At 63.4% G+C, this 54,731-nt stretch carries 52 protein-coding genes and 1 pseudogene (1 of these 53 running past the window's edge); 21 read left to right on the forward strand and 32 right to left on the reverse strand.

Annotated elements, in window-relative coordinates; all coding sequences use genetic code 11:
- The 6 genes and pseudogenes from AB5Y68_RS08345 to miaB all read right to left on the reverse strand — a co-directional run.
- A pseudogene (locus tag AB5Y68_RS08345) lies at positions 1-242 on the reverse strand (IS1595 family transposase); the annotation flags it as partial.
- Positions 243-361: 119 nt separating this feature from the next.
- Entirely contained in the window at positions 362-1,891 is a 1,530-nt protein-coding gene (gene lnt, locus AB5Y68_RS08350) for an apolipoprotein N-acyltransferase (RefSeq protein ID WP_039041102.1), read from the reverse strand.
- Positions 1,892-2,071: 180 nt separating this feature from the next.
- Positions 2,072-2,953 (reverse strand): CNNM family magnesium/cobalt transport protein CorC, encoded by an 882-nt coding sequence (gene corC, locus AB5Y68_RS08355; protein ID WP_010673769.1) that lies wholly within the window; start codon positions 2,951-2,953, stop codon positions 2,072-2,074.
- A gap of 95 nt (positions 2,954-3,048) precedes the next feature.
- Positions 3,049-3,513, reverse strand: coding sequence for an rRNA maturation RNase YbeY (gene ybeY / locus AB5Y68_RS08360; RefSeq protein WP_039041101.1), 465 nt, complete (start codon positions 3,511-3,513; stop codon positions 3,049-3,051).
- Positions 3,510-4,568 (reverse strand): PhoH family protein, encoded by a 1,059-nt coding sequence (locus AB5Y68_RS08365; RefSeq protein ID WP_010673771.1) that lies wholly within the window; start codon positions 4,566-4,568, stop codon positions 3,510-3,512. Before AB5Y68_RS08365 ends, ybeY begins: the two co-directional genes overlap by 4 nt.
- 50 nt (positions 4,569-4,618) lie before the next feature.
- A complete protein-coding gene (gene miaB / locus AB5Y68_RS08370) occupies positions 4,619-6,052 on the reverse strand; it encodes a tRNA (N6-isopentenyl adenosine(37)-C2)-methylthiotransferase MiaB (RefSeq protein WP_010673772.1) in 1,434 nt (477 codons plus the stop codon).
- A 224-nt stretch (positions 6,053-6,276) separates the two neighbouring features.
- Between miaB and AB5Y68_RS08375 the strand changes: the two genes are divergently transcribed.
- Both AB5Y68_RS08375 and AB5Y68_RS08380 read left to right on the forward strand, forming a co-directional pair.
- Positions 6,277-7,440, forward strand: coding sequence for an FAD-dependent monooxygenase (locus tag AB5Y68_RS08375; RefSeq protein WP_010673773.1), 1,164 nt, complete (start codon positions 6,277-6,279; stop codon positions 7,438-7,440).
- Positions 7,441-7,580: 140 nt separating this feature from the next.
- On the forward strand, positions 7,581-8,156 hold the full coding sequence (locus AB5Y68_RS08380; protein ID WP_039041100.1) for a cysteine hydrolase family protein: 576 nt from the start codon (positions 7,581-7,583) through the stop codon (positions 8,154-8,156).
- Between the two features lie 36 nt (positions 8,157-8,192).
- Here AB5Y68_RS08380 and AB5Y68_RS08385 read toward each other — a convergent pair whose 3' ends face one another.
- Entirely contained in the window at positions 8,193-9,074 is an 882-nt protein-coding gene (locus tag AB5Y68_RS08385; protein WP_039041099.1) for a LysR family transcriptional regulator, read from the reverse strand.
- Positions 9,075-9,188: 114 nt separating this feature from the next.
- Here AB5Y68_RS08385 and AB5Y68_RS08390 point away from each other — a divergent pair, with 114 nt between their 5' ends.
- Positions 9,189-9,413, forward strand: a complete 225-nt coding sequence (locus tag AB5Y68_RS08390; protein WP_010673776.1) for a hypothetical protein — start codon at positions 9,189-9,191, stop codon at positions 9,411-9,413.
- Positions 9,410-10,081: an HAD-IA family hydrolase gene (locus AB5Y68_RS08395; protein ID WP_039041098.1), complete on the forward strand. Its 672-nt coding sequence runs from the start codon at positions 9,410-9,412 to the stop codon at positions 10,079-10,081. The genes AB5Y68_RS08390 and AB5Y68_RS08395 overlap by 4 nt, the downstream gene beginning before the upstream one ends.
- Before the next feature lie 21 nt (positions 10,082-10,102).
- Here the strand turns inward: AB5Y68_RS08395 and AB5Y68_RS08400 are convergent, their stop codons facing one another.
- Together AB5Y68_RS08400 and AB5Y68_RS08405 are read right to left on the reverse strand one after the other, a co-directional pair.
- Positions 10,103-11,431, reverse strand: coding sequence for a GGDEF domain-containing protein (locus AB5Y68_RS08400; RefSeq protein WP_052258907.1), 1,329 nt, complete (start codon positions 11,429-11,431; stop codon positions 10,103-10,105).
- Positions 11,432-11,681: 250 nt separating this feature from the next.
- The gene (locus AB5Y68_RS08405) at positions 11,682-12,284 is read right to left on the reverse strand and encodes a nitroreductase family protein (protein WP_010673779.1); all 603 of its coding nucleotides are present in this window, start codon (positions 12,282-12,284) and stop codon (positions 11,682-11,684) included.
- A 290-nt stretch (positions 12,285-12,574) separates the two neighbouring features.
- Here AB5Y68_RS08405 and AB5Y68_RS08410 point away from each other — a divergent pair, with 290 nt between their 5' ends.
- Entirely contained in the window at positions 12,575-14,119 is a 1,545-nt protein-coding gene (locus AB5Y68_RS08410; protein WP_039041097.1) for a sensor domain-containing diguanylate cyclase, read from the forward strand.
- Positions 14,120-14,360: 241 nt separating this feature from the next.
- Positions 14,361-14,834 (forward strand): YMGG-like glycine zipper-containing protein, encoded by a 474-nt coding sequence (locus AB5Y68_RS08415; protein WP_039041096.1) that lies wholly within the window; start codon positions 14,361-14,363, stop codon positions 14,832-14,834.
- 86 nt (positions 14,835-14,920) lie between these two features.
- On the opposite strand, the gene AB5Y68_RS08420 is transcribed toward AB5Y68_RS08415, so the two are convergent.
- Together AB5Y68_RS08420 and AB5Y68_RS08425 are read right to left on the reverse strand one after the other, a co-directional pair.
- Positions 14,921-15,877, reverse strand: coding sequence for a D-2-hydroxyacid dehydrogenase (locus tag AB5Y68_RS08420; protein ID WP_039041095.1), 957 nt, complete (start codon positions 15,875-15,877; stop codon positions 14,921-14,923).
- A gap of 121 nt (positions 15,878-15,998) precedes the next feature.
- Entirely contained in the window at positions 15,999-16,769 is a 771-nt protein-coding gene (locus AB5Y68_RS08425) for a DUF3530 family protein (RefSeq protein ID WP_039041094.1), read from the reverse strand.
- Positions 16,770-17,078: 309 nt separating this feature from the next.
- Between AB5Y68_RS08425 and AB5Y68_RS08430 the strand changes: the two genes are divergently transcribed.
- The 4 genes from AB5Y68_RS08430 to AB5Y68_RS08445 are packed head-to-tail and all read left to right on the forward strand — an operon-like array spanning position 17,079 to position 20,400.
- Entirely contained in the window at positions 17,079-18,119 is a 1,041-nt protein-coding gene (locus AB5Y68_RS08430) for an isopenicillin N synthase family oxygenase (RefSeq protein ID WP_039041093.1), read from the forward strand.
- A 21-nt stretch (positions 18,120-18,140) separates the two neighbouring features.
- Positions 18,141-18,953, forward strand: a complete 813-nt coding sequence (locus AB5Y68_RS08435; RefSeq protein WP_039041092.1) for a MetQ/NlpA family ABC transporter substrate-binding protein — start codon at positions 18,141-18,143, stop codon at positions 18,951-18,953.
- Positions 18,950-19,744, forward strand: a complete 795-nt coding sequence (locus AB5Y68_RS08440) for a methionine ABC transporter ATP-binding protein (RefSeq protein WP_010673786.1) — start codon at positions 18,950-18,952, stop codon at positions 19,742-19,744. The genes AB5Y68_RS08435 and AB5Y68_RS08440 overlap by 4 nt, the downstream gene beginning before the upstream one ends.
- Positions 19,729-20,400: a methionine ABC transporter permease gene (locus tag AB5Y68_RS08445; protein WP_039041091.1), complete on the forward strand. Its 672-nt coding sequence runs from the start codon at positions 19,729-19,731 to the stop codon at positions 20,398-20,400. The genes AB5Y68_RS08440 and AB5Y68_RS08445 overlap by 16 nt, the downstream gene beginning before the upstream one ends.
- Before the next feature lie 94 nt (positions 20,401-20,494).
- Here AB5Y68_RS08445 and efp read toward each other — a convergent pair whose 3' ends face one another.
- The 3 genes from efp to AB5Y68_RS08460 all read right to left on the reverse strand — a co-directional run bounded on the left by efp (position 20,495) and on the right by AB5Y68_RS08460 (position 23,442).
- Positions 20,495-21,061, reverse strand: coding sequence for an elongation factor P (gene efp / locus AB5Y68_RS08450; RefSeq protein WP_010673788.1), 567 nt, complete (start codon positions 21,059-21,061; stop codon positions 20,495-20,497).
- Positions 21,062-21,106: 45 nt separating this feature from the next.
- Entirely contained in the window at positions 21,107-22,303 is a 1,197-nt protein-coding gene (earP, locus tag AB5Y68_RS08455) for an elongation factor P maturation arginine rhamnosyltransferase EarP (protein WP_039041090.1), read from the reverse strand.
- 95 nt (positions 22,304-22,398) lie between these two features.
- The gene (locus AB5Y68_RS08460) at positions 22,399-23,442 is read right to left on the reverse strand and encodes a GMP reductase (protein ID WP_039041089.1); all 1,044 of its coding nucleotides are present in this window, start codon (positions 23,440-23,442) and stop codon (positions 22,399-22,401) included.
- Positions 23,443-23,833: 391 nt separating this feature from the next.
- Between AB5Y68_RS08460 and AB5Y68_RS08465 the strand changes: the two genes are divergently transcribed.
- Positions 23,834-24,313, forward strand: coding sequence for a RimK/LysX family protein (locus tag AB5Y68_RS08465; protein WP_052258905.1), 480 nt, complete (start codon positions 23,834-23,836; stop codon positions 24,311-24,313).
- 67 nt (positions 24,314-24,380) lie between these two features.
- Here AB5Y68_RS08465 and AB5Y68_RS08470 read toward each other — a convergent pair whose 3' ends face one another.
- The 7 genes from AB5Y68_RS08470 to AB5Y68_RS08500 all read right to left on the reverse strand — a co-directional run bounded on the left by AB5Y68_RS08470 (position 24,381) and on the right by AB5Y68_RS08500 (position 30,881).
- Positions 24,381-25,820, reverse strand: coding sequence for an ATP-binding protein (locus AB5Y68_RS08470; protein ID WP_039039559.1), 1,440 nt, complete (start codon positions 25,818-25,820; stop codon positions 24,381-24,383).
- On the reverse strand, positions 25,817-26,509 hold the full coding sequence (locus tag AB5Y68_RS08475) for a response regulator (protein WP_039039560.1): 693 nt from the start codon (positions 26,507-26,509) through the stop codon (positions 25,817-25,819). The genes AB5Y68_RS08470 and AB5Y68_RS08475 overlap by 4 nt, the downstream gene beginning before the upstream one ends.
- Positions 26,510-26,590: 81 nt before the next feature.
- Positions 26,591-27,238, reverse strand: coding sequence for a tetratricopeptide repeat protein (locus tag AB5Y68_RS08480; RefSeq protein ID WP_039039561.1), 648 nt, complete (start codon positions 27,236-27,238; stop codon positions 26,591-26,593).
- A 1-nt stretch (position 27,239) separates the two neighbouring features.
- Entirely contained in the window at positions 27,240-28,088 is an 849-nt protein-coding gene (locus AB5Y68_RS08485; protein WP_039039562.1) for an SDR family oxidoreductase, read from the reverse strand.
- Positions 28,085-28,741: a TenA family transcriptional regulator gene (locus AB5Y68_RS08490; RefSeq protein WP_039039563.1), complete on the reverse strand. Its 657-nt coding sequence runs from the start codon at positions 28,739-28,741 to the stop codon at positions 28,085-28,087. Before AB5Y68_RS08490 ends, AB5Y68_RS08485 begins: the two co-directional genes overlap by 4 nt.
- Complete coding sequence (locus tag AB5Y68_RS08495; RefSeq protein ID WP_039039564.1) at positions 28,738-30,219, reverse strand: AMP-binding protein; 1,482 nt, start codon at positions 30,217-30,219, stop codon at positions 28,738-28,740. Before AB5Y68_RS08495 ends, AB5Y68_RS08490 begins: the two co-directional genes overlap by 4 nt.
- Entirely contained in the window at positions 30,216-30,881 is a 666-nt protein-coding gene (locus AB5Y68_RS08500; protein WP_039039565.1) for a thermostable hemolysin, read from the reverse strand. The genes AB5Y68_RS08495 and AB5Y68_RS08500 overlap by 4 nt, the downstream gene beginning before the upstream one ends.
- Before the next feature lie 187 nt (positions 30,882-31,068).
- Between AB5Y68_RS08500 and AB5Y68_RS08505 the strand changes: the two genes are divergently transcribed.
- Both AB5Y68_RS08505 and AB5Y68_RS08510 read left to right on the forward strand, forming a co-directional pair.
- Positions 31,069-31,710 (forward strand): class I SAM-dependent methyltransferase, encoded by a 642-nt coding sequence (locus AB5Y68_RS08505; RefSeq protein ID WP_039039566.1) that lies wholly within the window; start codon positions 31,069-31,071, stop codon positions 31,708-31,710.
- 74 nt (positions 31,711-31,784) lie between these two features.
- Positions 31,785-33,005: a winged helix-turn-helix domain-containing protein gene (locus AB5Y68_RS08510; RefSeq protein ID WP_039039567.1), complete on the forward strand. Its 1,221-nt coding sequence runs from the start codon at positions 31,785-31,787 to the stop codon at positions 33,003-33,005.
- 10 nt (positions 33,006-33,015) lie between these two features.
- Here the strand turns inward: AB5Y68_RS08510 and AB5Y68_RS08515 are convergent, their stop codons facing one another.
- Complete coding sequence (locus AB5Y68_RS08515) at positions 33,016-33,657, reverse strand: TetR/AcrR family transcriptional regulator (protein ID WP_039039568.1); 642 nt, start codon at positions 33,655-33,657, stop codon at positions 33,016-33,018.
- Positions 33,658-33,750: 93 nt separating this feature from the next.
- Here AB5Y68_RS08515 and AB5Y68_RS08520 point away from each other — a divergent pair, with 93 nt between their 5' ends.
- Complete coding sequence (locus AB5Y68_RS08520; protein ID WP_039039569.1) at positions 33,751-34,449, forward strand: hypothetical protein; 699 nt, start codon at positions 33,751-33,753, stop codon at positions 34,447-34,449.
- Between the two features lie 131 nt (positions 34,450-34,580).
- On the opposite strand, the gene frdD is transcribed toward AB5Y68_RS08520, so the two are convergent.
- The 7 genes from frdD to mscM form a co-directional block, all read right to left on the reverse strand.
- On the reverse strand, positions 34,581-34,937 hold the full coding sequence (frdD, locus tag AB5Y68_RS08525; RefSeq protein ID WP_010673803.1) for a fumarate reductase subunit FrdD: 357 nt from the start codon (positions 34,935-34,937) through the stop codon (positions 34,581-34,583).
- Positions 34,938-34,951: 14 nt separating this feature from the next.
- Positions 34,952-35,350 (reverse strand): hypothetical protein, encoded by a 399-nt coding sequence (locus AB5Y68_RS08530; RefSeq protein ID WP_010673804.1) that lies wholly within the window; start codon positions 35,348-35,350, stop codon positions 34,952-34,954.
- Positions 35,351-35,366: 16 nt separating this feature from the next.
- Positions 35,367-36,101, reverse strand: a complete 735-nt coding sequence (locus AB5Y68_RS08535) for a succinate dehydrogenase/fumarate reductase iron-sulfur subunit (RefSeq protein ID WP_010673805.1) — start codon at positions 36,099-36,101, stop codon at positions 35,367-35,369.
- Entirely contained in the window at positions 36,094-37,878 is a 1,785-nt protein-coding gene (frdA, locus tag AB5Y68_RS08540; RefSeq protein WP_010673806.1) for a fumarate reductase (quinol) flavoprotein subunit, read from the reverse strand. Before frdA ends, AB5Y68_RS08535 begins: the two co-directional genes overlap by 8 nt.
- Positions 37,879-38,392: 514 nt before the next feature.
- On the reverse strand, positions 38,393-40,270 hold the full coding sequence (locus AB5Y68_RS08545) for a methyl-accepting chemotaxis protein (RefSeq protein ID WP_010673807.1): 1,878 nt from the start codon (positions 40,268-40,270) through the stop codon (positions 38,393-38,395).
- A gap of 156 nt (positions 40,271-40,426) precedes the next feature.
- Positions 40,427-41,104, reverse strand: coding sequence for a glycerophosphodiester phosphodiesterase (locus AB5Y68_RS08550; protein WP_039039570.1), 678 nt, complete (start codon positions 41,102-41,104; stop codon positions 40,427-40,429).
- Between the two features lie 29 nt (positions 41,105-41,133).
- Complete coding sequence (gene mscM / locus AB5Y68_RS08555) at positions 41,134-44,409, reverse strand: miniconductance mechanosensitive channel MscM (RefSeq protein ID WP_039039571.1); 3,276 nt, start codon at positions 44,407-44,409, stop codon at positions 41,134-41,136.
- A gap of 153 nt (positions 44,410-44,562) precedes the next feature.
- Here mscM and AB5Y68_RS08560 point away from each other — a divergent pair, with 153 nt between their 5' ends.
- Positions 44,563-45,897 (forward strand): MATE family efflux transporter, encoded by a 1,335-nt coding sequence (locus tag AB5Y68_RS08560; RefSeq protein WP_039039572.1) that lies wholly within the window; start codon positions 44,563-44,565, stop codon positions 45,895-45,897.
- 87 nt (positions 45,898-45,984) lie between these two features.
- Here AB5Y68_RS08560 and AB5Y68_RS08565 read toward each other — a convergent pair whose 3' ends face one another.
- Complete coding sequence (locus AB5Y68_RS08565) at positions 45,985-46,812, reverse strand: M23 family metallopeptidase (RefSeq protein ID WP_039039573.1); 828 nt, start codon at positions 46,810-46,812, stop codon at positions 45,985-45,987.
- Between the two features lie 136 nt (positions 46,813-46,948).
- Between AB5Y68_RS08565 and AB5Y68_RS08570 the strand changes: the two genes are divergently transcribed.
- Together AB5Y68_RS08570 and AB5Y68_RS08575 are read left to right on the forward strand one after the other, a co-directional pair.
- A complete protein-coding gene (locus AB5Y68_RS08570) occupies positions 46,949-47,269 on the forward strand; it encodes a hypothetical protein (RefSeq protein ID WP_039039574.1) in 321 nt (106 codons plus the stop codon).
- A gap of 40 nt (positions 47,270-47,309) precedes the next feature.
- On the forward strand, positions 47,310-48,092 hold the full coding sequence (locus AB5Y68_RS08575; protein WP_010673813.1) for a BPSS1780 family membrane protein: 783 nt from the start codon (positions 47,310-47,312) through the stop codon (positions 48,090-48,092).
- A 60-nt stretch (positions 48,093-48,152) separates the two neighbouring features.
- On the opposite strand, the gene AB5Y68_RS08580 is transcribed toward AB5Y68_RS08575, so the two are convergent.
- Positions 48,153-49,067: a LysR family transcriptional regulator gene (locus tag AB5Y68_RS08580; RefSeq protein ID WP_029314115.1), complete on the reverse strand. Its 915-nt coding sequence runs from the start codon at positions 49,065-49,067 to the stop codon at positions 48,153-48,155.
- Between the two features lie 120 nt (positions 49,068-49,187).
- Here AB5Y68_RS08580 and AB5Y68_RS08585 point away from each other — a divergent pair, with 120 nt between their 5' ends.
- From AB5Y68_RS08585 to oxyR, 3 genes are all read left to right on the forward strand, one after another.
- On the forward strand, positions 49,188-50,045 hold the full coding sequence (locus AB5Y68_RS08585) for a Vmh family MBL fold metallo-hydrolase (protein ID WP_039039575.1): 858 nt from the start codon (positions 49,188-49,190) through the stop codon (positions 50,043-50,045).
- A 75-nt stretch (positions 50,046-50,120) separates the two neighbouring features.
- Positions 50,121-50,765: a DsbA family protein gene (locus AB5Y68_RS08590; RefSeq protein ID WP_039039576.1), complete on the forward strand. Its 645-nt coding sequence runs from the start codon at positions 50,121-50,123 to the stop codon at positions 50,763-50,765.
- A 129-nt stretch (positions 50,766-50,894) separates the two neighbouring features.
- The gene (gene oxyR, locus AB5Y68_RS08595; RefSeq protein WP_010673817.1) at positions 50,895-51,791 is read left to right on the forward strand and encodes a DNA-binding transcriptional regulator OxyR; all 897 of its coding nucleotides are present in this window, start codon (positions 50,895-50,897) and stop codon (positions 51,789-51,791) included.
- A 69-nt stretch (positions 51,792-51,860) separates the two neighbouring features.
- On the opposite strand, the gene AB5Y68_RS08600 is transcribed toward oxyR, so the two are convergent.
- A complete protein-coding gene (locus AB5Y68_RS08600; protein WP_039039577.1) occupies positions 51,861-54,350 on the reverse strand; it encodes a penicillin-binding protein 1A in 2,490 nt (829 codons plus the stop codon).
- A 298-nt stretch (positions 54,351-54,648) separates the two neighbouring features.
- Between AB5Y68_RS08600 and tapM the strand changes: the two genes are divergently transcribed.
- Positions 54,649-54,731, forward strand: partial view of a PilM family type IVa pilus assembly protein TapM gene (gene tapM / locus AB5Y68_RS08605; RefSeq protein ID WP_368207083.1) — the start only. Its footprint extends 979 nt past the window's final position; the window shows 83 of its 1,062 coding nt (coding positions 1-83); its start codon is at positions 54,649-54,651; its stop codon lies off the right edge, out of view.

Raw genomic sequence — 54,731 nt, forward strand, 5'->3', positions numbered from 1 at the left:
AGGAGGGAGCTGGTTCGCCGACACTGCTTACAACGGTAACGACGCAGCCCACGGCTCCAGCCCCAGGGGGCCAGCTGGGTGGCATCCGCCTGGCAGTGGGGACAGCCGCAGCATGTGGGTAACTGGGCATGGAGGGACGTAATCGGGTGTGGAGCGGCGAGCTCATGCTGAGCGACACGGCGCTGACGCAGAGTAAGTAATGGAAAGAGGGACAACAGGTGTTGGAAGGCTGGCGTATCCATGATGAAGGTCCTTGCGGTGATGACCTACTTCCAGATTAGCCTTCCAACACATAATTGGGACAGCGCCATAAAAAGAGGCGCCCAAGGGCGCCACTTTTGTTTATCGGGGTTGTGTGGTCTTAGCCCTTGCGCGCCCAGGGGTGGGCGCGGGGGCGCAGCCACAGGGCCAGCCCCAGCAGGGCGGCGGCCAGGCCATACATGGGCCAGCTGCCAAAACGCAGATAGGGGGTCTGGCCGTGGGCGGGGCGTACCTCGGCACGCAATACTCCAGCCTCGAACTGCGGGATCTGGGCGATGATGCTGCCGTCTATCTCGGTGACGATGGTGATGCCGGTGTTGGTGTCGCGCAGCAGCGGGCGGGCCAGCTCGAGGGCGCGCATGCGGGCGATCTCCATGTGCTGCCAGGGGCCGATGCTGGTGCCGAACCAGGCGTCGTTGGAGACGGTCAGCAGAAAGTCGGTATCCGGCTGCACGTTGCGGCGCACCTCGTCCGGGAAGATGATCTCGTAACAGATGGCGGCTGCAAACTTGAGCCCCTTGGCGATCAGGTTCGGCTGCACCTCGTCACCCCGGCTGAAGGAGGACATGGGGAGGTTGAAGAAGGGGGCGATGGGACGCAGCAGATCTTCGAAGGGTACGAACTCGCCGATGGGCAGCAGGTGGTACTTGTAGTAGCGGTTCTTGTGCTCGTAGTAGTAGGACTCCTTGCCCTCAGCATCCTGTACCCCCATGCCGAGCACGGTATTGAAGAAGCGCTGCTGTTTCAGATCGTAATGGATGATCCCCGCCAGCAGGCCGGTGTCGTTCACCTTCATCGCCTTGTCCAGGCTTTCCAGATAGGTACCCATCTCCTTCTCGATGGCCGGGATGGCGGACTCCGGCCAGACGATGATGTCGGCATCCTGGTTCTCGCGGCTGAGATCCTGATACTTGCGCACGGTCGGCACCAGGGCCTCCGGATCCCACTTGAGGGACTGCTCGATGTTGCCCTGCACCAGCGCGACCTTGACCGGTTCACCCCGGGTCACCCAGTTGAGCTGCATCAGCCCCTGGGCGGCGCCCACCAGGGCGACGGGGAGCAGCAGCCAGGCCGGCTTGCGGTGCTGCCATACCAGCCAGAGGGAGGAGGCGGTGAGCAGCAGGGCGAGGGTGATGCCCTGCACCCCGAGAAGGGGAGCGAAGCCCTTGAGGGGGCCGTCTATCTGGGTGTAGCCGAACCAGAGCCAGGGGTAGCCGGTCATCACCCAGCCCCGCAGCCAGTCGGCCATCAGCCAGAGCGCCGGGAAGGCGAGCAGCCAGCGGCTCCAGTGGCGGCCGGCAAAAAAGCGGGCGAAGAGCCAGCAGGCCAGGGTCGGGTAGAGGGAGAGATAGGCGCAGAGCCCGGCCAGCAGCACGAAGGCGGCTGGCAGCGGAATGCCGCCAAACTCCGTCATGCTGACGTGGATCCACCACTGCCCGGGCAGGAACAGACCCATGGCGTAGCCGAAGCCTCGCCAGGCTGCCTGTTTGGGGGTGGCCTTGTCCAGCAGGGCGTAAAGGCCGAGCAGGGAGGGGATCACCAGGGGCCAGTAGCCGAAAGGGGAGAAGGCCAACACGGCGATGGCGCCGCTGGCAATGGCAAACAGGCTGGTCAGGAGTTTCGATTTCACGGGGGATCGGGGCTCGAATTGGACTGAATGGAAACACAATGGCCGACATCTTAACCGCAAACCGGGTCAACGGCGAGCCTCGCGGTCGGCGTGGGCCCAGGGGCGGTCGCGCGGCGGGAGAGAGGTAAAAAAAGCGCCCCTGACGAGAGGGGCGCGTGATATGCGTGGGGCTGGGCGGGATCAGGACTCCGGCTGCGCCGCTGCATGATGCTCGGGGATCTTTACCTGCAACTGTTGCAGGCGACGGCGATCGGCGTGCATCACCTTGAACAGGTAGCCGTCGAGTTCGATCTCTTCACCCTTCTTGGGCAGGTGGCTGAAGGCGTGCATCACCAGACCGCCGACGGTGTCCACCTCTTCATCGCTGAACTGGGTGCCGAAGAAGTCGTTGAAGTCCTCGATCTCGGTCAGCGCGCTCACCGAGAAGACTCGCTTGCTGATGCGGCGGATCTCTTCCGGCTCGTCCTCGATATCGTCGAACTCGTCGTCAATCTCGCCGACGATGAGCTCCAGAATGTCCTCGATGGTCACGAGACCGGAGACACCGCCAAATTCGTCCACCACGATGGCCATGTGGTAGCGCTCTTCCCGGAACTCCTTGAGCAGGCGATCGACCCGCTTGCTCTCCGGCACGATCACCGTGGGACGCAGGATCTTCTCCAGCTGGAGCGGTTCGCTGGCATGCTGGCCGCCAAACCCGAACGGCAGCAGATCCTTGGCGAGCAAGATGCCCTCCACGTGATCTTTGTCTTCGTTGATCACCGGGAAGCGGGAGTGGCCGGATTCGATGATGACTGGCAGGAACTCGTCCACCGGCTGGGACTTCTCGATGGTCACCATCTGGGAGCGGGGGATCATGATGTCACGCACGCGCAGCTCGGCAATTTCGAGCACGCCCTCGATCATGTCCTTGGTGTCCTGATCGATGAGGTCCCGCTCTTCGGCATCGGCGATGACCTCTACCAGATCGTTGCGGTCTTTTGGCTCGCCCTGGAAGAGTTGGCTGAGTTTGTCGAGCCAGGTTTTCTTCGGCGAGCCGGTACTAGGGTGATCGTCGGTCATTTTCTCTCTTGGTTACTCGTATGAACACACTTGAAATCGTTGTGGCTATATGAGGATGGGCATCGGCTGTTTCAAGACGATGACCATCCGGTTCGTTACTCTTCGTCGTTCAGATAAGGATCGGCGAAGCCCAGTTCCTGCATGATGTCGCGCTCGAGCTGCTCCATCTCTTCGGCTTCCTCGTCCTCGATATGGTCATAACCTAGCAGATGCAGACTGCCATGCACAACCATGTGAGCCCAGTGGGCCATCAGGGGCTTGCCCTGTTCGACGGCTTCGGCCTCGACCACCTGGCGGCAGATCACCAGATCCCCGAGCAGGGGCAGTTCGAGACCCGGTGGCGCCTCGAAGGGGAAGGAGAGCACGTTGGTGGGCTTGTCCTTGCCGCGATAGGTGTGGTTGAGCTCGCGGCTCTCCGCCTCGTCCACCAGGCGCACCGTCACCTCGGCCTCGGGCTGGAAGCCCAGAATGGTGCCGTCGAGCCAGCCTTGCAGCTGGGCCTCGGTCGGCAGGCCGTCCGGGCTGGCGCAGGCCAGTTGCAGATCCAGGGTCACGCTCATTGGGCACTCTCTTTGCTGGTGTTCTCGTTGCGGGGAGTGGCTGCGCTCTTCTCGGCCGCCTGCTGGGCATCGAATGCCTCGTAGGCCTGCACGATGCGGGCCACCACGGGATGGCGCACCACGTCCTTGGACTCGAAGAAGTTGAAGGAGAGGCCATCGACCCCCTGCAACACCTCCAGGGCGTGGCGCAGACCGGATTTGGTGCTGCGAGGCAAGTCCACCTGGGTGATGTCGCCGGTCACCACCGCCTTGGAGTTGAAGCCGATGCGGGTCAGGAACATCTTCATCTGTTCCGTGGTGGTGTTCTGGGCCTCGTCCAGGATGATAAAGGCGTCATTCAAGGTTCTGCCTCGCATGTAGGCAAGCGGCGCCACCTCGATGACGTTGCGCTCCATCAGCTTCTCCACCCGCTCGAAGCCCAGCATCTCGAACAGGGCGTCGTAGAGGGGGCGCAGGTAGGGGTCCACCTTCTGGGAAAGATCGCCGGGCAGGAAGCCGAGCTTCTCACCGGCTTCCACCGCCGGGCGGGTCAGCAGGATGCGGCGGATCTCCTGGCGCTCCAGGGCATCCACGGCGGCGGCCACGGCGAGATAGGTCTTGCCGGTCCCGGCGGGCCCGATGCCGAAGCTGATGTCGTGGCGCACGATATTGGCGATGTACTGGGCCTGGTTCGGGCTGCGGGGCTTGATGAGACCGCGCTTGGTCTTGACCGTGACCTCCTTGCCATACGGCAGGGAAGGGGCGGGTTCGTCGTCCTGCTCCAGCACGCGGGACTCCTGCACCGCCAGGTGCACCATCTCGGGGGTGATGTCGCTCACCTTGCTCCCCTTGAGGGGCTGGGTTTCCACATAGAGGTGCTTGAGGATGACGGCAGCCGCCTCCACCTGGGCCTGCTTGCCGATCACTTGGAAGTGGTTGTCCCGGTAGCTTATCTCGATGCCGAGACGGCGCTCCAGCTGCTTGAGGTTGTCGTCAAAGGGTCCGCACAGGCTGGCGAGGCGCTGGTTGTCGGCGGGTTCCAGATGCAGATTCAGGGTGGAGATGTGTCGGCTCAAGGTGTCCTCTTATCGGTTGTTCCCCCGCCAGGGGGCGGGGGAGAGAGTCATCAATGGGGTCTGAAGGCCGCAACGCCCAGATCATCGGGCACGTTGTCAGGACGACGGGCGAGGATCTCGCTCGGGGCCGTGGCGATGCGCAGGTTCATTTCGTCCTCGCCGCGGATGAAGCGGCCGCGCAGGGAGTAGGGGCGTACGTCGGTGATCTCCACGTCGGCGAAGCCGCCGATGAGGCGGTGCGGCCCCTCGAAGTTGACCACCCGGTTGTTCTCGGTGCGGCCACTGAGTTGCATGGGATCCATCTTGGAGGGCCCCTCCACCAGGATGCGCTGCACCGAGCCCAGCATGGCGCGGCCGATGAGCATGGACTGGTGATTGATGCGGTTTTGCAGTCGGGTCAGGCGGGCCTTCTTCACTTCCATGTCGACGTCATCGGGCAGGTCCGCGGCCGGGGTGCCGGGGCGCGGGCTGTAGATGAAGCTGAAGCTCATGTCGAAGTTGATCTCCTCGATGAGTTTCATGGTGGCCTCGAAGTCTTCGTCCGTCTCGTTCGGGAAGCCGACGATGAAGTCGGAGCTCATGGTGATGTCGGGACGCACGGCGCGCAGGCGGCGGATCTTGGACTTGTACTCCAGCACGGTGTGCGGGCGCTTCATCATGGTCAGGATGCGATCCGAGCCGCTCTGGATGGGCAAGTGCAGGAAGCTGACCACCTCGGGGGTATCACGATAGACCTCGATGATGTCGTCGGTGAACTCGACCGGGTGGCTGGTGGTGTAGCGAATGCGGTCGATGCCGTCGATGGCAGCCACCAGGCGCAGCAGTTCGGCGAAGGTGCAGACCTCCCCGTCGAAGGTCGGCCCCCGGTAGGCGTTGACGTTCTGGCCGAGCAGGTTCACTTCGCGCACCCCTTGCTGGGCGAGCTGGGCGATTTCATAGAGCACGTCATCCAGCGGCCGGCTCACCTCCTCGCCACGGGTGTAGGGCACCACGCAGAAGGAGCAGTACTTGGAGCAGCCTTCCATGATGGAAACGAAGGCGGTCGCCCCCTCGGCACGGGGTTCGGGCAGGTTGTCGAACTTCTCGATCTCGGGGAAGGCGATGTCCACCTGGGCACCGCGCCCCTCCTGCACCTGCTTGATCATGGTCGGCAGGCGGTGCAGGGTCTGGGGTCCGAAGACGATGTCCACATAGGGCGCCCGGCTGCGCAGGTTCTCCCCTTCCTGGGAGGCGACGCAGCCGCCCACCCCGATCACCAGCCCCGGTTTTTTCGCCTTGAGCTTCTTCCAGCGACCGAGCTGGTGGAACACCTTCTCCTGGGCCTTCTCGCGGATGGAACAGGTGTTGAGCAGCAGCACATCTGCCTCTTCCGGCTCCTCGGTAAGCGTGTAGCCATTGCTGGCATCCAGCAGGTCCGCCATCTTGGACGAGTCGTACTCGTTCATCTGGCAGCCCCAGGTCTTGATATGAAGTTTCTTGCTCATTGCTTCTCGTGACTGGTTTTGAAATCGGCAGGGTCAAAGGACCGGCCATTTTACTCCGCAATCCCGGTGCTGACCAGTCTGGGGCCGCCCGCCGCCATCAGGGCCGGCTTGTCGTCGGCAATTGCGCATCCCTCTCACTGTTTCTGCCGCCTCCTTGCGTTATCATGCCCCATTCGGTTCGGCCCTTGCCCCTTATCGCGGGGACTCCTTGCAGGAATCAAGTTATGGAACAGTGTGATATCGCCATCGTCGGCGCCGGTATGGTGGGCGCCGCCACCGCCTGCCTGCTGGCGGCAGAGGGGCTCTCGGTACGGGTCATCGAGACCCGGTTGCCCGAGCCCTATGCCCCCGAGCAGTCGCTGGATCTGCGGGTTTCCGCCATCAGTCAGGCCTCGGTGGCGCTGCTGACCCGGGCCGGTGCCTGGCAATATCTGCAGCAGATGCGGCTGTGCCCCTATCGCCGGCTGGAGACCTGGGAGCTGGACGGCTTCGCTACCCGCTTCGACGCGGTGGATCTCGGGCTGCCCCAGCTCGGCTACATCATCGAGAACCGGCTGATCCAGCTCGCCCTGCTGAAAAGGATGGAGGATTTCCCGACCATCCAGACCCATACCCCGGCGGCGGTGACGAGCCTGCGCCAGAGTGCGGATGACGCGGTGCTGACCCTGGATGACGGCACCGAGCTGCAGGCGCGTTGGGTGCTGGCCTGCGATGGTGCCGAATCCCACACCCGGCGATTGGCCGGCATCGGGGTGTCGCGTTTCGAGTACCGCCAGCACTGCATGCTGATCAACATCGACACCGATTTTGCCCAGGAAGACATCACCTGGCAGCAGTTCACCCCGAGCGGCCCGCGGGCCTTCCTGCCGCTGCCGGGCCGCCATGGCTCCCTGGTCTGGTATGACAGCCCGGCCCGCATCCGGGCGCTGGCCGCCATGAGCAACGAGGCCCTGGCCGTCGAGGTGCGCCGCCACTTCCCGAGCCGCCTTGGCGGTTTCACCGTGACGGCCAAGGGGAGCTTCCCCCTGGTGCGCCGCCACGCCAACGACTATCACGCCGGGCGAGTGGTGCTGCTCGGGGATGCGGCCCACACCATCAATCCGCTGGCGGGGCAGGGGGTCAACCTCGGTTTCAAGGACGTGGCCTGCTGGGCCGGGTTGCTCGGCAAGGCGGGGGCGCAGTGGCACGAGCTGGCGCTGGCCGGGCGTTACGAGGGGCGACGCCGCCCTGACAACCTGCTGATGCAGTCGGGGATGGATCTTTTCTACGGGGTCTTCAGCAACGAGATAGGCCCCCTCAGGCTTGCCCGCAACCTGGCGCTGAATCTGGCGGACAAGGCGGGCCCTCTCAAGGAGATGGCGCTACGCTATGCGCTTGGGCTGGTATGAGGCAGTGCGTGGCACTGCCAGGTGCCAATCGGATGGCATATCAATCCGTGTGATGGTGCCAGCCGGTTTTTTATATGGCCGCGAGGAGTGATCCTGGCGGTGCAGGGGCAAAACGGCCTCAGGCAAGGGGGGAGTACACCATGAACAAGGCATTGCTGGTGATCGATTTCATCAACGACATCGCCCACCCGGACGGGCGCATCGCCGCCTCGGCGGCCCAGGTGATCGAGCAGGACGCCATTGCGCACGCCAATCAGGCGCTGGCCCATGCCCGCGCTCACGGCTGGCTGGTGGTGCTCATCAAGGTGGGGTTTGACGAGGGCTATCTGCTGCAACCCAAGGGCTCCCCCATGTTTGGCCGTGCCCGGCAGTTCGGGGCCCTCTCCCTGGCGGACAGCGGCACCGACTTTCATCCGGATCTCGATGTGCAACCCGGGGATCTGGTGCTGACCAAACCCAGGGTCAGCCCCTTCTACGGCACGGCGCTGGAGCCTGCGCTACGGGCCAATCGCATCGAGCATCTCTATGTGTGCGGCGTGAGCACCAGCTGGGCCATTCAGGGGGCGGTGCGAGATGGCCACGATCGGGACTACGCCATCACCATCCTGGAGGATGCCTGCGCGGCGGCGGATGCCGCAGAACACCAGGCTTCCCTGCGCATGCTCGGTCGCATTGCCGAGATCATCAAGGTCGCGGAGCTGGCGGAACGGGACTGAGCCCGGCCATCCTCTCCTGCAGGCATCTCATGCACCTCATGCGGGCTCGGGGTGCGTCTCTCTCACCATGGCGAGGAAGCGATCCCGGATGGGATCGGCAAATTCCGGGTTCCACACCAGGCTGATTTCCCATTCCGACCAGGGGCCGGAGAGAGGGTAGAGGGTCACCTCCTTGCCCGCGATGAACCCCACGCTGCGCGGCAGGATGGCGTTGCCGATACCGGCGGCCACCAGGGCCACCAGGGTCTGGATGTCTTCCGCCTCCTGGATGAGACCGGTCAGCCGGTTGGCACCGAGGAAGCGGGCGATCTGCTGGCTGAGGCCCGGGCAGCGATGGCCCACCATCTGCAGCAAGGGATCGCGGATCAGCGCCCGCTCCAGGTCGAAGTCCGGCCCTGCCACCTGGGTGGGGACGGCCAGCACCAGTCTGTCCGTCAGCAACCTGTGTTCCCTTAGTTGTGGCGCATCAGGCCGTCGCATGAAGCCCAGTTGCAGCCGACCCGCCAGCAAGTGCTCCTGCTGGATGGCGGAGGTGGTGTCCCGCAGGTGAACCAGCACGTCGGGGGCCTGCTGTTTGAAACGGGCCACCAGGGAGGGGGCCAGTGCGAAGCTGGAGAGCCCGAACCCGATATTGAGGCGTCCGGCGGCACCGCTTGCCAGCGCCAGGGCATGCCGCTCGAATCCCTTGCCGTGATCCACCAGAGCCCTGGCCTGGGGCAGCAACTGGAGGCCGATGGCTGTCAGCTCGGCCCCGTGGCGGCCACGGTTGAACAGGGTGCTGCCGAGGGCCTGCTCCAGCCCCTGGATCTGCTTGGTCAGGGCCGGTTGCGTCACAAAAAGCCGGCTGGCCGCCTCCCGGTAGTTGGCACTCTCGGCCAGCATGACGAAGGCCTGCAATTGTCTCAGGTCGAATCTCATTCCATTTGGTTATCCAATGTGGCGATTTATTGATTATAAATTATCTAATCTCCTTGTTCTAATGGTCTCGAAACGGGCCTGCTTGCCCGCTGTTCAGCCACAAGGAGTCATGTCATGTCGAGCGAACGCTATCTGTTCTTGATCAAGGGGAGCCTGGTGATGGCTCAGCCGCTGGCCGCACCGGAGACCGGGGAGCTGCTGACCAGCCTGTTGCAGCAGGGGTTCGTCGTCGCCCCCTTGCCGGTGTGGGCCAGCAATGCGGAGCAGGCGCTCGCCTGTTACGAGGCCGCTGCCCAGCGGCAGGTCTTCGCCGATGCGCTGGCGGGGAGAGCCCTGTGAGCGCGGTGCGCGTGAGGGCCGCGGCCCTGCTGCTGGACATGGACGGGACCCTGGTCCACTCCACCGGCGACGTGGAAGTCGTGTGGCGGCGCTGGTGTCAGCACCATGGGCTGGATCCCGCTCCCGTGCTCGCCATGTGCCACGGCGTGCGCTCACGGGAGGTGATAGGGGCCCTGGCTCCCCAGCTGGACATGGCGGTGGAGGTGGCCCTGCTCGACGATCTGGAGATGGCATACGCTGCGGCGCCGATGCCCCTGGACGGTGCCCGGCGACTGCTCGAACAGCTGCCATCGACGCGCTGGGCGCTGGTGACCTCCGCAAGCCGGAGGGTGGCAGAGCACCGGCTGCTGCACGCCGGATTGCCGCTGCCCCGTCTCCTGGTGTGCGCCGGGGATGTGGTACGGGGCAAGCCGGATCCCGAGCCTTATTTGCTGGCTGCCAGCCGGTTGGGACTGGCTCCGGCCGATTGCCTGGTGTTCGAGGATGCGCCAGCGGGCATCGCCAGCGCCCTGCAGGCGGGTTGCCAGGTGGTGCAGATGGGGGGAACAAGGTGGTATGACGACAGGCTCAAGGGCTGGCTGCGGGACTGGCGCGGGATCGAGATCGAGGTGGCATCGGACGGGCTCCATCTTCATCTGCCCGCCCCGCAGCCGGCAGAGGCCGGATGATGACGACAAGAGCCACGCCATTCAGGTGCCGCAAGATTGCCCGACGCTGGGGGAAGCCTGCTCAGGCGAGTAGCGTTCCACCCGGTTGCGGCCATTGTGCTTGGCCAGATAGAGCGCCTGATCGGCGCGAGAGAGCAGCTCGTCCAGATTGAAGGGGCCCTCTCTCTGGGAGGCGATACCGATGCTGACCGTGATGCAGACGGCGGGCTCGGCTCCATTTTCTTCCCCTGGCTGCGCGACGATTTTTCGCAGCCGCTCGGCCACCGCCATGGCCTGCTCCTCGCTGAGGCCGGGCAAGATGGCCACGAATTCCTCTCCCCCCAGGCGACAGAAGAGGTCCCCCGGTCGAAGCTGGTCGCGCACCCGGGCCGCGAAGCCGCTCAACTGGTTGTCCCCCTCTTCGTGACCGTGCCGATCATTGATGCGTTTGAAATGATCGATGTCCAGCATGCAGACCGCCACAGGGTAGCGCTGCACCGTGAGGTGCTGGAGCAGTTCGTTGGCGGCCGACCAGAAGCCGGCCCGGTTCAGCGCACCGGTCAGGTGATCGTGGTGGGCCAGGTGTTTCATCTCCCGTAGCAGGCTGTTGCGGGCCGCCATGATGCTGGCGGCGGTCAGGGGGGTGAGAGCGATCAGCATGACCCCTATCCGGACGGAGAACATCCAGTACTGGGTCTGGACATCGTGATTGATGACGAGGTGGCCGTTTGAGAGGGCGATCAGGATCAGGGTGCTGTAACCCAGGGTCAGCAGGCTGGTGGCGAAGACGGAGTAGGTGACTGCGCACCAGAGCAGTGCCGGTACCGGGAAGGCGATGGATCCCGGCCCCTCGATGAGCAGGGTGAGCAGCAGGGAGGCCACCAGGCTCAGCAACGGCATCAATCCGGTCCAGGAGAACTCGGTGCGGTAGAGGAGGTTGCGCCAGGGGGGCACGCTGTCATGGGGAGGCAGTGTCAGGAGCACCGGCAGTATGGTCATGTAGTTCACCAGCTCGCTGGCAAACCAGAAGCCCAGCCCGTAGAGCGGGGGGCCCAGAGACAGGATGGGATTGATGATGGCGCCGACCACGCCGGCAGCGAGGGAGGCGGCCAGGGTGTTTCGCAGCAGGAGCACGAGGGAGGTGGGGCGCCTGAGGAGCTTGTCGGCAGGCGCGAGCCGATGCATCAGCAGATACCCGACGCCGATGCCGGCCAGGTTGCCGCAGGTCAGCAGGATGGTTTTGAACAGGGGCTCACCGGTGAAGAGGGCGGCGAGAAAAAAGCCCAGTATGCCGCCGGCCCAGCCCGCCGGCCCAGCCCGCCGGTGTGGCCAGGCGTGGATAGCGCACCATGCAGCCGAGCATGACCGCATTGGCAGGCCAGAAGGCCGCCAGCAGGTTGGGGGGGCGGGTGAAGATGCCGATCAGCGAGAACAGCAGTACCAGGGCGGCGACACACAACAGAGCGGACAAGGGCGTCAATGTGCATGAGGTACGTTGGCGTGCGATGTCCCCCATGGGGACCTCCTGACAAGAGAGGGTTTGCTCAGAGTATGGCTGGCACGTGACAAGGGTGAACGAGTGCGAGATGAAAACGCCCCCTGGTGGAGGGGGCGTGAAGGCTTACTTGAAGACCCGGAAACGCACGTCGTCGTCGATGAAGGTCTTGTCGCCGGCAGGTTGCTCTATGCTGCCAAAAGGCATCTGGGCACGGAGCAGCCAGCTGGCGGGCAGGTCCCACTCCTTGCGGACCGCATCGTCGATGAGCGGGTTGTAGTGTTGCAGGGAGGCGCCGATGCCCTCCTGGGCCAGGGTGGTCCAGACCGCGAACTGGGCGATCCCGGTGGCATGTTCGGACCAGATGGGGAAGTTGTCGGCATAGAGAGCGAATTTCTGCTGAAGATCCTCGATGACGGCGGTGTCTTCGAAGAAGAGCACGGTGCCAGCCCCGGCGCGGAAGCTGCCGTTGATCTTGGCCTCACTCTGGGGATAGGCCTCCGGCGGCACTATCTTCTTGAGCTCCGCCTTGACGATGTCCCACAGCTTGTGGTGCTGCTCGCCAAACAGGATGACGGCGCGGGAACTCTGGGAGTTGAACGAAGAGGGGCTGTGCTTGACGGCATCCTTGATGAGGGCGGTCAGCTGGGCCTCGGAGTGGGTCACCCGGTTGCCCAGGGCATAGATGGTACGACGTGCTTTGATCTGTTCGATAAACGGACTGCTCATAACATCTCCTTGGTTGATGAATCATCACCGCCAGCGTTGCCGACAAAGGTCATCTGGCTCCGATTTCTCGAGTCATCGACTATAACACCTTGCGGGCAATAAACCGTCAACGACGAGTAATGACTGTTTCTACTTTTTATGGATATTCACATGACGGATGTGAATATGGCCGTGAGACACCTTGATATCTTTTTTATCATTAGCAGTGGATGTTAATGACTTCAATCAATATCTTTTGCAGATTTTTAATCTATAAAATTCATAAAATATGACATTTTATAGAGGGTGGCATGACGGCGGCGCTGATCAAGGAACGCTATTACATACTGACTCCGCTGTCGCTTCTCCTGGGAGGGCTGGTGCTGATCGCCACCCTGTTGCTGGCGGCAGCCAGCTACCTGAGCAGCATCGACAAGACGGTGGCGGGTTACGGTCACATGCTGGCCGCCCTCGACGCCACCCTGTTCCAGGACATGGCGCAGGACAACCGCCGCCAGCTTGGCGTGCTGGAGGCGTCCTTGGACAAGCAGGCCATCGCTGCCGGGGCATCGGCCATCAATCCCATCTGGCCCATTGCCCATCAGTTCAAGTACGACGCCCACTTCCTCTATTTCTACAATGCGCGCACCCATCGGCTCGACGGCTATCCCGACTGGCAGCAACCGGAGGGCTACCGGGCACAGGCGCAGCCCTGGTACCAGACCCTGTCCGGCGAGGGTGATGATCTCGTCTGGTTCGGTCCCTACCCGGCGTTCGATTCGGCCGGAGAGGTACTGACCCTCATCAAGCGGGTCAAGGATGATGAGGGGCAACTGCTTGGGCTGCTGATGGTGGACATGTCGTTCAGCGCCTTGCAGGGGGCGTTGCACCGGGCGGTGGGTGAGGATCCGGTGGCCCTCTACATCACCGAGCGCAAGGGCGGCAAGCTGGTGGTGGGGCACAATTTGTCGCTGTTGCCGCTCCGTCTCGAGCGGGAGACGCAGGCGGTCGGCCTGGACGGGTTCTGGGCCGGTCGCCACCTGCAACACGCTCTGGAGGGGATGGAGTGGGATCTCAACGTCTATCTCCCCCCCTCCCATTTTCATGAAAACCTGCAAGACACCCTGTTGATGGTGGTGCTGCCCGCCCTGGCATTGCTCTGCATCTGGCTGTGCAGCCTGTGGTTTCTGGTGCGGATCTTTCGCCAGGAGCAGGCGCTGGTGCAGGGCTCGCTCAGCGGCCTCATCCAGGATGAGGCGCGAAAGGAGATCCAGCGGCGTCAGCGAACCTGGTTCGTGCACGGCAGCCTGGGGGAGATAGAACAGGTGCGAAACAGCCTGCTGCAAGGGCAGGATGCCCTGCTCCACGACCCTCTCACCGGCATCCTGAACCGGCGAGCCTTCGATCAGCAGCGGGCCGGGCTGGAGAAGGCGGGGAGGCCCTACTGGCTGGTGCTGTTCGATGTGGACAACTTCAAGCGCGTCAACGACAGCTGGGGACACGGTGTGGGGGATGCGGTGCTGTTTCGGGTGGCCACCATCATGGCGAGAACCCTGGGGGATGAGCAGGTCTACCGCATCGGGGGCGATGAATTTGCGGCCTTGCTGCCCTGGGAGCAGGCGGAGGTGGAATGTCGCCTGACCCACCTGCTCGGTCGGGTGAAGGCCCTGAAATGGCGGGAGTTCGCCGACGCCATCACCCTGAGCGCCGGCGGCGCGCGCTATCCGGATGATGCCCTGACGCTGCTCGAGCGGGCGGATGCCTGCCTGTACGAGAGCAAGCACCAGGGGCGGGATTGCTGGCATCTGGCGGCGTCGTCGCCCGTTGACGGGGAGGTTGTGACAGTATCTGTCTGACGGTGATTGCTGTAAAAAAGGGCCTTTGGGCCGGGAAAAGGGTCATGACGGGGATGATTTCTCGTGTGACCTTTTTTTTTGATGTGGTTTCAGGTGGTTAGCCTGCTTTCTTGCATTGTGTCGCGAACCGGAGACAGGGAGGGGTGGCCGTGAGGTGCCCCTTGCGGCAGTGGCGCAGGTCAGGGGGCTTTGTATAGTGCAGGGAAAAATAATCAATCATCAGGTTTGACAGGAGTACCCCATGAAAATGAAACCGTTTGGCATGAGCGCACTGGCGCTGCTGGGGGCGTTGCTGTTGGGCACAGGACAGGTGCAGGCATCCGAGACCCTCAATACCATTCTCGGCGGCGGAGCCGGCGGGGTGGCGGGCACCATGATCGGCAAGGAGCTGGGTGGCGACACCGGCGCCCTGGTGGGGGCAGCCCTGGGGGGCGCGGCCGGTGGTGCGGCCACGGCCAATAGGGGCAACAAGAACGAAGCTGCGCTCGGCGGCGCCGTCGGTGCCCTGGGCGGGGCAGCCATCGGCAAGAGCGTCGGTGGCAGTACGGGCCAGCTGATCGGCGCCGGTATCGGTGGTGCCGGTGGCTCCGCCATCGGAGCCAGGACCGGGGATGGTCACGAGAGCCGCGGCGATCGCTATTACGATGACAGGCGCTATCACAAGCACCACAAGAAACACAAAAAGCACCGCAAGCACAGATGGCATGACGACTGATGCCGCGGCAAGCTGACCGACAAAAAGGGGCCTTTGGCCCCTTTTTTGATCCCGCTGCCGGCCCGAGAGGGGCGGCGAGCGGCCTCTTACACCAGCCTGTGCTGACGCCTGCCAAGGGAGAAGGCGTTGATGTTGTCGATGAGCTGATCCGCGAGGCGCTGCATCGACTCTTCGCTGGCCCAGGCCACGTGGGGAGTCAGGATGAAATTGGGGTAACGCAGGGCCTGCATCAGGGGGTGATCCGGAGGCGGCGGCTCGACGCTCGCCACATCGAAGCCGGCGCCGCCCAGACGGCCGTTGCCGAGGGCTTCGAGCAGCGCCTGCTCGTCCACCAGGCCGCCACGGCCCACGTTGATGAGCAGGGCGCCCGGTTTCATCAGGGCCAGCTCCCGCTCCCCGATGAGATGGCGGGTGTAGGGGGTGAGCGGGCAGTGCAGGCTGATCACATCCGAACTTTGCAGCAGGGCATCCAGGGGCAGCCTGTCGTCATCCCCCGGGGAGCCGACCTGGCTCTGGGCATAGTAAACCTCCATTCCGATGGCGCTGGCCCGCTGTCCCAGCGCCTGTCCCAGGGTGCCCTTGCCGATGATCCCGAGGCGCTTGCCATGCAGATCCGTGATGGGGTGATCGAAGAAGCAGAACTGTCCGCTTTGCTGCCAGCGCCCCTCCAGCAGGGACTGGCGCCAGGCGAACAGGTTGCGCGACAGGGCGAGCATCAGGGCCATGGCGTGCTCGGGGACGGAAGGGCCCGAGTAGTTGCGGATATTGCACACGGCGACATTGGCGGCGCGGCACGCCTCCAGATCCAGGTTGTCGCTGCCGGTGGCGGCCAGGGCGATCAGGCGCAGTTCGGGCAGCTGGGCCAGTTCATCGGCCCCGATGCGCACCTTGTTGATGATGGCGATGCTGGCGCACTTGAGCCGCTCCACCACCTGATCCGGCGCCGTGGTCGGGTAGCTTTGCCAGTGATGAGGAAAATCGGGGCGGCGCAGATTGATGCCGGTGTCCAGGGTGTCGCTGTCGAGAAACACGATTTGCTGCATGAAGCCTCCTGCCATTGGTTTGGACATGATGCCAAACATGGAGGGCGGCTGACCAGCGCGGTGGCATCGGGTCAAGTCTGATGGATAAGGCAAAAGGCGGGTGGCTGTGTCTCGGAGGGCCTCAGATCCAGCCCAGGTGCGTCAGCCAGCCCTGGATACGCCCCGGCGTCTCCTCCAGATCCATCAGGGCATAGGGGCGGTAGTTGAGCTTGTGGCTGCGGCGGCTCTCGCTTCTGCGGGCTTCGGCCGCCAGCAGGGGCCAGCGTCCTCCCTCCTCCTGATAGAGATCCAGGGTAGGGATGCTGCCCTGGGCTATCTGCTTGGCGAGGGTCTGGTTGCTCAGCTGGTTGGGGAAGAAGCCATCGAGCAGCACCAGGGCATCGGGGGCGGGCAACTGCTCGCTGGCGATGAGGTTGGCGGCCCAGGCGGCGCTGGTACCCTGGGCCAGCAGCAGCTTGAAGCCCCCCTCCTGCAGCTTGGCATCCCCCAGCTTGCTGATGCGGGAGGCAAACTGCTTGCGAAAATCGTCGATGACCTGCTGTTTCTTCTCGGCGGCGGGGTCGAGCTCGGTCTGCTGCGGCGAGGGGAGCAGCAGCAGGGTATCGAAACCGAGGCGCCCCAGCTCCCGGGTCAGTTGCCACAGCTGGCCGCTGCGCTGCCAGTCGGGCAGCAGGATGACCAGACCCACGTAGTTGTCGCTGTCGTGCTTGGCAAACAGTACCTGTTGTTTGTCCACCCTGGTGCTGTCGGGTATCCCCTGCCAGTCGCTGCTCTGCCAGTAGTCGGGGGGAACCAGGGGGGCTGGATCCGGGGCGGCGCCTGACGGTGCCTGCCCGGCGCCGTGGGCGGCAAAAGCAAGCAGGGTCAGCAGCAGATAGGGGCGAAATGTCATGGGGGATCCTCCAGCACTCCCTCATAGCGGCCTCGCCGGGGGTTTCTTTAGGGCAAGGGGGCAGATCGGCATCGGCGGTGGCGAAGAGGGTCTGACCGGCGGGCCGGACACGGGCCCGGGATTGTTCCAAATGGCAAAGCATTCCCGGTTTTGATTGTTCCATCCCGTGACCCATACATGGTTCAGTAAGGGCAGACAGACAGGGGGCCGGGGCATGTCGCCACTGGCCGCAGGCGGAGAATTCTCCCCCCTGTCTCGTCAGAACGAGAGGTTCACCCTCACTTTCCATCGACAGGGAGCGTTATCGCCATGAGCACCTTGGTTCACTTGCCCATCCTCGACCTGAGGCAGCTGGATGCCTCGCCCGACGCTCGGGCCGATTTTCTGGCATCGTTGCGCGATGCCGCGAGAGAGACGGGATTTTTCTACCTGACCGGCCACGGCATCGATCCCGAGCTGCAACAGGAGGTGCAGCAGCTGTCGCGGGCCTTCTTTGCGCTGCCTCTGGCGGCCAAGCAGCAGGTCGCCATGATCCACTCTCCCCATTTTCGTGGCTACAACCGACCGGGGGCGGAGCTGACCCGGGGTCAACCCGACTGGCGAGAGCAGTTTGATATCGGTGCCGATCGCCCTGCCTTGCCGCGCGCAGCGGGCGACCCGCCCTGGTGGCGGTTGCAGGGGCCGAATCAGTGGCCGGAGGCGCTGCCGACACTGCAACCCGTGCTGACGCGCTGGCGTGGGCAGATGACCCGGATGTCCCGTACCCTGCTCGGGGCTTTTGCCGAGGCGCTCGCACTGTCACCAGATGCCTTCGATGCCCTGCACGGAGAGCGTCCCAACGAACATATCAAGCTGATCCGCTATCCCGGTGAGCGGGGCGCCACTCAGGGGGTCGGTCCCCACAAGGATTCGGGCTTCCTGAGCTTCCTGCTGCAGGATGACCAGCCCGGCCTGCAGGTGGAGGTGGCGCCGGATCACTGGATCGATGCGCTCCCGCTCCCCGGCACCTTCGTGGTCAACATCGGTGAGCTGCTGGAGCTCGCCAGCAACGGCTACCTGCGGGCGACCGTGCACCGGGTGGTGCCGTCGGCGCCGGGGCAGGAGCGTCTTTCCATCGCCTTCTTCCTGGGGGCCCAGCTCGACGCCGTGGTGCCCGTCTATCCGCTGCCCGAGGCACTGGCCCGTGAAGCCAGGGGGCCTGCCACCGACCCGCACAATCCGCTGCTGCGGGAGGTGGGCTGGAACTACCTCAAGGGGCGGCTGCGTTCCCACCCTGATGTGGCACTGCGCCACCATGCCGATCTGTTGCCGGCGCCCCGGGCGCTGGCGGTCGGCGAAACCACCCATTGATTGCATGGCAAGGAGCACAAGATGAACAAGCACGGACTGTTTTCCCTGAGCGGCCTGGTATTGGCCCTCGGACTCTCTCTCTCCGCCCAGGCCGCCCAGGCGCTGCGGGTTGCCGCGGATCCACTGCCCCATGCGGATATCCTCGGCGAGGTGAAACGCCAGGACCCTTCGCTGGAACTGCAGGTGATCGAGCTCAGCGGCGGCATCAATGCCAATGCCCTGCTGGTGGCGGGTGATGTGGATGCCAACTACTTCCAGCACGTCCCTTACCTGCGGGATCAGGAGAAGGCGCTCGGCACCGAGCTGGTGGTGGCCGCGACCGTACACGTGGAGCCTCTTGGCATCTATTCGAAGAAGTTCAAGCACCTGAGGGAGGTACCGGAAAAGGCGGTGATCGCCCTGCCCAACAATGTCACCAACCTGAGCCGGGCCCTCTATCTGTTGCAGCACGAGGGGCTCATCACCCTCAAGGCCGGCCATGAAGATCCGGCGCGGGATCTGGCGACGGTGCACGACATCGCCACCAACCCCAAGGCGCTCAAGATCCTGGAGATCGAGGCGCCGCAGCTGCCGCGCTCCCTCGACGACGTGGATCTGGCGGTGATCAATGGCAACTATGCCCTGGAGGCGGGGTTGGAGCCTGCTCGCGATGCCCTGGGGCTGGAGAGCGCCCAGAACAATCCCTACGCCAACATCCTGGTGACCACCCCGGCGCTCAAGGATGATCCGCGGATCCGCCAGTTGGCGCGGGACCTGGAGTCCAGGGCGATCGCCGACTTCATTCGCAAGAGCTACAAGGGGTCGGTGATCCCGGTGGCCGGGCGGCAGTCATGATAGTGCTGGAGGGGCTCGGCAAGCAGTACCCGGGGCACGGGCAACCCGCTCTGGAGGGAGTGTCGCTCGAGATTCCGGATGGGGCCATCTACGGCATTCTCGGGCGCAGCGGCGCGGGCAAGAGCACGCTCATTCGTTGCCTCAATCTGCTGGAGCGGCCAAGCCGGGGCCGCATCCTGTTCGATGGCCGCGACATCACGGCCCTGGAGGGGGCGGCCTTGCGCCGCCACCGTCAGGGGACCGGCATGATTTTCCAGCACTTCAATCTGCTGCACGCCCGCAGCGTGGAGGAGAACGTGGCGGTCCCGCTGGAAATCGCCGGAGTGGCGCGCCGGGAGCGGGCGGCCCGGGTCAGCGAGCTGTTGGAACTGGTGGGGCTTGGCGAGCACCGTCGCGCCTTTCCCTCCCAGTTGTCGGGGGGACAGAAGCAACGAGTGGGCATCGCCCGCGCCCTGGCCGCCAATCCGCGCCACTTGCTCTGTGACGAGGCGACCAGTGCCCTGGATCCGGAGACCACGGAGTCGGTGCTGGCGCTGCTTGCCGACATCAACCGCCGCCTCGGGATCACCATAGTGCTCATCACCCACGAGCTGGAGGTGGTCAGGGCCATCTGCGATCACGCGGCATTGCTTGAACGGGGTCAGCTGGTGGAAAGCGGCGCTCTGGGCACCCTGCTGGCCAACCCCGACTCCCGCGTGCGGCAGGCCCTGTTGCCGGATCCCGAGATCCTGCGGCGTTTCATGGCGCGTCACGGAGTCACAGAGGAGGTGCGTTTATGCAGAGTCGCCTGAGTGTCGATGCCTTGATCGAACTGATGTATCAGGGGTCGCTCGAAACGCTCTACATGGTGGGAGTGGCGGCCGTGTTCACCCTGTTGCTGGGGCTGCCGACCGGGGTGCTGCTGGTGGTGACCCGTCCCGGGGGCGTGCTGCCCTTGCCCCGTCTCAACATGGTGCTGGGGATCGGTATCAACATCGGGCGGTCGCTCCCCTTCGTGGTGCTCCTGATCGCCCTTATCCCCCTGACCCGGCTGGTGGTCGGCACCTCACTGGGCAGCACCGCCGCCATCGTTCCCATTACCCTGGGGGCCTTCCCCTTCTTTGCCCGGGTGGTGGAGAGCGCCCTCGATGAGGTGGACAAGGGGCGCGTCGAAGCCGTGCTCGCCATGGGGGGCAGCGGCTGGCACGTGGTCGTCAAGGCGCTGCTGCCCGAGGCCTTGCCGGCGCTGCTGGCCGGACTCACCCTGACGGTGGTGATGCTCATTGGCTTCTCCTCCATGGCAGGGGTGGTCGGTGGCGGCGGGCTCGGTGATCTGGCGATCCGCTACGGCTACCAGCGCTTTGATGACAAGGTGATGGCAGGGACAGTGGTCATGTTGCTGCTGCTGGTGCAACTGGTACAGGGGGTGGGGGACAGGCTGGTGCGGGCACTGGCCCATCGCCGCTAGGGGCACGGCTTCTCATCAGGCTGGCCGTGAGGTGCCAGCCAATAAAAAAGCGAGCCTTGGCTCGCTTTTTTTGCAATCACATCAAGGGGTCAACTTAGTTGACGCGACGCTTGAATTCACCGGTACGGGTGTCGATTTCGATCTTGTCACCGATCTCCACGAAGGCGGCAACGGCCAGCTCGTAGGAGGTGCCCTTCAGGCGGGCAGGCTTGGTCACTTTACCGGAGGTGTCGCCACGGGCGGCCGGCTCGGTGTACTCGACTTCACGCACGATGGTGGTCGGCAGTTCTACGGAGATGGCTTTCTCGTTGTAGAAAGTCACTTCGCAGAGGTCTTCCATGCCGTCTACCAGGTAGTTCAGGGCATCACCCAGGTTGTCTTTCTCGACGTCGTACTGGTTGTACTCGGTGTCCATGAAGACATACAGCGGGTCGGAGTAGTAGGAGTAGGTGCACTCTTTACGCTCCAGCTGAACGACTTCCAGCTTGTCGTCGGCCTTGAAGACGGTCTCGGTGGCGCTGCCGTTCAGCAGACCCTTCAGCTTCATCTTGACCACGGCGGAGTTACGGCCGGATTTGTTGAATTCAGCCTTCTGGACCACCATCGGCTCGGTGCCGATCATGACTACGTTACCAGCGCGGATTTCCTGTGCGGTTTTCATGTAAAAAATTCCTGTTCGTGAAACGGACGGATAAAAACTGCCAGATTATATACGGCTTTCTAAAAATTTCACCAACCTCGTGACGAGATCCCCGTCCGCCAGCAGCCTCTGTGGCCAGGTGCGCCCATGTTGCTGCCATATGGCCGCGTATTGCGGCCATTGTGCCCAGAGTTCACCGGTGTGTTCCCCCCGGTTGAGGGCATGGTTGAAGCGGCGCAGCCACTGACCGACCGACGCTGGCAAGGGGGAGAGGTAGTGGTCGAGAAAACCGTCCAGCTTGACCATGTGGGCATCCTCTTCCTGCTGGTAGATATGCCAGAGGAAGGGGTGCCCCGCCCACTGGGCCCGCACGAAGGAGTCCTCCCCGCGCACCAGGTTGAGATCGCAGCTCCACAGCAGGCGATCGTAACCCCTCTGATCGGTCATCGGCAGCAGCTTGATGGTGAGGTTGCCCGCCTGGAGCAGATCTCCGGCCCGGGCACCGGGAATGGCCGCTGCCAGCCCTGCGCCGATGAGCACGTCGTCGAGGGAGCGCCCCAGCGGCAGCAGCAGGGTGACGGGGGTGACGCTCTGGCGCCAGCCCTCGGCCAGGCTCCTGAGGGCCTCGCTCTCGTAGGTAAAGAGGCTGACCCGCAGCTCGCCTTCTCGTTGGGGTGGCAGGCCGAGGCTGGCCCAGTAGGCGGTCAGTCCCGCTTCATCCTGTTGCCAGCGCTCGCGCTCGACGATGAGGCCGTGCTCGCACAGCAAGCCGCCGGTTCTGGCGGTGAAACCCGGGAAGAAGAAGTACTTGTCGAGGCGCCGGCTGCCGACCTGCTGGGGCGAGGCGAGGCCATGGCAATCCTCGACCCAGCTCTCGGCCGAGAGGTATTCGAGGTTGATCCAGCAGGGGGGCGTGGTCTGCTCGGTCATGCGTTCGATAAAGGGGGCGGGCAGCTCGCAGGCAAACGCCTCGATGACCACCCTGGCCGGGGTCATGTCGGCGGGGAGGCGCTCGTGCCAGTGCTGGACATAGATGCCATCGACCCACTGACCGTCCTGTGCGGGGGCGAGCGCCGGGCAGATGCGGGCGAAGCTAGCCAGATCGTCCACCCAGAGCCGCACCTGCACCTCACTCTTCTGCGCCGGGAGCGCGCCTTCCTGTTTGAGCTGGCGGGCGAGTCGCCAGGTGACGCCGATGTCACCGAAGTTGTCGACGACGCAGCAGAAGATGTCCCAGTCGAAGGGGGGGAGAGGGCTTGTCATGGCGCGGGATCCCAGATGCAAAAAAACCGGTGCGCAGGGTAGCACACCGGTTGGTCGGCTTCTAACCGTCAGCGCGTGACGGGGTCTGTGGCAGGTTACTCCTTGCCGTAGACGTTGTTCTCCTGCTCGCGCACCCGGATGAAGGTGGTGCGTTTGGTGAGCTCTTTCAGCTGGCTGGCCCCCACATAGGTGCAGGTGGATCGCACCCCGCCCAGGATGTCGCGCACCGTGTTCTCCACCGGGCCGCGGTAGGGCAGCAGCACGGTTTTGCCTTCGGAGGCGCGATACTCGGCGACGCCGCCGGCGTGCTTGTCCATGGCGCTGGCCGAGCTCATGCCGTAGAACTTCATGAAGGGCTCGCCATCGACCTCGACGATTTCACCGCCGCACTCTTCGTGAGCGGCCAGCATGCCCCCCAGCATCACGAAGTCGGCGCCGCCGCCAAATGCCTTGGCCACATCCCCCGGGCAGGTGCAGCCGCCGTCACCGACGATCTGGCCACCCAGGCCGTGGGCCGCATCGGCACACTCGATGATGGCGGAGAGCTGCGGGTAGCCGACCCCGGTCTTGACCCGGGTGGTGCAGACTGAGCCCGGGCCTATGCCCACCTTGACGATGTCGGCGCCGGAGAGGATGAGCTCCTCCACCATCTCGCCGGTCACCACGTTGCCCGCCAGGATGACGTGGTTCGGGCAGGCCTCGCGGATCTTGCGCAAAAACTCGACGAAGTGCTGGGAGTAGCCGTTGGCCACGTCCACGCAGATGAAGCGCAGGGCGCTGGACATTGCGAGGATCTGGCGTGTCTTGGTGAAGTCCTCCTCCGAGGTGCCGGTAGAGACCATCACATGGCCCAGCAGGGCCGGGTCGGTCTCATTGACGAAGGTTTGCCACTGCGCAAGGCTGTAGTGCTTGTGCACCGCCGTCATCATCTCGAAGCTGGCCAGGGTACGCGCCATGGCGAAGCTGCCGACGGTATCCATGTTGGCGGCGATGACGGGCACGCCCTGCCATTGGGTCTGGGTGTGCTTGAAGGTGAACTGGCGGGTCAGGCTGACTTGGGAACGGCTCTTGAGAGTAGAGCGCTTGGGGCGAAACAGGACATCCTTGAAACCGAGCTTCAAGTCTTCTTCGATACGCATTGCGAATTCCTTATTGAGCCTTGTGTGAGAGCTCACTTTGCAGTGGCAACTTTTCGGCAGGCGCAAAAAAACCGGTGGTTTTCAGGCCCTCCGGTTTACAGCAGTGTAGGCAAAAATCCCGTCAGAACAAGACTGATAATTCACGCACCGCTGTGGTAGCCTTTGGCGTCACAACCTGAGGATGGCCGCCAGCGTCATCCAGCACCCTGTTCTCCCCTCGTTTTCCTGCTGCATTCCCCACTCACGCGCCGTGCCCGGCATGGATTGTCGCCTGTTGGCACCGGGTCCATAGCCCGCTCCCCTGCACGCCAGAATCCGGTTGACCCGGCAGTTGGCTGTGATACATCTGGGCGCAAGACTGACAAGGCGAGAGAGCAAGATGGGCAAGAGAATGGTGGCGGCGGCCATGATGTGGGCGCTGTGCGGCAGCGCGATGGCGACCCAGACCAGCTATGGCTGGATCGAGAAGGGGGTGCTGATGCCCTACGGAGTGGCGGTCAAGATAAAGCTCGATACCGGTGCCCTCACTTCGTCGCTGGATGCCCGCGACCTGAAGCATTTCAAGAAGGATGGCAAGCCCTGGGTGCGCTTCAACCTGGTGCTGACCGATGCCAATACCGACAAGGTGGTGCGCCGGAGCGTGGAGCGACCTGTGGAGCGCAGCGTGACGGTGCGCGGGGCGGGCGGCATGGAGCAGCGCCCGACGGTGACCATGTCCGTCTGCGTCGGGGACCAGGTCTACAAGGAGTGGTTCACCCTGCGGGATCGCAGCAAGATGATCTACCCGGTGCTGCTGGGGCGCCGTCTGCTGGCGGAGCTGGGACCGGTGGATTCGAGCCGGACCTTCACGGTACAGCCCACCTGCGACTAGGGTGGGGCTGCCATGAAAAACGGGGGCCTGGCCCCCGTTTTTCATGGCGTGCGCAAAGGCTGACCCCTCATGCCTGGCGCGAGGCGGGCAGCAGCACGCTCACTTCGAGCCCCCCTTCGGGCCGGTTGTGGATGTCGAGATCCGCCCCGTGAAGCTGGGCGATGCGCGAGACGATAGCCATGCCAAGGCCCACGCCATCCCCCTGCTGGGGATTGACCCGGAAGAAGCGCTCGCACAACCGGGAGAGGGCGGCGGTGGGGATGCCGGGGCCGTTGTCCCGCACATCCACCCGGATCCGGTTGCCCACCTGGCTCACCACCACGGCGACCTCGCCGCCCACCTGGGTGTAGCGCAGCGCATTGTCGATGAGGTTGCCGAACATCAGCTCCAGCAACATCGCCTGTCCCATTACCTGCACCTGTTCGGCGCCCTCCAGGGACAGCTGCTGATCCTTTTTCAGGGCGATGGGGGCCAGGGTCGCCAGGGTGCCCTGCAACAGGGGGAACAGGGGGAGGGCGGTGAGGGCCGGGCTCTGCTGGTTGTCGATGCGTGCCTGGGTCAGCAACTGGCGGATCAGCCGATCGCTGCGATCGAGGGCCAAGAGCATCTTGCGCAGGGCCTGCTCCCGGCTCTGATCATCCTCGGCCGTCATGGCGTTCTCGCTGTGGATGCGCAGCACCGCGAGGGGCGTGCGCAGCTCGTGGGCGGCCTCGTTGGTGAACTGTTTCTCCCGATCCAGGGTGTCAGCGAGGGCGTGCATCAGCCGGTTGATCTCCCCCACCAGCGGCGTCAGCTCCTCGGCCTTGATGGCAAGATTGAGGGGGCTCAGGTTGGCGGGATGACGCTCGCCGATGGCTTGCGCCAGCTGGTGCAGCGGTGACAGCCCCCGGGTGATCAGCCACCACAGCAGACCGAGCAGGAAGGGCAGGGTGATGAAGAGGGGCAGCATGGTGAGGGTGGCCATCTTGCTGGCCAGCTCGCTGCGTTCGTCATCCCGCTCCGCCACGATGAGCCAGGTCTGTTCATCTTCGTTGTAGAGGGTAAAGGTGCGCCACTCGTGGTGATCCTTGGTTTCGCTGTTGAAGCCCCGCTCCAGGGTGGTCAACGGTTGGGCCGGGGCATTGGGCGAGCGCAGCAGCACGGCGCCCTGCTCGCTCAGCAACTGGAAGTAGAGGTTGTGCTCGAATTCATGGCCATAGGGGGTGAACTCGTTGTCCTGGCCGAACTGGAAGAAGCCGCCCTTCTCGATGTGGGGCGTCTCGGGGACGGCCTGCACCCACTCCTGGTACACGGTGCCGTTGCGCGGCAGCTCGCCGCTCTGCTTGAGATAGCGGCTGAGCAACTGGTTGGTGATGCGGGCGGACTGGGCGAGACGGGCATCAAACAGCTCTTCCATTTCGTGGTTGGCCTGCAGGTAGCCGATAAGGCCGCTGATGGCGAGGCTGAGGCTGACCAGGGCCAGGATGCCGGAGAGCAGGAAACGGCGGATGGAACGGACACGGCTCATGGGGCGGAGGCTCCTCTTGCGCCCTGGACGTCGAGCTGGGGCACGATGTAACCGACGCCGCGAATGTTGCGGATGAGCTCGGGGAAGAATTTCTTGCGCAGGTGGTGAATGTGCACCTCCACCGCGTTGCTCTCTGCTCCCTCGTCCCAGCCGTAGAGGCTCTGTTGCAGTTGATCCCGGCTCAATACCCGGCCGCTCTGGGTGATGAGCTCCTGCAACAGCTTGTACTCGTGGGGGGTGAGCTTGACCAGCTCGCCCCGATAGGTGACCTGTTGTGACGCGGGGAAGAGCTGCAGCTCCCCGTACTCCAGCACCGCCTGGGCCTGCCCCTTGCTGCGCCGCACCAGGGCGCGCAGCCGGGCGTTGAGCTCCTGCAGGGCGAAGGGTTTGACCATGTAGTCGTCGGAGCCTGCATCCAGCCCCAGTACCCGGTCGTCCAGGGCATCACGGGCGGTCAGGATGAGCACGGGCAGGGTCTGCCCCTCCCGGCGCAACTTGCGCAGCAGGCTGATGCCGTCGATGTCCGGCAGGTTGAGATCCAGGACAAGGGCGGCAAACTCCTCGCTCTTGAGCGCCGAGAGGGCCGGCATCCCCTGCTGGAGCCAGTCCACCGTGTAGCCGCTGCTGCGCAGGGCATCCACCATGCCGTCTCCCAGCATCACATCATCTTCCACCAACAGGATCCGCATTGTTCTCTCCCTCAAACGACACTGCCCACCAGTATGCTAGCTGGTGGGCAGAGTTGAAATAGCACACTGTGCTGCTTGTGTTTACAGCTTGGCGAGACGCTCGCGAATTTCCATTCTGCGGCCCTCGTCCGCCACCTCGCGGCCAGGGCGCGCCGGGGCGGCCAGGGCCTTGTCCAGATAGATCTTCGCCTGTGCCTTGTCACCCTGATCCAGCAGGAAGTCGCCGTAGAAGAAGTTGGGGTCGATGCCGGTGGGATTGATGGCCAGCGCCTGCTTGAGCAGCTTCTCCGCCTTCTCGTCGTCTCCAAAGCCCACCGGCCAGCCCGGTACCTGGTAGTAGAGGGAGCCCAGGCTGGTGTAGGCCGAGCCTTCCAGCGCCTTGGGATCCTGCTTGATGGCGATCTCGAGCTTGGCCTTGGCCTCCTTCACCAAACCAAGGGCGCCGAGGCCGCCCTTGGCCCCCGCCCAGGTGCTCTTGACGATGGCGGACCAGATCAGCAGATCGGTGCGAAATGCCTCCTTGGCGCTCGCCTCATCGGCCTTGGCACTCAGGCTCTCCAGGCAGCTCTCCTTGGCTTTTCCGGTCTGCTGGTACTGGCAGTGGGCCCACTCCTGCTGAATGGTGGGCAGGGCATCGGCGGCCTGGGCCAGACCGCTTGCCAGCAGGCCTCCCAGGGCGAGCAACAGGGGGCCGTGACCAAATCGGGGACGGAAAGTGGTGTGCTTCATCTCAATGTTCCTTCTCGTTTGTCGCACAGGCGGGATCGCTCCTGTGATCGGGGGCTGGGGAGGCGGTGCGGCGGGCGTGGCGCTCGATGATCGGGCGCTGCTTGGCCAGGGCCATGTCCACCAAGGCGGGCAGCAGGCCGTTGAGCCGCACAAAGAGCTTTTCCGGCCAGCCGAGCCAGCGGCGGCGTGTCTCGTTGCACAGGGCGATGACGGCCTCCTCGGCCACGTCCTGTGGGCTGTCGGTCCGGGTGCCAAGCTCGGCATTCATGGCATAGGCCGCCTCGGAATTGAGGTGTGTGCGGGTGGCGCGGGGGGCAAAGTGCAGCACCTTGATGCCGGTTCCCTCCAGCTCCCGCCCCAGGGACTCGCTGAAGCCGCGCATGGCGAACTTGCTGGCGCAATAGACGCTGTAGCCGGCAAAACCGATGGCCCCGAGGCTGGAGCCGATGTTCATGATGATGGCGGGCTTGCGCAGCCGGGGCAGCAGGGCCCGGGTGAGCTGGATGGGCGCCTCGACGTTGAGCAGCAACTGGCGTGTCACCTGCTCGCTGCTCTGATCCTCCAGCCAGGCGAACTGGTTGCAGCCTGCACTGTTGATGAGCACGTCCAGCCCCTCGTCCAGGGCCGGATGTTGCAGCAGCTGCGCCCGCTCATGGGGAGAGCCGAGATCGGCCGTCACCGTCTGGTGGCGATCCGGATGAGGCAGCTCCCGGCGCAGGCGCTCCAGGGCGCTGGCCCGACGACCGTGCAGCAGCAGATGGGCACCCTGGGCCGCCAGTTCATGGGCCAGGGCTTCACCAATGCCGCCACTGGCGCCAGTCAGCAGTATGCGTTTGCCTTCAAGCTTCATTGGCAGGATCCCGTGAGCTGATAGAGCATGTCGCCATAGAGGCGGTAGACCACCTTGGCGGCGTGAATGATGGCGGCCTGATCGGCGGCATCTTCCACCCGGTTCATCAGAGATTCGAAGAACTTGAGATGCTCCTGGTCCAGGGCCCCGTGGGAGCTCAGGTAGCTCATGGCCTGGGGCGGCAGACCCAGACCGCTCTTGAGCTGGTCGGCGACGGTCAGGGCGATGGCGACGCTGGTGCCTTCCAGCACCTGCACCATGCCGAAGAAGCCCATGGGGTTGCCGCGCTGGATCTGATCGTAGAGGAAGGCCACCATCAGCTCGATGGGCAGGCCCGGCTGGCCGTGGCGCACCGCCTCGGCATCACCGCCGCAAGCACGGATGTCGTTCAGGATCCACTCCTGATGGCCGTACTCCTCGTCGATGTACTCCCTGATGGCGCCTCGCACCCATTCGTACTCCTGCCCCAGCTTGCCGCCGGTGGCCATCAGGAGCGGCACCGTGTGGCGCACGTGGTAGTAGGCCTGTGCCAGGAAGGCGAGGTAGGTGTCACGGCTGATGTCGCCGCGGCGGCAGGCCTCGATGATGGGGGCGTTGAACAGGCGTTCGCGCTCGCAGGCGGTGGCTTGTTGCAGGGTCTGGTAGAAGCTCATGAGGTCTCTCCTGTGAGGCATTGGCTGATCTGCCGGGAAAAGTGGTGATAAATCTCGTTGCGACGGGGGCGCCCGTTGGCCGTCAGGAGGCCGGGGAGCTGATCCAGGGCGACCGGCAACCAGTGATGGATGCGGGCGTAATCGGGCAACTGCTGGTTGAGCCGGGCAATCTGCTCTGGCAATTGGGACTGGCTGCCCGGCAGCGGCTGGATAAGGGCCACGTTGGCGGGCTGACCGTCACCGAAGATGACGATGCGGGCGATGGCCGGGCAGAGCTGGGCCTGGGCTTCCACCCACTCCGGGGAGAAGTTGCGGCCAAAGGCGGTGATCTGCACGTTCTTCTTGCGCCCCGTGATATGGAGATAGCCCTCCTCGTCGATCCGACCCAGATCCCCTGTGGCGATCTGGCTGCCCGTCTCGCCCTCTTCCCCCAGGTAGCCCAGCATGGCGCTGCCGCTGACCATGACTTCGCCATCTGCGGCGATCGTCACCTGGCAGTGGGGCAGAGGCAGGCCGACGCTGCCGGGACGATCCCCGTGGGGGCCGTTCAGGGCGACCACGGAGCCGCATTCGGAGAGACCGTATCCCTCGTAGACCGGCAGCCCCGCCGCACGGGCGTGAGCGATGAGTTCGGGGGCGACCTTGCCTCCGCCCACGGCGACGAAGCGCAGGGTGCCGAGCTGTGTCGCCAGGGCAGGGGTATTGAGGCACAGGGCCAGCAGCAGGCGCAGCAACTCGGGGACCAGCACCAGGCTGTGGCTGGGCCAGCGCAGCAGTGCCTGGGCCAGGGCCGCAGGATCCAGCTTGCTGGAGCCCGAGAAGCCGAGTTCCCCCAGGGAGGGGATGCGGCTGCAGGCGCCGGTCAGCAGCGGTACATACAAGCCGGTCAGGTTCTCCAGCAAGGTGGTGAGGGGCAGCAGGGTCAGGTGTTTCTCAACCCGGGCAGGGGCCACCCGCAGGGCAAGGGATCCGCAGACCGCCGTCATCTGCTCCAGCGACAGGCAGACGCCCTTGGGTTGCCCCGTGGTGCCAGAGGTATAGGTGATCTTGGCGGTGCCTGCAGGCAACTCGGGGAGGCGTGCCGGGATGCGGCGCCACAGGGGCACGGCCTGCTCATCGGGCCTGCCTGCCATGAGCACGAGGGGTGAGGCGGCTTGCCACCCCTGGTGCTCCGGGCCGACCAGGGCGTCTGCTCCGCTGCTGTCCAGCAGCCACGTCTGCTGCGCCGGACTGAAGAAGTGGGGAACCGGGATGACCACGATGCCGGCCCAGGTGCAGGCGAGATCGATCAGCGCCCAGGGCAGGCCGTTGTCGAGTTGCAGGGCCAGGCGGCGGATGCCGGCCCCTTGCAGCACTCCTGCCAGTTGCTGGATCTGCTGCCACAGGCTCTGGTAATCCAGCTCACCCTGGCTGCCTAGCAGCGCAGGCTGGTGCGGGGTCTGGCTGGCATGATGGGCGATGGTGTCGAACAGCGTCATTGCGCGCACCTCCTGTCGATGTCGGCATGGTTAAAAAGGCGGGGCATGGGCCCCAGCAGGTTGAGCAGCAGGCTGCTCTGTGCGAGCACCTCGCGCCCCTGGTTGATGTCGCCTGCCATCACCTTGGGCTGGCAGCGGTAGTATTCGCCCCAGGCGCTGGCATCCTCTCCCACCTGATGGGCCTGGGCGGGGGCCAGCTCCACCGGGTTGAGACGCAGGCGGGTAAAGCTGTTGCGCAGCTTGGCGGTGCCGGTGAACACCACGTAGTCCAGGGCGTTGTCACACAGCAGACGGCACAGCGCGGCAAACATCAGGCGGGCGTGACCCGGTTCGCTGCAGGCAAGATTGCCCACTTCGATGATGCGGTGGCGGGCCGGACGTACCCCGAGACGGGTCTCGATGGCGGCCTCGACAGGCTGCTCCAGATATTGCTCCAGATAGAGCGGTTGCTCGTGCTCGCCATGGCAGGCCTGGTTAAGGCCGCAGGCACCGACCTGCACGCCATCTGCCCGGTAGAGCCCGATCAGGCAGGGCAGAAAATGGGGAATACGGGCGTTGAACTCGAGGGTGTAGGCGGCCTGGATATAGGTTTGCAGCGCCATGACCTGCTGCGGGGATTCGGCCAGGATCAACCGGTAGGGGGCTTGGATCTCGATGGTCATGGTTGGCTCCTTCTCTTGCGATGGGATGAGAGTAAAAGGGCAAACTTAAGAAACCCTTAAGGCGCAAAAAAAGACGAAAAAAACTGGCGGGGGGTGAACGGGGGTCGATGGGGGCACCAGACAAAACAGTTGCCAGCAGCGGGCGTGGCAGGCAATCTGCCCCACTGTCGCCACCCGAGGAGTTGCCATGTCATCCCCTGTTCACTGTCCCCTGTGTCTCTCCCCTCGGCACCATGCCCTGCCGGTGGCGGGCAAGGGCTATTACCGCTGCCTGGCGTGCGAGCTGGTCTGGATGGACGAGGCGGACCACCTGGACGAGGGGGCCGAGAAGGCGGTCTATGACGGGCACGACAACCGGGTGGACGATCCCCGCTACCGGGCCTTTCTGATGCGTGCCTTTGGCGAGGTGCTGGCCCGGGTGTCGCCTCCTGCCAGCGGCCTCGATTTTGGCTGCGGCCCCGGGCCTGCCCTCATCGCCATGGGGCGGGAGGCGGGCTTCGAGATGGCGGGCTACGACAAGTTCTATGCCGACGACCCAGAGTGCCTGACAAGGCAATATGACTTCATCACCAGCACCGAGGTGATCGAGCACATCGCCACCCCCCGCGCCGTGCTGGACACGCTCTGGGGCTGCCTCAAGCCCGGCGGGGTGCTGGTGTTGCAGACCCAGCGGGTACTGGGGGACGATCGCTTCAAGACCTGGCGCTATCGCCACGATCCCACCCATATCGTCTTCTTCGCCGAGGCCTCGTTCCGTGCCCTGGCGGCCCGCTGGCAGGCAGAGGTCGAGTTTCCTCATGCCGATGTGGCGGTGTTCACCAAACCCTGAGCCGGGCGTTTTCATTTGGCCATGAGTTGGGCATGCTGGTGGCCTGATACCCAGGAACGGATGCCCCTATCTCCATGTCGATCCCCCACCTCTCATTGCAAGACGCTCGCCACCTGCAACTGGCGGCCCAGGGGCTGCTGACCCCGCGCCGCGCCAGAGCAACCCCCGCCGACCTGCTCGCCTGCATTCGCCGCATGGCGTTGCTGCAGATAGACACCATCTCCGTGGTGGCCCGCAGCCCCTATCTGGTGCTGTTCAGCCGTCTCGGCCACTACGATCCGCGCTGGCTGGAACAACTGCTGGCCGATGGTGACCTCTTCGAATACTGGGCTCATGAGGCCTGTTTCGTCCCCCGGGAAGATTACCGGCTGCTGCGCCATCGCATGCTGGATCCCGCCGCCATGGGCTGGAAGTTCTCCGCCCAGTGGCTCAAGACCCACGGCGGCGAGATAGCGCAGATAGTCGAGCGCATACGCCAGGATGGCCCGGTGCGGGCGGCAGACTTCGAGCGCAAGGGGGACAAGGGCAACGGCTGGTGGGACTGGAAGCCCGAAAAGCGCCACCTGGAGGTGCTGTTTACCGCAGGCCAGCTGATGGTGCGCGAACGGCGCAATTTCCAGCGGGTCTACGATCTCGCCGAGCGGGTCATGCCGGAGTGGAATGACGAGCGGGATCTGCCGAGTCCTGATCTCGCCCGGCGGGACATGGTGCGAGCCAGTTGCCGGGCGCTGGGGCTGGTCAAGACCGGCTGGGTGGCGGATTACTATCGCCTTAAACGGGGGAAATACGACGCCCTGCTCCACCAGCTGGCGGATGAGGGGGAGCTGTTGCCGGTACGAGTGGAGGGGTGGCAGCACGGAGCCTTCGTTCACGCCTCCCTGGCCGATGAACTGGTCCGGGCCCAGGCGGGCTCCCTCAAGGCGAGCCACACCGCCGTGCTCTCGCCCTTTGACCCGCTGGTGTGGGATCGCAAGCGGGCCAGCGAGTTGTTTGGCTTTGACTATCGCATCGAGTGCTATACCCCGGCCCCCAAGCGCCAGTACGGTTATTTCGTGCTGCCGTTGCTGCATCGCGGCAAGCTGGTGGGCAGGATGGACGCCAAGGCCCATCGCAAGGAGGGGGTGTTTGAGGTCAAGAGCCTCTATCTGGAAGACGGGGTCAGGGTGACCCGGACCCTGGCCCAGGATCTGGGCAAGGCCATCCAGAAGCTGGCGGAGTGGCACCAGACCCCGCTGCTGCGTTATGGCAACGTTCCTGCTCCCTTGTTGGCTCAATGGCAGGAGGTGGCACGCTGAGGAAGGACGCCTACCCTCGCATCAAGCCGGGCAGCACCAGCGCAACGGCCGCGGTGATGCGCTCGCGAATGTCGCTGCCCGGCGCCAGCAAGCCGAGCGCCATCTGGCGCAGCGGCTCCGCCATGGTCATCGCCAGCAACAGATCGCTGGTCTGGGCGGTGTCCAGCTCCCGAAGCCAGCCCAGTTGCTGCTGGCGCTGTAGCCACGCCGCCAGCGTAGCTCTGCCGCGGGCAATGCCGTTCTCCTGATAGGCCGCCAGCAGGGTATCCCGCCCCGCGAACTGATGTTGCAGCAGCCGGAACATGCCCACCGCCGGTGCGCTCAGCACCTGATCTGCAATCGCCTGCAAGCCCTGCTCCAGCATATCTCCCAGTGCCTCGGGGTGGGTTGCATCCTGCTCGAAGGCCGGCTGGAAGGCATCGGTCCAGCTGCGCACCGCCTGCGCTACCAGCTCGTCGCGATTGGCGGCGAAGCGGTAGAGGGTCTTCTTGGCAACCCCCGCCTCTTTGGCCACCGCATCCACGGTCGCCGCGCTGTAGCCCCCCTTGAGCAACAAGGTCAGCGTCGCCTCGGCGAGGGCGGCGCGAAGGTCGGCTTCCGGGGTGACCGGACGGCCTCGTGAGCGTGTTTCTTCATCGTTCTGGTGCGACATATGGGCTCCTGGAAAGCATTGACAGACTAAGCATACAGGCATAGCGTAATTTAAGAAACGAACTTCGTTTCCTAAATTTATGGGAGTCATATCATGCATCTTTCTGCCCTGTTTGCCCCTTGGGGCGTCAATGACATCAACGAGTTGCTCAGCCCGCAACCCCTTCGCCTGGAAATGGGTCTGACCCGCAGCACCGACGGCCTGCTGACGGTCGCCATCCGCACCGATCTGCACGGCTGCAAGGGGCGCATGCTGGATTGGTGGTTCACCTTCTTCGAGACGACCCAGCACATCAGGTGGTGGCACCCCCACGACCACGTCGAGCACGGGGGCTGGGATCATCACTGGAAAAAAGGGGAGCGCTATGTGGGAGCCAGCATAGAGGCGGTGGAGTGGCTTGCCGAGCTGCCGCCGGTGGCAGCTCGCCTCAAGTTCCACGGTGCCGAAGAGGTGTTCGCCCCGCAATCGCTACAGGAGGCGCGGGAGACGCAGGCTCTCTCTGCCGCCATCTGCGCCCGTATCGGCTTTGGCGACGAGGTAGCTCTGGATGACAACGGTGCGCCGCTGGATGGCGAGATGCTGCACCTGGCGCGCGATACCCCTTATGGCTGTGTGCTGCGCAGCCGCTTCCTGCTGGGCAAAGCCTGCGCCAATCCGTTTGACGAGGTGCCGGACGAGATTGGCTTCAACCTGATGCGCCACTGCTACAGCGAGTTCAGTTATCTGGCGCAGTTTCTGCCGTCGCTCTACTACGCGGAAAATGGTCGTGAACCGGCGCCGACGCTCTGGTGATGGGGCTGATAGTTGGCATTGAACGTTGCTGGGAGCAGGGAGCATGCCGGCTATCGGGCTGTGGCGTGAGCCGCCGAGGGGCCATAAAAAACCGGGCACTGGGCCCGGTTTGTCATGCAGTCAGGATGTGCTTACTGGAGCACCAGCACCATCAGCAGGCCGACGGTGATGGCGGACACCAGGAAGGCGAAGCCATAGAACACATAGTGGTGCAGCTTGGTGGTGTGGATCCCCAGATCGTGCAGGCCGTGGTAGATGCGGTGCATGCCGTGCCAGACGGGCAGGGCGATGATCACCAGCAGGATGCAGGCACCCCACCAGGAGCTGGCGAATGCCAGCACGCGCTCGTAGCTCATGGTCTCCACATCCATGATGCCCATGGGCACCAGCAGACCTGTGATGAGGACAATGACCGGCAGCAGCATGGCAACCACCATGCCACCCGCACCAAACAGACCCCAGTAAATTGGCTCGTCAGAACGTCTCATATTTTTTCCTCAAATCAGGCCACGATGATCAGGACAAGCAGGGATACCGCCGCCAGCGCCACATACTGGGCGATGACGATCGGCTTCTCCGGCACCAGGTCTTCGCCACGGAAGATGCGCATGGCTTTCGGGGCCAGGGCGAACCAGGTCTTGGCGTGGAACAGGCAGGCTGCCAGGGCGATGACGTGGAACAGGATGGCAATGGGGCTTTGCAGGGATTCCAGCCAGCCGTTGAATGCCTCCTGACCCTGTACCAGGCGCAGCAGACCCCACATCAGCACGACGGCGTAGATGGAGACGAAGATGCTGGTGCCTTCGCGGATCATGTAACCGGTGTAGAAGGCATTCTTCAGCCACCAGTCTTTTTTCATCTCGCGCACGTAGGGCTTACGTTTGCTCTCAGTGTTGTTCATGGTCTCACTCCTGGTCTCAATCCGGCTTGAACATGGCGATCATGTAGTCCTTGGCGCTCTCGACCTTGCCAAGCTGGATGGCGGCGGCCGGATCCACGCCCTTCGGGCACACTTCGGAGCAGTAGCCCACGAAGGTACAGCCCCAGACGCCCTCGTCCTGGCTGATGATCTTCATCCGCTCCCTGGACGCGCTGTCGCGGTTGTCGGCGTTGTAGCGATAGGCCAGTGCCAGTGCTGCCGGACCGGTGAACTTCTTGTTGATGCCATATTGCGGGCAGGCCGCGTAGCACAGACCGCAGTTGATGCACATGGAGAACTGGTGATACTTCGCCATGTCAGCCGGGGTCTGGGTGTACTCGCCATCGCACAGATTGCGCGGCTCGGACGGGATGATGTAGGGCTTGATGCTCTCCAGCTTCTCGATGAAGTCGGACATGTCGACCACCAGATCGCGCTCGATGGGGAAGTTGTTGAGCGGCTCGATAGTCATCTTGCCCGGCAGGTAGTCGCGCAGGAAGGTCTTGCAACCGAGTTTCGGAATGCCGTTGACCATCATGCCGCAGGAGCCGCAGATCGCCATCCGGCAGGACCAGCGGAAGCTCAGGGTAGAGTCCAGATGATCCTTGATGTATTGCAGCGCATCCAGCAGGGACATCTCTTTGAGGTAGGGCACCTGGAAGGTCTGCATCCAGGGCTCGTTATCCTGCTCGGGACGGTAGCGCAGGATTTCAATTTCGATCATCTCAGCCATTCTTCTTAGCCTCGTCTTGTTTCTCACCCTCGGAACCGTACACGCGCTTGGCCGGTTGGGATTTAGTGATCTTCACATCGGAATAGTCGATGGTCGGGGCCCCTTCGCCGTTGTAGAAGGAGAGAGTGTGCTTGAGGAAGTTGACGTCATCGCGCTCCTCGTAACCGTCCAGACGCTGGTGGGAACCGCGGGACTCTTTGCGGTTGATGGCGGAGTGCGCCATGGCTTCCGCCACGTCCAGCATGTAGCCCAGCTCGATGGCGTACAGCAGGTCGGTGTTGAAGACCGAGGACTTGTCGTTGATCTTGATCTTCTTGTAGCGGGCTTTCAGCTCGTTGATCTTGTCGATGGTGCCCTGCATCAGCTCTTCGGTACGGTAGATACCGACACCGGCTTCCATGGACATGCCCAGTTCGTTGCGGATATCCGCCGGGTTTTCGGTGCCGTCGATGTCCAGCAGAGAGAGGTGCTGCTTGATGAGCGCCTCGGCCTTGGCGACCAGCGCCTGGGTGTTGCCGTGTTGCTGGGTGGCGGCAAACTCGGCTGCCTGCTCACCGGCCACCTTGCCGAAGACCACGATCTCGGACAGGGAGTTGGAGCCCAGACGGTTGGCGCCGTGCAGACCGACGGAGGCACATTCGCCAGCGGCATAGAGACCGGCCAGACGAGTGGCACACTTGCCGTCGGTTTCGATGCCACCCATGGTGTAGTGGGCGGTCGGACGTACCGGAATCGGCTCTTTTACCGGATCCACACCCACATAGGCCTTGGCCAGTTCGCAGATGAAGGGCAGACGCTCTTTCAGGTACTTCTCGCCAAGGTGGCGCAGGTCGAGGTGAACCACGTCGCCCATGGGGCCCTGGATCACGCGGCCTTTTTGCTGCTCCTGCCAGAAGGCCTGGGAGAGACGGTCGCGCGGACCCAGCTCCATGTGCTTGTTCTTCGGCTGGCCGACCGGGGTTTCCGGGCCCAGACCGTAATCTTGCAGGTAGCGATAGCCATCCTTGTTGAGCAGGATGCCACCCTCACCACGACAACCTTCGGTCATCAGGATGCCGGTGCCCGGCAGACCGGTCGGGTGATACTGGACGAACTCCATGTCCCGCAGCGGTACGCCGTGGCGGTAGGCCAGGGCCATGCCGTCCCCGGTGACGATGCCACCGTTGGTGTTGTAGCGATAGACACGACCTGCGCCGCCGGTGGCCAGCACCACGGACTTGGCCTGGATGAAGCGGGTGATGCCGTTCTGGATGTCAAAGGTGACGACACCCTGGACACGGCCATCTTCCACGATGAGATCCAGACAGAAGTGCTCGTCGAAGCGCTTGATGGTCGGGTACTTGATGGAGGTCTGGAACAGGGTGTGCAGGATGTGGAAGCCGGACTTGTCGGCGGCGAACCAGGTGCGGGGGATCTTCATCCCGCCGAAACGACGCACGTTGGCCTTGCCGTCCGGTTTGCGGCTCCAGGGGCAACCCCAGTGCTCCAGCTGGATCATCTCGTTGGTGGCGTTGTTGACGAAGTACTCGACTACGTCCTGCTCACACAACCAGTCACCACCGGAGACGGTGTCGTTGAAGTGGTTTTCGAGGGAGTCATCATCACGGACGACGCCTGCGGCGCCACCTTCGGCGGCCACTGTGTGGCTGCGCATCGGATAGACCTTGGAAATCAGGGCGATCTCCAGCTCCGGGTGGGCTTCTGCAATGGCGATTGCGGCACGCAGGCCACCGCCACCGGCACCGATGATGGCAACATCGGTCTTGATAATATCCACATCTGCCTCCTTAGGGATAGATTTGCTGGGCACGATTTTGCTCTATGAAAAAAATTCAGGCTTGATGCAAGTCAAACTGCTTTGTTTTAGTGCTTGGCAACGGTGATTTTTATTACAACCACCCCATTCCTTGGATGAAAATGCCGTCATTATCGCCATCCATCAGTGATCTGGATCAGCCGTACTCGCTACTCTGGTGATTTTAACTCCAAGATTATACGTAGTTTTCTTTCAAAAAAATGAGAAATGCCTCTCTTTTTGGGTATTACCCATAAAGTTTTTAAGTTTTTTATCAAAACAGTTTAATGATAACTATTATCACGATGACATATCGAGGTTAGGCATCAAAAAAGTAATGCGAATATAGCCATGACAGACTGGGCCCGTCTCCCACACATGGGCAAAAGGAGATGTCGATCACAGGGTTGAGGGTCTCGAAAGGGGATTATAACCGTTGAAACAAAAAGGGTTTATAAAAAAGGGGCCTGAACGGCCCCTTTCTTCCCATGGTCGATCAGATGCGGAACATGCCGACCTGATTATTCAATTCACCTGAAATATTTTTAAGCTGGGCCGACAGATTGCGGGAGCTGTCCGCATCCACTGCCAGCTCGTCCGAGACATCCTTGACCGCCTGGATGTTGCGGCTCACCTCGTCGGTGACGGCACGCTGTTCCTCGGCGGCGCTGGAGATCTGGGTCGCCATGTCGGAGATCTGGTTGATGGAGGTGGTGATCTGCTCCAGCGCCTGGGTTGCATCGTTGGCATCTTCCACGCTGTTCTGGGCCAGCAGCTGACCCTCGTGCATGGTACTGACGGCGCCCTGGGTGTTGCGCTGCAGGGTCTCTATCATGCTGCGGATCTCGACGGTGGAGCTGTGAGTGCGCTGGGAAAGCACCCGCACCTCGTCGGCCACCACCGCAAAGCCGCGCCCCTGCTCGCCAGCCCGGGCGGCCTCGATGGCGGCGTTGAGCGCCAGCAGGTTGGTCTGTTCGGCGATGCCCTGGATGGTGGAGAGGATGGTGTTGATCTCCTGGGCGTTCTTCTCCAGTTCCTGAATGATGCCGGAGGCCTGCTTGACCTGGGTGGCTAGATCCGTGATGGAGCGCTGGTTGCGGGCAATCACCTGCTTGCCGTGCTCGCAACTGCTGGAGGAGCTGCGGGCCGCTTCCGCGGTCTGCTCGGCATTGCTGGCCACTTCGACGGCGGTGGCGGACATCTCGTGCACTGCGGTCGCAATCTGGGAGATCTCGTTTTGCTGGCGGGCCAGCCCCTGGTTGGATTTCTCCGCCATGTCGTGGGAAGACCTGGCCTGCTGGTTGAGCTGGGTGGAGGAGTTGGAGATGTCCTGCACCATGACGTGGATGCGCTCGATGAAGGTGTTGACGTGCTTGGCGACGGTACCGACCTCGTCTTCACGCTCGATCTTGATGCGACGGGTGAGATCGCCGTTGCCGCGGGAGAGATCGGCAATCGCCTCGCCCAGGGTTTTCAGCGGCGCCAGGGAGCCGTTGATGGCGACATAGGAGAAGCCCGCCACGATGAGGATGGTCAGCAATCCCTGAATGAGGGCGGAGGTGACCATGCGGGAGACGGACTGGTAGGCGACCGCTTCGTCCACCACGATGCCGAAATACCAGTTGGTGTTGGGGATCTCGGTGAGGTCGAACACGCTCGCCTTGCCGCTGATATCCATCTCGGAGATGGTGTTGTCATGGGCCAGCTCGTTGACCTTGGCTGCCGTCAGTTCCGGGGAGATGGCGGTGGCGGGTTTGAGGGTCAGATCCTTGTCCGGGTGGGCGATGATGGTGCCGTTGCTGTCCACCAGAATGGCATAGGTGCCTTCCGAGTTCATGGCGAGCACGTCTTTCACCAGACCGTCGATGGAGACGTCACCGGCGATGACGCCGTCGGTGTTGCCGCGACTGAAGGGCTCGGCGATGGTGATGATGAGCTGGCCGGTGGTGATGTCGGCATAGGGAGCCGTGATGGCGAGCTTGCCGGCGGCCATGGCGTCCTTGTACCAGGGGCGCTGGCGCGGATCATAGCCGGCCGGCAGATCGGTCGGCTTGCTCTGGATCATCCGGCCATCCTTGGTGCCCACGTAGACGAGATCGAAGTTGCCCGCATTCATGGACTGGGCCAGGTGGCTGAGGGGCTCGTCTTCCTTGGCGAAGGCTTCCTTGGTGGCGGTGACGAGATTGATGCGGGCGTCGAGCCAGCGGGAGATCCCCTTGACGTTGGCGACCGAGCTGTCGTCGATGAAGCTCCAGATCAGCCGCTGGGTTTCACTGCGCAACTGGGAGGTGTTGTACCAGACCTGCAGGCCGGTGATGACCAGAATGATGGCCCCGATGGAGAGGACCAGCTTGTTCTTGATGGATAGGTTCATGTTTACATCCTTGTGAGCGTCAGTCAGAGATCCATGGTGTTTGTTATTGTTATGAGCCAACTCTGTATCGGCTGGCTATGGACTTTATGTATCCCGGTGCACCGCATTTTTTCAATTCTTTTCACCTCCTTGTGGCCTGCCAGGGCGCGCCGATACTCAGCTGAATCGATCTGGCCGGTTGGTGAAGATGCCATCGACACCCATGCTGGCGAGGGCGATCCCATCACTCACCTCGTCGACTGTATAGACCAGGATCTTGAGCCCCCGGCGATGGGCATCCGCCACCAGGGTCTCGTCGACGAAATCCACGTCGCAGTTCAGTGACCAGGCCCCCAGCGTCTCGGCGAAGGCCGCGCCGTCGAGGGGCAGGCTGGCCGTGAGAGCGCCTATCCTGATTTCCGGTCGCAGTCCCTTGAAGCGTAACAGCTCGGGATGATGAAAGGAGGAAACGATCCAGTGCGCCTGGGTAAAGCCAAGCTCGGCCTCGGCCCGCCTGGTCAGGGCGGCCACCGGCTTGGCGGTGTGGGCGCCCTTGAGCTCGATGTGCAGTTCGCAGCGCCCCGCCACCAGTGCCATCACCTGCCACAGGGTCGGGATCCGCTCCCCGTCCCCTGCATCCAGGCTCGCCAGGTACTCCCGGGATTGCCCGGTCAGCACACCCTGGCCGTTGGTGCAGCGCTCCAGCCGCCGGTCGTGGAAGACCCAGAGCTCTCCGTCGGCCCACTGCACGTCCAGCTCGATGGCTTTGGCACCCAGATCCAGCGCCAGGCTCATCGCCTTGAGGGTATTCTCCGGGGCCATGCCGCTGGCACCGCGATGGGCAATGATCTGCATGATGGCTCCTGTTGTCGTCTTTGGGGGCTTCATCCCCGGCTCATCCGGATGTCGATCTGCTGATGTGGCAGATGCATGCCGACCTGGCCGAGTTTCTCCAGGATCAGGGAATGTACCTCGTGCGTAATGGGCATCCGGTGATCCATGTTGTTGACGTAGAGCCGGATCTCGTAGATGAGGGCCGAGTCGGTGAACTCGATGAGGAACACCTCCGGGGCGGGCGTATCCAGCACCAGGGTGGATTCGCGCACGCTCTGCTCCAGCAGTTGCTGTACCTGCTTGGGATTCTGGGTCAGGCCGATGCGAATGCGCAAGCGGACCCGGGTGATGGCATCGGACAGGGACCAGTTGATGAACTGCTCGGTGATGAAGGCCTTGTTGGGGACGATGATCTCCTTCCTGTCCCAGTCCACTATGGTGGTGGCGCGGGTCTTGATCTTGGTGACGGTGCCGGTGAGATCACGGATGGTGACGGTGTCACCCAGGCGGATCGGTTTTTCGAACAGGATGATGAGGCCGGAGACGAAGTTGGCGAAGATCTCCTGCAAGCCGAAGCCCAGCCCCACGGAGAGTGCCGCCACCAGCCACTGGGTCTTGGACCAGTCGATGCCGAGCATGGAGAAGCCGGTGAGGGCGCCAATCAGCAGTACCAGGTACTTGCTCACCGTGGTGAGGGCGAAGCCGGTGCCGGGGGAGAGGCTCAGGTGCTGGAGCAGGGTGAGCTCCATCAACCCTGGCAGGTTGCGGGCGGTGACCACCGTCAGGATGAAGGCGAAGACGGTCAGCATCAGATCCTGCAGGGTGATGGCGGAGAGCTGCTCGATGCCGGCCACCTTGCTGCTCACCTGCCACACCTCGATGCTGCTGAGGAAGCTGAATGCCGAGTTGAGATCCGACCATTGCACCACCACCAGCATGGTGAAGCCCAGCATCAGCAGGGTGCGCACCAGGCCGAGGGACTGGGCGCTGATGGTATCCAGATCCAGCTCGGGCTCCTCCACCACATCGGGGATCTCGGAGCTGAGATCGTCCTCTTCCCGCTCCCGCTGCGCCAGGATCTCGGCCCGCTTCTGCTTGGCGCGATCGAAGGCGAGTCGGCGGCGCTGGATCAGCATCCAGCGGTGGGCCAGATAGTAGACGAGCAGGCAGCCGAGCCCCGCCAGCAGGCTCAGCTCCAGCTGGCGCAGCAGGGTACGGGAGGTGTAGAAGTAGCCGAACAGGGCGCCCAGCACCGCCAGCAGCGGGGCCAGCATCAGGCTGTTCCAGATGAAGTGGTGCAGCAGATGGGGCTTGGTCATGTCTGCCTGACCCCAGGTGAGGGGCAGTTTTTCCCGGTTGAGGCGGGCAAAGAAGAGCAGCAGCCAGAGGGCCCCGATGATGAAGGCGAGGCGTCCCAGGGAGTCGTAGAAGGCGTGTTCCTGATAGCTGCTCGCCATGCCCTGTACGAAGAAGCTCGGGATCAGCACCAGCAGCAGGGTACGAAACTGTCCCCACACTCGCTGCACCCGCTCCTTCTGCCAGCGGAAGTGGAGGATGAGGATCCCCTTCTCCAGAGTGAGGTGGCGCGCCACCAGCAGGGCCAGCAGCAGGAACCAGATTTCACCCAGGCCCCGGGCCACCGCCACCGCGAAGGGATATTGCCAGGCGCCGTCCAGCAGGCCGTGCACCATGAGCACCATGGCGGGCAGCGGCAGGGCGGCGAGCACGGAGCGCACCAGCAACCGGCTGGTGAGGCTGAACTTGTCCTGGGTTACCTTGCCGATGCGCGGGGCAATGTACTGGCTGTATTGAATGAGGTGACGGGCCAGTTTCAGCCAGCACCAGGCCAGTCCCAGCAGCCCGAGGCCAGCCAGAGTCAGGCTCAGGGGGTTGTTCTCGGCGATGGCCCTGGGCAGTTGCAGCCAGTTGGCCGGGTTGAAGGCAAGGCCGAGGGCGGCCGGGACGCCGAGCAGCACCGCCGGGCTCAGGGGGCGCACGTCCGGCATCCAGAACAGATGGCTGGCACTGAGTTCGCGGATCTCGTCGATCTTGCTGTTCTGGCGGCTGTAGAGCAGCTTGAGGCGGGTCTGCTCCTGAATGAGGGTGTCGGAGGCATCGTTGAGCCGGGTCAGCAGTTGCCGTCTCGCCTTGAGCAGGTTGTCCAGCACGGCGCGCTGGGCCCTGTCCAGGGTGATGCCGTCTCCACTGAGCAGGCTGTTGCGCAGTTGTACCGGATCCTTCAGGGCATCCTGCTCGGTCTCGTACTGGTATTTGGCCATGCGCGCCTTGACGATGGCGGACTCCAGCCGCTCCAGCGGGAAGTAGGCGGGCAGATCGGCCAGCTTGCTGCGCAGGTTCTCGCCGTAGGCGTTGCTAATCTGCAACCACTCCAGCTGTTCGCGCACCGAATTGACCAGCTCGTTGAGCCCGGAGAGGGAGGTGTCCACCCCCCGTTGCTCGTCCTGCACCCGTTCAATCTGATCCTCCAGGGCCCCCAGTTGCAGGGAGAGGGCCTGGTTTTGCTGCTGTTGCTCCTGCAAGAGGGGGAGGTCAGAGGTGAGCTGGCGGCGCAGGCGTTCGCTCTCGGCCAGGGCCTGCTCGGTCTTGTCCCGGCGCAGCTGGTTCTGCTGGGCAAGCAGACTGGTCTGCCACTCATCCTCGTCGGTGATGGCGAGGTTGAGCTCCTGCAGCTTGAGCTTGCCCAGATCGTTGCGCTGCTGGGCGGAGAGCTGCTCCAGCTCCAGCATCTGGATCCGGTCGGAGAGGCTCTGCTCCTTGAGTCGGGTGGCCAGTTGCTGGGCCTCCTGCAACCTGTCCGACTCGTTGCTGAAGCTCAGGCGATCGAGCAGGGAGCGGGTCTGGAGCAACTGCTTGCGCAACTCGTCGACCCGCAGGTGATACTCCTGGCCCGTGCTCTCAAGCTGGTTGAGGCTGTCGGTCACCGCCTGACGCTCCTTGCGCAGGTTGAGCTGGCGGTTGCTGCTCAGGCTGATGGCCTGGCGCAGGGCATCCTCCTTGAGGGAGGAGAGGGACGGGCGGGGCTGGGGCTGATAGTTGTGCAGCCCCTCCTTGAGACGGGCGGACTCCTTGGGGTAGTCGATGAGGATCTGCTGGTAGGCCTTGCCCTGTTCCCGGTAGCGCTGGGCATCCCGGGCATATTGCAGCGCCTGCTGGTAGCTCTCCCGCAGTTGCTGGTTTTCCGGGGTATCCGTCTTGGGGATGCTTTGCAGCAGCTCCTCAACCTGAGTGATGGCATCATCAGCCTGGACAGCGGAGAAGGGGAACAGGCTGAGACAGAGCATCAGACAGAGCAGGCGTTGCAACATGGCGCACGTTTCCGTTCAGGAGAAGTCGCCCTAGCCTAAAGCAGGGGCCGGGGTGGGTAAAGCCCTCAAGATGAATGATTCACGGCACAAATAACGGGTGATCCGGGTCTTGTTTGGCTATTATTCTGGCCGTTCCCCTTCATTGAGCAATTTATGTCCTCCGTCGATCTGGGCACGGCCCCCCTTTCCCGCCTCTTCTTGCGTTACGTCACCCCCACGGTGGCCGCCATGCTGGTCACCGGCATCTATGTCACCATAGACGGCATCTTCGTCGGCCATATCCTGGGCCAGGACGGGCTGGCCGGCATGATGCTGGCGTACCCCATCTGCGCCGTGCTCTATGCGGTGGGGGCTCTTATTGGCATGGGATCCTCGTCGCTGGCCTCCTTCTATCTGGGCAAGGGGGAGCAGGCCAGGGCGCGCCACATCGTCGGCAATGCCCTGGTGATGGTGCTCATCGCCTCCGCGCTGCTCGCCTTCATTGGCATTCGTTACGGCGAGGCTATGCTTGTCTGGATGGGCGCGCAGGGGGTCATCTTCGACGCAGGCTTTGCCTATCTGCAGTGGTACGCCTGGCTTGGGGTGTTTGCGGTGCTCTCCATGGCCTTTACCGCCCTGCTGCGCAACGACGGGCGACCCGGCCTCACCACCTGGATCCTGGTGGGGGGCGGCGTGCTCAACGTGCTGCTCGACTACCTGCTGATGGCGGTGATCCCCTGGGGGCTGGCGGGGGCCGCCATCGCGACCATGCTCTCCCAGGCGGTCACCGGAGGCCTGTGCCTGTGGCACTTCTTCACCCCCCGCAGCCAGTTGCGCATTCGCTGGGATACCCTGGTGCCCGACTGGCGGCTGATGGGGGAGACATTGCGACTCGGGGTGTCGAGTTTTCTGATGTACCTCTACCTCTCGGTGGTGCTGGCGCTGCACAACAAGGCGCTGCTCTCGGTGGGCACTTCGCTGCACGTGGCCGCCTACGGCGTCATCAGCTACAGCGAGGCCTTCTTCTATCTCATCTTCGAGGGGATCGCCATGGGCATCCAGCCCATCGCCAGCTTCAACGCCGGGGCGGGCAACTGGTCGCGAGTGCTGCGGGTGCGCAACCTGGCATTGGGAGTGACCATGGCGGTGGCACTGTGCGGGATGATCCCGCTGTATCTGTGGCCGGAGGCAGTGGTTTATCTGTTTGCGGGGGAGAATGCTGCCCTGTTGCCGGTAGCCAGCCTCGGTATCTGGCTCTACTTCTGGGGGCTGCCCATGGAAGGCTTGCTGCTGGTGGGGGCCACCTATTTCCAGGCCATCAACCGGGCCCGCATCGCTTCCCTGCTCACCGGCGGCAAGTTGGTGCTGATCGGCGGTTTCCTGTGGGGCTTCTCCTCCCTGTGGGGAGTGGCCGGTGTCTGGCTGGCGCTGCCCACTTGCAGCACTCTGCTGGTCCTGGTGATGTGGCGGGCGATGAGCAGGGAGGGGCGCCAGCACAGCGCTGCCTGAGATGTGGTCATGCGTCCATGAAAAAGGCAGCCTCGGCTGCCTTTTTCATTTTGAGTGCCCCTGCCTGTGGGCGGCAGGTTGCCGGCCTCAGGGCTTGAAGGCGCCGATAAAGATGGCGGGGTCGACGCGGGCGTCGTTGAGGCTGACGTTCCAGTGCATGTGGGGGCCGGTGGCGCGACCGGTGGCGCCGACCCGGCCGACGATGCCGCCGCGGGGCAGGCTCTGGCCCAGCTTCACGTCCACCTTCGACATGTGACAGAACATGCTGATGAGGCCCTGGCCGTGGTCGACGAACACCGTATTGCCGTTGAAGAAGTAGTTGCCGATGAGGATGACCTTGCCAGCGGCTGGTGCCTTGATGGGAGTGCCGGCTCCGACCGCGAAGTCGAGGCCGGAGTGGGGGTTGCGCTCCTCGCCGTTGAAGAAGCGGCGCAGCCCGAAGGGACTGGAGAGCGGGCCCTGGACCGGCTTGTCAAACAGCAGGTTGCTCGGCTGAGCCGGGCTGAAGGTCTGGTAGGCGCGGGTCTGTTCGGCAAGCTCCCGGTTGATGCGGGTCATGTCTTCGGCCAGCGGATTGACCTGGCGGCTGTTCTTGAGCTTGATGTGCTGCTCACGGTAGTGCTTGGTGCCGACCGTGAAACTCAAGGTGCGGCCATCGCTGGTGGTTACCTGATGGGGGCCGGGCGCGCTCTTGAGCGGGATGCCGACGATGGCGATCCACGTCTTCCCGTCTTCCTGTACCACCAGCACAGGCTTGTCCTGATAGCGCACTGCGGGCGCCTTGGCCCCGCTTCCCAGTGGTACCACGGCCACGCCCCCCGGCACCGGGTGGTTGAGCAGGCGGCTGATAAACCCCGGTTCGGCGTGAAGCGCAGGGCTGCCGAGCAGCAGGAGAAGAAAGAAGAGGCGGCGCATGATGGCTCCATCGGATCAGGGGGAAAGCAAGAGGGGGAGATGATGCCACATTCTGGCGGTGCTGTCCGTCAACCGTGGCCGATAAACTCGTCGGCTGCGGCCCAGAAGGACGCAACGGACACGCCATTGCAGCGAGGTGAATGCGCTGGTTGCGGGTGCCTGCTTTCCCTTCGACCTTGCCAGCCTGATCAGGGGGCCGCTTCGCTACAGCTTCTCGGGGGTGCTCGCGAGCGACAACCGCTTCATCACCACCAGCCTGGCCGGTGTCGGGGTGGGCATGGTCGAGCAGGGGGCCCTGACCCCTATTCCATTCGATACCGCCATCGCGGTACCCTACTCGGCGGCGACCCAGGCCACCGACTACAAGGTGAGGCTCTACCCGACCCGGCTGCCGGGCCAGGTAGTACGCACCGGCCCCTACACCGGCACCATCATGGTCACGGTGAGCGTGCCCTGAGGAGACGCCGCTTCGCCCCTATTTTTCGACGAGGTCAATGATGAACAGTGACAGGGCCCTGCGCCACGAACCCAAACGCCATGGCATAGGACAGGGCTGGATCTGGATCCGCACCGGATTCGACATCTTCAACAAGGGGATGGGTGCCAGCGTGGCCATGATAGTGCTCTGGTTTGTGGTGGGCATCGTGCTGGATCAACTGCCGGCGGGGGGCTTGATCTCCCAGTTGCTCTACATGGTGTGGGGGGCTGGCTGGGTGGCGGTGGCGCGGCGAGGTCACCAAGGCGAGGCGCTGCAATTTGGCGACTTCTTTGCCGGTTTCCGCCATCGGTTGACCCCCTTGATGCTGGGGGGCCTGATGGTGCTCGGCCTCATCATGGGGATCCTGATGATCTGCGTGTTCCTGCTGCACCAGTGGGGACTCACCGGCCTGTTGTCCGCGGATCCGGGCTCCCTGGCGCTGACCCCGGAGCAGGCACGGGGCTTCCTCGTCTGCGCCCTGGTGGGATTGGCACTGTTCGTTCCCGTGCTGATGGCCATCACCTTCGCCCCCGCCCTTATCCTCTTCCATCAGGTCGGGGTCTGGCAGGCAGCCCGGCTCAGCTTCAAGGGATGTCTGCGCAACATGTGGCCCTTCCTCTGGTGGGGGCTGCTCGGGGCCGTGCTGATCTTCTTTGGCGCACTCCTGATGCTGGTGGGCCTGCTGGTGGTGCTGCCTGCCATCAACTACTCCATCTATGCCGCCTATCACGACATCTATCTGGAGGATCAGGAGGCCGAGGAGGGAGAGACCCCGGTCAAGGCATTCGGTTTCGAAGCCTGACCGGCACAGGATGGAGCAAAGAGGGGCCGCGAGGCCCCTTTTTTGTGCGGCTCGCAGGGATCAGAGAGAGGGAGGGGCTTCCTGCCACAGGGGATCGTCCGCCATCCGCTCCACGAGAAAGTCGAGGAAGCTGCGCAGCAGGGGGGACATCTGTTTGCGGGTGCCATAAACGGCATAGACGCCGAGGCGCTTGGGCTGCCACGGGGTGAGCAGGGGGACCAGGGCGCCGCTTGCCAGATGGGGGTGAACCGAGTAGGCGGGTTGCAGGCTGATCCCCGCTCCGTCCAGGGTGGCGGCCAGCAGCAGGTTGGAGATGTTGGCGCTGAGGTTGCCGCTCACCGGGACGGATTCGGGACCATCGGGCCCCAGAAACTCCCACAGGCTCTTGCCGAAATAGGTGTAGGTGAGGCAGTTGTGCAGTGCCAGATCCTGTACCTGCTGCGGCGGAGCATGGCGGGCCAGGTAGGCGGGGCTGGCGCACACCACCGAGTGGCAGGTGCCGAGCCTGCGGGCCACCAGGTTGGGATCGAGGTCGTTGGTGATGCGCAGGGCGAGATCGATTCGCTCCTCCACCAGATTGACCGTCCGGTCCAGCAGCAGGATGTCGATCGCCGTGCCGGGGTAACGGGCCAGGTAGTCGTTCGCCGCCCCGACCAGCAGGGCTTCGGAGAGAGAGTAGCTGCAGGTGATGCGCAGTTGCCCCTTGGGGGCCTCGTCATGGCGGATGGCCAGGTGTTCCATCTCTTCCCCCAGGGCCAGCATGGCTCTGGCCCGGTTCAGCGCCTCTTCTCCCGGCCCGGTCAGGCTCAGCCGGCGGGTGGTGCGGTGCAGCAATCTGGCCCCCATCCAGCGTTCCAGCTCGGCCAGGTAGCGCGACACCATGGCGCGGGACATCTCCAGTTTCTCCCCGGCGCCGCTCAGGCTGCCCTGTTCCACCACGCAGACGAAGACCCGCAATGCGGTCAGCCTATCCATCTTGTGCCCCTATATGCTCGATTTGTGCAACAGTGATGCGCCCATTATGCGGTATTTGTATCGATGGTGATGCAATAAACTGCGCTCATTCCATTAATCCACACCGATGAGCGTTATCTGATGAACAACACACTGCGTACCCTGACCCTGACCAGCCTCCTGATGACGGGTTCCGCCCTGGCGGCCCCCCTGACCGTGACCGTCTACAACCCCGGCGAGAAGGCCATCTTCCCCGTCTCCTCCTCACTGGTAGCCGGTGACAAAGAGGCCATCCTGATCGATGCCCAGTTCGACGTGCAACATGGTCAGGCGCTGGTGGACATGATCAAGAAGAGCGGCAAGAAGCTGACCACTGTCTATATCAGTGCCGGTGACCCCGACTTCTACTTCGGTCTGGAACCCGTCATGGCGGCGTTCCCGGATGTCAAGGTGCTGGCCGACCAGCATGTGGTCGACCATATCAAGCAGACCAAGGATGCCAAGCTGAGCTACTGGGGCCCGATCCTGGGCAAGGATGCACCCAAGAGCCTGACCGTGCCGCAAGTGATGACGGCCAGCCACCTGACGCTGGATGGCGAGAAGATTGACATCAAAGAGATGAACACCCCGAATGCCTACCTCTGGGCCCCTTCCATCAAGACGGCCTTTGGTGGTGTGCCGGTCTACAGCGGCGTGCACGTCTGGATGGCGGACAGCCAGTCCAAGGCCGCTCGCAGCAACTGGGTCAAGGCGCTGAACAACCTGCTGGCCCTGAAACCCGAGCGTGTGGTGCCGGGTCACTTCCTGGGAACTGCGCCCAAGGGTACCGAAGCCGTGACCTTCACCCGTGACTACGTGCAGCGTTTTGAGCAGGAGCTGGCCAAGACCAAGCACTCCGGCCAGCTGATTGAAGCGCTGAAGAAGGCTTACCCCTCCCTGCCGGTCGACGATGGCCTGGCCATCGGTGCCAAGGTCAATACCGGCGAGATGAAGTGGTAACTCCCTGACGCCTACTTCCCTGTGTTTTTTTACCGGGCCCGAGGGCCCGGTTTTTTATCCAGCCTTGAAGCGAGAATGATGATGAACGAAGCGCAAACAACCCTCCATTATGTCTATGACCCCCTCTGTGGCTGGTGCTATGGCGCCGCCCCCCTGCTGAAAGCCGCTGCCGAGATCCCGGGCCTTCGCATCGAACTGCATGGGGGGGGCCTCTGGATGGGCGCCAGGCGCCAGGCCATGGGCCAGCCCCTGCGGGACTATGTGCGCCCCCATGACGAGCGCATCCACGCCCTCACCGGACAGCGCTTTGGTGAGCGCTATTTCAACGAGCTCCTGCTCAACGAGTCGCTGCTCCTCGACTCCGAGCCGCCCATACGCGCAGTGCTGGCGGTGAGCGAGCTTGGCGGCGACGGCCTTGCCTTGTTGCACCGCATCCAGGAGACCCACTACCGGGATGGGGAATGGGTCGGTTCCCCGACGCGGCTGGCGGCGCTCGCGCGGGAGCAGGAGCTGACACCGGAGGCATTCGCCCTGGCCTTTGGACGGGTCGATCTTGTGGGCCATCTGGCCACAAGCCAGGCGTGGCTGGGCCGGCTCGGCGGGCAGGGGTTCCCGACCCTGGGATTGATGCAAGGGGAGCGCGTCGTTGCGCTGCCTGTCTCCTCCTATCTGGGAGAGCCATCGGCATTCGCGGATCACATCGCCTCCCTGATGGGGTGAGTCTCTCGCCCATCGCCTGCGGCTTGTCAAAGGAGAGGGAGAGGGCAGACCCGTCTGCGCGCCTCCCTTGTCCCCCGCACCGTTCTTGTGCATGCTATCGGCCTCATTGAACGGCAGGATGCAGTACCTATGAACCTTCGCGATCTCGAATATCTGGTAGCGCTGGAAGAGGAGAAACACTTTCGCAAGGCAGCGGAGCGCTGCTTTGTCAGCCAGCCGACCCTGAGTGGCCAGCTGCGCAAGCTGGAAGATGAACTGGGAGTGATCCTCATCGAGCGCACTTCCCGCAAGGTGCTGTTCACGCCCGCCGGCGATGCCATGGCCCGTCAGGCGCGCAAGGTGCTCAAGGAGGCGCGAGAGCTCAAGAGCATAGGCCAGCACTTCGCCGAGCCCATGTCCGGCGAGATCCACATCGGTTTCATTCCCACCGTGGGCCCCTATCTGCTGCCCCACATCATCCAGGATCTGCGTGAACACTTCCCCAAGCTGGAGTTCTACCTCTACGAAGATCAGACCCAGGTGCTGCTCAAGCGGCTGGAGGAGGGGGAGCTGGATTGCCTCGTGCTGGCGGAGCTGGAAGGGATGGAGGGGTTTGGCGCCATCCCCCTCTATCAGGAGCCCATGTGGCTGGCCGTGCCCCAGCATCACCCGGAGGCGAGCGCCAAGGCGGTGCCCCTGCACAATCTCAAGGGCAAGAAATTGCTGATGCTGGCCGACGGTCACTGCCTGCGGGATCAGGCGATGGGTTTCTGTTTTGCCGCGGGCATCGGTGAGGATCAGCGCTTCAAGGGCACCAGTCTGGAGACCTTGCGCAACATGGTCGCCGCCGGCAGTGGCATGACGCTGGTGCCCAGGCTCGCCGTGCCCGCCAACCCGGAGGAGGGGGGCGTCAGCTATCGCCCGGTAATCAACCCCGTGCCGGGGCGCACCATCTCCCTGCTATATCGTCACTACTCGGTGCGCCGCCCCTGCTTCAATGAGCTGGCGGCCCGCATTTCGAGTCTGATGAAAGCCCTGCTGGGCTGACGCAGCCCGCTCGTCATCCCGAAACAAAAACCGGCGCCAGGGCGCCGGTTTTGTTGTTTCCAGGGGGACCTAGAAGATGTCGTCGGTGGAGACGGGACCGTCTGTGGTCGCATCGTCACCGCCATACACCTGGTTGCCATCGGAGATCTGGCTCGCGTAGCGGGTGGGCTCTGTGCCCTCTTTGAAGAACTCCTCCGTGGTACTGCCATCGGCGCGATTGGTCAGCAGACCGGTTTCACGATCGATGCGGACCTGCATGATCCCTTCGGGGACCGGCATCTTGCGTTCGGGCACCTGGTGCAGAGCCGTCTTCATGAAGTCAATCCAGATGGGCTGGGCGGCGCCGCCGCCAAACTCGGCCCGGCCCAGACCGCGCTGGTGATTGTCAAAACCGATCCAGGAGGTGGCCACCAGATTGGGGGTATAGCCGGAGAACCAGGCATCCCGGGATTCGTTGGTGGTCCCCGTCTTGCCCGAGATGTCGTGACGCTTGAGGTCACGGGCTGCCCGCCAGCCGGTACCACGCCAGCCATTGCCACCCCAGATGGCGGTGGTCAGGGTGTCGGTGATGAGGAAGGCGCTCTGGGCACTGATGGTCTGCGGTGCCATGTTGTTGGGCACGACAGGATCGATGGGGCACTGGGCCTTCCAGTCTGCCGTGGTATTGGCATAGGCATCCGCGCTGTCGAGACCAGCGGCGGCCAGCACGCCGCAGTCGCGGCAGGCGGCGGCCGGGTTGGCCTCGAACAGGGGAGTGCCGAAGCTGTCGGTCACTTCGGTGATGAAGTAGGGGGTGACCTGGAAGCCGCCATTGGCCAGCACCGAGTAGCCGCGCACCACTTCCAGCGGGGTAAACTCCGCCGCACCCAGCGCCAGGGATTCATTGGCGGAAATGTGATCACGGGCGAAGCCGAAGCGGGTCAGGCCGTCGATATAGGTATCCAGCCCGATGGCGCGCATCAGGCGGACCGACATCACGTTCTTGGACTTGGCAAGGCCGAGGCGCAAGGTAGTCGGCCCTTCATAGATGGCGGGCGAGTTCTTGGGCTGCCACATGGGGCCCTTGGCAGGATCCCACTGGTTGATCGGTGCATCGTTGATGAGGGACGCCAGGGTATAGCCCTGCTCCAGCGCGGTGGCATAGAGGAAAGGCTTGATGTTGGAGCCGACCTGACGACGGGCCTGATCGACCCGGTTGAACTTGGAGAGCTCGAAGCTGAAGCCGCCGACCAGGGCCTCGATGGCGCCGTCTTGAGGGTTCATGGCCACCAGGGCGGCGTTGACGTCGGGGATCTGGGAGAGCAGCAACTCTTCCCCTTTCTCCCTGACCCAGATCTGGGCGCCGACTTTGAGTACATCCCGCGCCGATTTCGGGGCAAAACCCTGGCGATCGTCGGTGATGAAGGCGCGCGCCCACTTGATGCCATTCCAGCCCAGTTCGGCCTGTTTGCCATTCTTGAGCACCAGGGTGGCGCTCTTGTCGCCGAGCTGGGTGACCACGGCGGCCATCAGGGGCTGATAGGTCGGCTGCTTGGCCAGATGGGCCATGATCTGCTCGTAGTCCCAGGCCGTTTCACCGGCTTTCCACAGCAAGGCGGTCGGGCCACGGTAGCCGTGGCGGGTGTCGTAGTCGAAGACACCATCCAGCAGCGCCTGATGGGCGGCGCGCTGACGCTTGGCGGTGACGGTGGTGTAGACGTGCAGCCCCATGGTGTAGGCATCTTCACCAAACTGCTCCACCATCTTCTGGCGTACCATCTCGCTCAGATAGGGGGCGTTCAGCGTGGTTTCGGCACCGTGAAAACGGGCCTTGACCGGCATCTTGGAGGCTTCGTCATACTGGGCCTGGGTGATCTTGCCGGTTTCCAGCATGCGACCCAGTACCACGTTGCGGCGAGCGAAAGCGCGCTCCGGGGAGCGGATCGGGTTCAGCATGGAGGGGGCCTTGGGGAGACCCGCGATGATGGCGATCTCGTCCAGGGTCAGATCCTTGACCTCCTTGCCGAAGTAGACCTGGGCGGCCGCGCCGACCCCGAATGCCCGGTAGCCGAGGGGGATCTTGTTGAGATAGAGGGTGAGGATCTCGTCCTTGGAGAGGTTCTGCTCGATACGCCAGGCGAGGAACACTTCCTTGATCTTGCGTACAAGAGTCTTCTCGTTGCTCAGGAAGAAGTTGCGGGCCACCTGCTGGGTAATGGTACTGGCGCCCTGACGCGCCTGGCCGGAAACGGCCCAGACGGTGGCGGCACGGATGATGCCGATGGGGTCAATGCCCGGGTGCTCATAGAAGCGGGCATCTTCGGTGGCGAGTACGGCATCGATCATGGACTGGGGAATTTCGTCCAGCCGCAGAGGGATGCGACGAATTTCGCCAAACTGGGAGATCAATTCCCCGTCCCGGCTGTAGACCTTCATGGGGGTAGCCAGTTTGACATCGCGCAGAGCGCTGACGTCCGGCAACTGGGGCTTGATGTAGAAGTAGATGCCGATGAGGCTGGCAACGCCCAGCACAGCACCCAGCATCATGACAATAAACAGGCGAACGAGCCATTTCAGCATGGAAGAACTACCAATCGTCTTAAAATTAGCCAACGGGCGCAGAGTATAGCCTTTTTACCCTCGCGGATTCGAGGTTTTCCTCTCCGCAAACAGGCGACCCCGAGAAGAGGCGGGAGGGTAGCACTCCAGGGCACAATTACCAAGGGGGCCGCAATCAAGGCCGAAAGGAGAGGGGCGTCAACTTTTGACACAAACTTTATGACATTGATAGATAGAGCATTATATTGAGTTAAGCCGTCACATCATGACGCGCTGTCCTACAATAAGTCCGAAAACCCAATAACGCATGGATGTGTATATGTTTGGGCTATTAAGTAAGGGATCCCTCGTCTCCATGGCGGGCATTGATTTTGGCAGTCAAACCATCAAGGCCGTCACCAT

This window comes from Aeromonas sp. R6-1, assembly GCF_040908165.1.
Lineage (GTDB): Bacteria > Pseudomonadota > Gammaproteobacteria > Enterobacterales > Aeromonadaceae > Aeromonas > Aeromonas caviae.

What these genes read in the sequence shown, in the direction of transcription:
- AB5Y68_RS08390 (WP_010673776.1), top strand. Translation starts at nt 9,189, where the DNA reads ATGTCGAGCGAACGCTATCTGTTCTTGATCAAGGGGAGCCTGGTGATG.
- AB5Y68_RS08565 (WP_039039573.1), bottom strand. Translation starts at nt 46,812, where the DNA reads ATGCGCCGCCTCTTCTTTCTTCTCCTGCTGCTCGGCAGCCCTGCGCTT.
- ybeY (WP_039041101.1), bottom strand. Translation starts at nt 3,513, where the DNA reads ATGAGCGTGACCCTGGATCTGCAACTGGCCTGCGCCAGCCCGGACGGC.
- AB5Y68_RS08530 (WP_010673804.1), bottom strand. Translation starts at nt 35,350, where the DNA reads ATGAACAACACTGAGAGCAAACGTAAGCCCTACGTGCGCGAGATGAAA.
- AB5Y68_RS08560 (WP_039039572.1), top strand. Translation starts at nt 44,563, where the DNA reads ATGTCCTCCGTCGATCTGGGCACGGCCCCCCTTTCCCGCCTCTTCTTG.
- AB5Y68_RS08380 (WP_039041100.1), top strand. Translation starts at nt 7,581, where the DNA reads ATGAACAAGGCATTGCTGGTGATCGATTTCATCAACGACATCGCCCAC.
- AB5Y68_RS08585 (WP_039039575.1), top strand. Translation starts at nt 49,188, where the DNA reads ATGAACAACACACTGCGTACCCTGACCCTGACCAGCCTCCTGATGACG.
- AB5Y68_RS08445 (WP_039041091.1), top strand. Translation starts at nt 19,729, where the DNA reads ATGCAGAGTCGCCTGAGTGTCGATGCCTTGATCGAACTGATGTATCAG.
- AB5Y68_RS08505 (WP_039039566.1), top strand. Translation starts at nt 31,069, where the DNA reads ATGTCATCCCCTGTTCACTGTCCCCTGTGTCTCTCCCCTCGGCACCAT.
- efp (WP_010673788.1), bottom strand. Translation starts at nt 21,061, where the DNA reads ATGAAAACCGCACAGGAAATCCGCGCTGGTAACGTAGTCATGATCGGC.
- AB5Y68_RS08415 (WP_039041096.1), top strand. Translation starts at nt 14,361, where the DNA reads ATGAAAATGAAACCGTTTGGCATGAGCGCACTGGCGCTGCTGGGGGCG.
- AB5Y68_RS08460 (WP_039041089.1), bottom strand. Translation starts at nt 23,442, where the DNA reads ATGCGTATCGAAGAAGACTTGAAGCTCGGTTTCAAGGATGTCCTGTTT.
- AB5Y68_RS08510 (WP_039039567.1), top strand. Translation starts at nt 31,785, where the DNA reads ATGTCGATCCCCCACCTCTCATTGCAAGACGCTCGCCACCTGCAACTG.
- AB5Y68_RS08435 (WP_039041092.1), top strand. Translation starts at nt 18,141, where the DNA reads ATGAACAAGCACGGACTGTTTTCCCTGAGCGGCCTGGTATTGGCCCTC.
- AB5Y68_RS08385 (WP_039041099.1), bottom strand. Translation starts at nt 9,074, where the DNA reads ATGAGATTCGACCTGAGACAATTGCAGGCCTTCGTCATGCTGGCCGAG.
- AB5Y68_RS08495 (WP_039039564.1), bottom strand. Translation starts at nt 30,219, where the DNA reads ATGACGCTGTTCGACACCATCGCCCATCATGCCAGCCAGACCCCGCAC.
- corC (WP_010673769.1), bottom strand. Translation starts at nt 2,953, where the DNA reads ATGACCGACGATCACCCTAGTACCGGCTCGCCGAAGAAAACCTGGCTC.
- AB5Y68_RS08420 (WP_039041095.1), bottom strand. Translation starts at nt 15,877, where the DNA reads ATGCAGCAAATCGTGTTTCTCGACAGCGACACCCTGGACACCGGCATC.
- earP (WP_039041090.1), bottom strand. Translation starts at nt 22,303, where the DNA reads ATGACAAGCCCTCTCCCCCCCTTCGACTGGGACATCTTCTGCTGCGTC.
- AB5Y68_RS08470 (WP_039039559.1), bottom strand. Translation starts at nt 25,820, where the DNA reads ATGAGCCGTGTCCGTTCCATCCGCCGTTTCCTGCTCTCCGGCATCCTG.
- AB5Y68_RS08410 (WP_039041097.1), top strand. Translation starts at nt 12,575, where the DNA reads ATGACGGCGGCGCTGATCAAGGAACGCTATTACATACTGACTCCGCTG.
- AB5Y68_RS08480 (WP_039039561.1), bottom strand. Translation starts at nt 27,238, where the DNA reads ATGAAGCACACCACTTTCCGTCCCCGATTTGGTCACGGCCCCCTGTTG.
- AB5Y68_RS08475 (WP_039039560.1), bottom strand. Translation starts at nt 26,509, where the DNA reads ATGCGGATCCTGTTGGTGGAAGATGATGTGATGCTGGGAGACGGCATG.
- oxyR (WP_010673817.1), top strand. Translation starts at nt 50,895, where the DNA reads ATGAACCTTCGCGATCTCGAATATCTGGTAGCGCTGGAAGAGGAGAAA.
- AB5Y68_RS08490 (WP_039039563.1), bottom strand. Translation starts at nt 28,741, where the DNA reads ATGAGCTTCTACCAGACCCTGCAACAAGCCACCGCCTGCGAGCGCGAA.
- AB5Y68_RS08550 (WP_039039570.1), bottom strand. Translation starts at nt 41,104, where the DNA reads ATGCAGATCATTGCCCATCGCGGTGCCAGCGGCATGGCCCCGGAGAAT.
- AB5Y68_RS08600 (WP_039039577.1), bottom strand. Translation starts at nt 54,350, where the DNA reads ATGCTGAAATGGCTCGTTCGCCTGTTTATTGTCATGATGCTGGGTGCT.
- AB5Y68_RS08405 (WP_010673779.1), bottom strand. Translation starts at nt 12,284, where the DNA reads ATGAGCAGTCCGTTTATCGAACAGATCAAAGCACGTCGTACCATCTAT.
- AB5Y68_RS08425 (WP_039041094.1), bottom strand. Translation starts at nt 16,769, where the DNA reads ATGACATTTCGCCCCTATCTGCTGCTGACCCTGCTTGCTTTTGCCGCC.
- AB5Y68_RS08375 (WP_010673773.1), top strand. Translation starts at nt 6,277, where the DNA reads ATGGAACAGTGTGATATCGCCATCGTCGGCGCCGGTATGGTGGGCGCC.
- AB5Y68_RS08500 (WP_039039565.1), bottom strand. Translation starts at nt 30,881, where the DNA reads ATGACCATCGAGATCCAAGCCCCCTACCGGTTGATCCTGGCCGAATCC.
- miaB (WP_010673772.1), bottom strand. Translation starts at nt 6,052, where the DNA reads ATGAGCAAGAAACTTCATATCAAGACCTGGGGCTGCCAGATGAACGAG.
- AB5Y68_RS08545 (WP_010673807.1), bottom strand. Translation starts at nt 40,270, where the DNA reads ATGAACCTATCCATCAAGAACAAGCTGGTCCTCTCCATCGGGGCCATC.
- AB5Y68_RS08430 (WP_039041093.1), top strand. Translation starts at nt 17,079, where the DNA reads ATGAGCACCTTGGTTCACTTGCCCATCCTCGACCTGAGGCAGCTGGAT.
- AB5Y68_RS08400 (WP_052258907.1), bottom strand. Translation starts at nt 11,431, where the DNA reads ATGCGGTCATGCTCGGCTGCATGGTGCGCTATCCACGCCTGGCCACAC.
- mscM (WP_039039571.1), bottom strand. Translation starts at nt 44,409, where the DNA reads ATGTTGCAACGCCTGCTCTGTCTGATGCTCTGTCTCAGCCTGTTCCCC.
- AB5Y68_RS08465 (WP_052258905.1), top strand. Translation starts at nt 23,834, where the DNA reads ATGGTGGCGGCGGCCATGATGTGGGCGCTGTGCGGCAGCGCGATGGCG.
- frdD (WP_010673803.1), bottom strand. Translation starts at nt 34,937, where the DNA reads ATGAGACGTTCTGACGAGCCAATTTACTGGGGTCTGTTTGGTGCGGGT.
- AB5Y68_RS08535 (WP_010673805.1), bottom strand. Translation starts at nt 36,101, where the DNA reads ATGGCTGAGATGATCGAAATTGAAATCCTGCGCTACCGTCCCGAGCAG.
- AB5Y68_RS08485 (WP_039039562.1), bottom strand. Translation starts at nt 28,088, where the DNA reads ATGAAGCTTGAAGGCAAACGCATACTGCTGACTGGCGCCAGTGGCGGC.
- AB5Y68_RS08515 (WP_039039568.1), bottom strand. Translation starts at nt 33,657, where the DNA reads ATGTCGCACCAGAACGATGAAGAAACACGCTCACGAGGCCGTCCGGTC.
- AB5Y68_RS08590 (WP_039039576.1), top strand. Translation starts at nt 50,121, where the DNA reads ATGATGATGAACGAAGCGCAAACAACCCTCCATTATGTCTATGACCCC.
- AB5Y68_RS08575 (WP_010673813.1), top strand. Translation starts at nt 47,310, where the DNA reads ATGAACAGTGACAGGGCCCTGCGCCACGAACCCAAACGCCATGGCATA.
- AB5Y68_RS08440 (WP_010673786.1), top strand. Translation starts at nt 18,950, where the DNA reads ATGATAGTGCTGGAGGGGCTCGGCAAGCAGTACCCGGGGCACGGGCAA.
- AB5Y68_RS08580 (WP_029314115.1), bottom strand. Translation starts at nt 49,067, where the DNA reads ATGGATAGGCTGACCGCATTGCGGGTCTTCGTCTGCGTGGTGGAACAG.
- AB5Y68_RS08520 (WP_039039569.1), top strand. Translation starts at nt 33,751, where the DNA reads ATGCATCTTTCTGCCCTGTTTGCCCCTTGGGGCGTCAATGACATCAAC.